At 64.3% G+C, this 57671-nt stretch carries 44 protein-coding genes (2 of these 44 cut by a window edge); 32 read left to right on the top strand and 12 right to left on the bottom strand.

Going from position 1 to position 57671, the window contains the following annotated elements:
• From QM707_RS07690 to QM707_RS07665, 6 genes are all read right to left on the bottom strand, one after another.
• Positions 1-245: the 5' end (the start) of an error-prone DNA polymerase gene (locus QM707_RS07690; protein WP_415001264.1), read on the bottom strand. 2896 nt of this gene lie to the left of the window's left edge; the window shows 245 of its 3141 coding nt (coding positions 1-245); it begins with the start codon at positions 243-245; its stop codon lies off the left edge, out of view.
• A complete protein-coding gene (locus tag QM707_RS07685) occupies positions 242-1660 on the bottom strand; it encodes a Y-family DNA polymerase (protein WP_415001263.1) in 1419 nt (472 codons plus the stop codon). The genes QM707_RS07690 and QM707_RS07685 overlap by 4 nt, the downstream gene beginning before the upstream one ends.
• Positions 1661-1669: 9 nt before the next feature.
• The gene (gene imuA / locus QM707_RS07680) at positions 1670-2260 is read right to left on the bottom strand and encodes a translesion DNA synthesis-associated protein ImuA (protein WP_415001825.1); all 591 of its coding nucleotides are present in this window, start codon (positions 2258-2260) and stop codon (positions 1670-1672) included.
• 24 nt (positions 2261-2284) lie between these two features.
• Complete coding sequence (lexA, locus tag QM707_RS07675) at positions 2285-2905, bottom strand: transcriptional repressor LexA (RefSeq protein WP_415001262.1); 621 nt, start codon at positions 2903-2905, stop codon at positions 2285-2287.
• A 92-nt stretch (positions 2906-2997) separates the two neighbouring features.
• Positions 2998-3345, bottom strand: a complete 348-nt coding sequence (locus tag QM707_RS07670) for a carboxypeptidase-like regulatory domain-containing protein (RefSeq protein ID WP_415001261.1) — start codon at positions 3343-3345, stop codon at positions 2998-3000.
• Between the two features lie 156 nt (positions 3346-3501).
• Entirely contained in the window at positions 3502-5403 is a 1902-nt protein-coding gene (locus tag QM707_RS07665; RefSeq protein ID WP_415001260.1) for a tetratricopeptide repeat protein, read from the bottom strand.
• A gap of 392 nt (positions 5404-5795) precedes the next feature.
• Between QM707_RS07665 and QM707_RS07660 the strand changes: the two genes are divergently transcribed.
• Together QM707_RS07660 and QM707_RS07655 are read left to right on the top strand one after the other, a co-directional pair.
• On the top strand, positions 5796-11444 hold the full coding sequence (locus QM707_RS07660) for a HAMP domain-containing protein (RefSeq protein ID WP_415001259.1): 5649 nt from the start codon (positions 5796-5798) through the stop codon (positions 11442-11444).
• A gap of 2 nt (positions 11445-11446) precedes the next feature.
• On the top strand, positions 11447-13867 hold the full coding sequence (locus QM707_RS07655) for a response regulator (RefSeq protein WP_415001258.1): 2421 nt from the start codon (positions 11447-11449) through the stop codon (positions 13865-13867).
• Positions 13868-14105: 238 nt separating this feature from the next.
• Here QM707_RS07655 and QM707_RS07650 read toward each other — a convergent pair whose 3' ends face one another.
• The 5 genes from QM707_RS07650 to QM707_RS07630 all read right to left on the bottom strand — a co-directional run bounded on the left by QM707_RS07650 (position 14106) and on the right by QM707_RS07630 (position 19786).
• Positions 14106-15068, bottom strand: a complete 963-nt coding sequence (locus QM707_RS07650) for a hypothetical protein (protein WP_415001257.1) — start codon at positions 15066-15068, stop codon at positions 14106-14108.
• A gap of 261 nt (positions 15069-15329) precedes the next feature.
• Entirely contained in the window at positions 15330-17282 is a 1953-nt protein-coding gene (locus QM707_RS07645) for a DUF3732 domain-containing protein (protein ID WP_415001256.1), read from the bottom strand.
• The gene (locus tag QM707_RS07640; RefSeq protein ID WP_415001255.1) at positions 17279-17767 is read right to left on the bottom strand and encodes a three component ABC system middle component; all 489 of its coding nucleotides are present in this window, start codon (positions 17765-17767) and stop codon (positions 17279-17281) included. Before QM707_RS07640 ends, QM707_RS07645 begins: the two co-directional genes overlap by 4 nt.
• Entirely contained in the window at positions 17764-18993 is a 1230-nt protein-coding gene (locus QM707_RS07635; protein ID WP_415001254.1) for an ABC-three component system protein, read from the bottom strand. Before QM707_RS07635 ends, QM707_RS07640 begins: the two co-directional genes overlap by 4 nt.
• On the bottom strand, positions 18986-19786 hold the full coding sequence (locus tag QM707_RS07630) for a type I restriction enzyme HsdR N-terminal domain-containing protein (RefSeq protein ID WP_415001253.1): 801 nt from the start codon (positions 19784-19786) through the stop codon (positions 18986-18988). The genes QM707_RS07635 and QM707_RS07630 overlap by 8 nt, the downstream gene beginning before the upstream one ends.
• A gap of 346 nt (positions 19787-20132) precedes the next feature.
• Here QM707_RS07630 and QM707_RS07625 point away from each other — a divergent pair, with 346 nt between their 5' ends.
• The 30 genes from QM707_RS07625 (at position 20133) to QM707_RS07480 (ending at position 56740) form a co-directional block, all read left to right on the top strand.
• Entirely contained in the window at positions 20133-34232 is a 14100-nt protein-coding gene (locus QM707_RS07625; protein ID WP_415001252.1) for a putative Ig domain-containing protein, read from the top strand.
• Between the two features lies 1 nt (position 34233).
• A complete protein-coding gene (locus tag QM707_RS07620) occupies positions 34234-34539 on the top strand; it encodes a hypothetical protein (RefSeq protein ID WP_415001251.1) in 306 nt (101 codons plus the stop codon).
• A 949-nt stretch (positions 34540-35488) separates the two neighbouring features.
• Entirely contained in the window at positions 35489-36055 is a 567-nt protein-coding gene (locus QM707_RS07615) for a tetratricopeptide repeat protein (protein ID WP_415001250.1), read from the top strand.
• 9 nt (positions 36056-36064) lie between these two features.
• Positions 36065-36442: a hypothetical protein gene (locus tag QM707_RS07610; RefSeq protein WP_415001249.1), complete on the top strand. Its 378-nt coding sequence runs from the start codon at positions 36065-36067 to the stop codon at positions 36440-36442.
• A gap of 245 nt (positions 36443-36687) precedes the next feature.
• Positions 36688-37836 carry a tetratricopeptide repeat protein gene (locus QM707_RS07605; RefSeq protein WP_415001248.1) on the top strand — a complete coding sequence of 383 codons (1149 nt, stop codon included), beginning with the start codon at positions 36688-36690 and terminating at the stop codon, positions 37834-37836.
• Between the two features lie 7 nt (positions 37837-37843).
• Positions 37844-38107 carry a flagellar biosynthetic protein FliQ gene (locus QM707_RS07600; protein ID WP_415001247.1) on the top strand — a complete coding sequence of 88 codons (264 nt, stop codon included), beginning with the start codon at positions 37844-37846 and terminating at the stop codon, positions 38105-38107.
• 6 nt (positions 38108-38113) lie between these two features.
• Entirely contained in the window at positions 38114-38884 is a 771-nt protein-coding gene (locus tag QM707_RS07595) for a flagellar biosynthetic protein FliR (protein ID WP_415001246.1), read from the top strand.
• Between the two features lies 1 nt (position 38885).
• The gene (locus tag QM707_RS07590) at positions 38886-39959 is read left to right on the top strand and encodes a flagellar biosynthesis protein FlhB (RefSeq protein ID WP_415001245.1); all 1074 of its coding nucleotides are present in this window, start codon (positions 38886-38888) and stop codon (positions 39957-39959) included.
• Positions 39956-42013, top strand: a complete 2058-nt coding sequence (locus QM707_RS07585) for a flagellar biosynthesis protein FlhA (RefSeq protein ID WP_415001244.1) — start codon at positions 39956-39958, stop codon at positions 42011-42013. Before QM707_RS07590 ends, QM707_RS07585 begins: the two co-directional genes overlap by 4 nt.
• Positions 42014-42020: 7 nt before the next feature.
• On the top strand, positions 42021-42704 hold the full coding sequence (locus QM707_RS07580) for a flagellar hook-basal body complex protein (RefSeq protein ID WP_415001243.1): 684 nt from the start codon (positions 42021-42023) through the stop codon (positions 42702-42704).
• 14 nt (positions 42705-42718) lie between these two features.
• On the top strand, positions 42719-43483 hold the full coding sequence (flgG, locus tag QM707_RS07575; protein ID WP_415001242.1) for a flagellar basal-body rod protein FlgG: 765 nt from the start codon (positions 42719-42721) through the stop codon (positions 43481-43483).
• Positions 43483-44184, top strand: coding sequence for a flagellar basal body P-ring formation chaperone FlgA (flgA, locus tag QM707_RS07570; RefSeq protein WP_415001241.1), 702 nt, complete (start codon positions 43483-43485; stop codon positions 44182-44184). Before flgG ends, flgA begins: the two co-directional genes overlap by 1 nt.
• The gene (locus QM707_RS07565; RefSeq protein ID WP_415001240.1) at positions 44174-44764 is read left to right on the top strand and encodes a flagellar basal body L-ring protein FlgH; all 591 of its coding nucleotides are present in this window, start codon (positions 44174-44176) and stop codon (positions 44762-44764) included. Before flgA ends, QM707_RS07565 begins: the two co-directional genes overlap by 11 nt.
• A complete protein-coding gene (locus tag QM707_RS07560) occupies positions 44764-45879 on the top strand; it encodes a flagellar basal body P-ring protein FlgI (protein ID WP_415001239.1) in 1116 nt (371 codons plus the stop codon). The genes QM707_RS07565 and QM707_RS07560 overlap by 1 nt, the downstream gene beginning before the upstream one ends.
• A gap of 8 nt (positions 45880-45887) precedes the next feature.
• Complete coding sequence (locus tag QM707_RS07555) at positions 45888-46265, top strand: flagellar basal body rod protein FlgB (RefSeq protein ID WP_415001238.1); 378 nt, start codon at positions 45888-45890, stop codon at positions 46263-46265.
• A 2-nt stretch (positions 46266-46267) separates the two neighbouring features.
• Positions 46268-46636, top strand: a complete 369-nt coding sequence (locus QM707_RS07550) for a flagellar basal body rod protein FlgC (RefSeq protein ID WP_415001237.1) — start codon at positions 46268-46270, stop codon at positions 46634-46636.
• Positions 46636-46941 (top strand): flagellar hook-basal body complex protein FliE, encoded by a 306-nt coding sequence (gene fliE, locus QM707_RS07545; protein ID WP_415001236.1) that lies wholly within the window; start codon positions 46636-46638, stop codon positions 46939-46941. Before QM707_RS07550 ends, fliE begins: the two co-directional genes overlap by 1 nt.
• Before the next feature lie 10 nt (positions 46942-46951).
• Complete coding sequence (fliF, locus tag QM707_RS07540) at positions 46952-48367, top strand: flagellar basal-body MS-ring/collar protein FliF (RefSeq protein WP_415001235.1); 1416 nt, start codon at positions 46952-46954, stop codon at positions 48365-48367.
• Positions 48364-48798, top strand: coding sequence for a hypothetical protein (locus QM707_RS07535; RefSeq protein ID WP_415001234.1), 435 nt, complete (start codon positions 48364-48366; stop codon positions 48796-48798). The genes fliF and QM707_RS07535 overlap by 4 nt, the downstream gene beginning before the upstream one ends.
• Before the next feature lie 9 nt (positions 48799-48807).
• Entirely contained in the window at positions 48808-49464 is a 657-nt protein-coding gene (locus QM707_RS07530) for a FliH/SctL family protein (RefSeq protein ID WP_415001233.1), read from the top strand.
• On the top strand, positions 49461-50783 hold the full coding sequence (locus QM707_RS07525) for a FliI/YscN family ATPase (RefSeq protein ID WP_415001232.1): 1323 nt from the start codon (positions 49461-49463) through the stop codon (positions 50781-50783). Before QM707_RS07530 ends, QM707_RS07525 begins: the two co-directional genes overlap by 4 nt.
• The gene (locus QM707_RS07520) at positions 50780-51229 is read left to right on the top strand and encodes a hypothetical protein (RefSeq protein WP_415001231.1); all 450 of its coding nucleotides are present in this window, start codon (positions 50780-50782) and stop codon (positions 51227-51229) included. Before QM707_RS07525 ends, QM707_RS07520 begins: the two co-directional genes overlap by 4 nt.
• A 283-nt stretch (positions 51230-51512) precedes the next feature.
• The gene (locus QM707_RS07515) at positions 51513-52229 is read left to right on the top strand and encodes a hypothetical protein (protein ID WP_415001230.1); all 717 of its coding nucleotides are present in this window, start codon (positions 51513-51515) and stop codon (positions 52227-52229) included.
• A gap of 16 nt (positions 52230-52245) precedes the next feature.
• Positions 52246-52665: a flagellar hook assembly protein FlgD gene (locus QM707_RS07510; RefSeq protein WP_415001229.1), complete on the top strand. Its 420-nt coding sequence runs from the start codon at positions 52246-52248 to the stop codon at positions 52663-52665.
• A 15-nt stretch (positions 52666-52680) separates the two neighbouring features.
• Complete coding sequence (gene flgF, locus QM707_RS07505) at positions 52681-53838, top strand: flagellar basal-body rod protein FlgF (RefSeq protein WP_415001228.1); 1158 nt, start codon at positions 52681-52683, stop codon at positions 53836-53838.
• On the top strand, positions 53838-54575 hold the full coding sequence (locus QM707_RS07500) for a hypothetical protein (protein WP_415001227.1): 738 nt from the start codon (positions 53838-53840) through the stop codon (positions 54573-54575). The genes flgF and QM707_RS07500 overlap by 1 nt, the downstream gene beginning before the upstream one ends.
• A gap of 12 nt (positions 54576-54587) precedes the next feature.
• Positions 54588-54893 (top strand): FliM/FliN family flagellar motor switch protein, encoded by a 306-nt coding sequence (locus QM707_RS07495; RefSeq protein WP_415001226.1) that lies wholly within the window; start codon positions 54588-54590, stop codon positions 54891-54893.
• Positions 54890-55270, top strand: a complete 381-nt coding sequence (locus QM707_RS07490; RefSeq protein WP_415001225.1) for a hypothetical protein — start codon at positions 54890-54892, stop codon at positions 55268-55270. The genes QM707_RS07495 and QM707_RS07490 overlap by 4 nt, the downstream gene beginning before the upstream one ends.
• Entirely contained in the window at positions 55267-56022 is a 756-nt protein-coding gene (gene fliP, locus QM707_RS07485) for a flagellar type III secretion system pore protein FliP (RefSeq protein WP_415001224.1), read from the top strand. Before QM707_RS07490 ends, fliP begins: the two co-directional genes overlap by 4 nt.
• A gap of 10 nt (positions 56023-56032) precedes the next feature.
• Positions 56033-56740, top strand: a complete 708-nt coding sequence (locus QM707_RS07480) for a sigma-70 family RNA polymerase sigma factor (RefSeq protein ID WP_415001223.1) — start codon at positions 56033-56035, stop codon at positions 56738-56740.
• Positions 56741-56803: 63 nt separating this feature from the next.
• Here QM707_RS07480 and QM707_RS07475 read toward each other — a convergent pair whose 3' ends face one another.
• Positions 56804-57671, bottom strand: partial view of a tyrosine-type recombinase/integrase gene (locus QM707_RS07475; RefSeq protein WP_415001222.1) — the 3' portion only. The gene runs 245 nt beyond the window's last position; only the last 868 of its 1113 coding nucleotides appear in the window; its start codon lies beyond the right edge, outside the window; its stop codon occupies positions 56804-56806.

The following is a 57671-nucleotide window of genomic DNA, read 5'->3' as shown; positions in this document are numbered from 1 at the left end:
ACGAGCTTCGGACCGTCCTGCAGCCGGACCTCGCTGCCGACGATCAGTTTCAATCCTGTTTTCTTCGCCGCTTCGTAGGCGCGCACGATGCCGGCCATCGAAGCCTCGTCGGTGATCGCCAGCGCGGAATAACCCAATGCCTTCGCACGCCCGAACAATTCCTCGGCCGAACTGGCCCCGCGCAGGAAACTGAAATTCGACAGGCAATGCAGTTCGGCATAGGCAGGCGCGGGGTTGTCGTTCATGCGAACCAGCCATGCAGCATCCACGCGCCGCGTTCGCCTGGCGCGCAGAACACCCAGGCGCGTTGCCCTTGCGAGGTTTCGGCGACGTAATAATCGCGCTGCGCATCGTCGCCATCCCACCAGCCGGTTTCGATGCGTTCGGGTCCGGCAAGCAGTTGCAGGCGCGCGTCGCGCAAGGGGACAGGACGTTCCAGCAACCAGGCTGGGCGCGGCAACGGTTCCTGCACCGGCATCGGGCTCGTTTCCCCGGCATCGCGACGCCAGGCGTATTCGGGCCGATGCTCGGCCACGGCCGACAGGCCATGCACCGCCTCGTTGCCGAGTCGTGCGCGCAGGCGCTCGCGCAATTGTTCCCAGGGCATGCCCTGTTGCGCACGCAGGTCGAACAGGTCGGCACCGGCCGGCACGAAAGGCGGCAGTTCGCGCGCCAGCAAGCGCAGGCCGCGCACCGGCGCCGGTACGCTGGCCTGCGCAAGGCGACCACGCGCCAGTTCGAACAGCAAGGCGGCATCGCGTTCGGGTGCGAGCAGGCCGACAGGTACATCGCTATGGCCGTGGTCCTCGTGTTCGAGGCGGAGCACGAAGCGCTGCACGCCGCCATCGCGACCGGCGAGATAGGCGGCGAGGTCCGAGGTCAGGCGACGCAGCGGGAATTGCAGGGCTTCCGTGCTCTCGGTTTCGAAGGAGAGTTCGATGCGCGCATCGAAGACGTCCGGGGGGCGATGCAGCGGCAATATCTCAGGCGCGTCGCCGCGCAGGCGGTCGAGCTGCGCCAGAAGTCCGGGACCATGGCGCTTGCCGAGAGAGGCGCGGGGCAGGGCGAAGACCTGCCCGAGCCGGCGCAGCCCGAGATGCTCGAATGCTCCCGCGGCGGCAGCCGGCAAGCGCGCCTGCGCGATCGGCACCTGTGCCAAAGCCGACAGCATCGGAGCCGTGTTTTCGATGGCGAGGCCGTCGCGATGCCCGGCCAGCACGTGGGCCGCGCTGGCGACTGGCGCCATCGCGATGCGGTGGTGGAATCCGAGGGCGGCGAGATCGTCGCGCAGGCGTGCTTCGAACAGCGGCCAGGGTCCGAACAGCCCCAGGCTTCCCTGGATCTCCAGCACGATGGCATCGCCGAAGGCGACACTGACCTGCGAGCTGTAGCGATACGCCCAGGCCGCCAGCAGACGGCGCGCTTGCGCGACCGATTCTTCGTCGTATTCGATCGCCGTCAGGTCGGGCAACAGGGCCTGCGCCGTGGCGAAGCTCTGGCCGGGCTGCAGGCCGCGCGCGCGTGCAGCGCCGTTCGCGGCCAGCAACGTGCGCCGTTGCAAGGGGCCATGCACGAGCGCGAGTGGTTTTCCCGGCGCGGGATGGCGGCGGAGGACGGTGTCCAGCGCCAGCTGCGGCAGCAGTACGCAGGCCCAGAGCATGGGGGCGATTCAATGCGCGCCGGCAAGCGCGAAAGCACGCGCGGGCGCGAGGCCGCCGCGACACTTGAGCACGCGCAACTGGCCTGGCGCGAGTTGCAGGCGCAGCGCGGCTGGCGAAGGATTGCGCGCTTCGCGCGCATCGCGAAAAGCGAATGCCAGGGCGCGCCCGCTTTCGGCGGCGACCTGCAGGCGACGCAGGGATTTGTCGTCGGCCCGCTGCGGCCAGCAGAGCACGGCCGACAGGCAGCCGGCGCGCAGGCATTGTTCGCTGGCCCACAGCGCATCCTTTGCGCGATCCGTCGCGACGATGCGCAGGCGACGCAGGTCGACGCCGGCATCGCGCCAGGCGCGGGGGAAAGGCACGTAAGGCGGAGCGATCAGTGCGACATCGCGACCGGCCTGCGTATGTCGCGCCAGCGTGGGCAGCACGAGGCGCAATTCGCCGATGCCATCGGCGGGCGACAGGATTTCGCTGAGCGCGGCTTCCGGCCAACCTCCGCCGGGCAGGGCGGCATCGAGCGCCTCATGGCCGGTGGGCTCGCGACCTTCTTCGATCTGCGCTTTCGCCGTGCCGCGCCACAGGCGACGGTCTTCGAGCATCGATGCCAGCGAAACGACGCTCACTCAGGCGCTCCGTACGAGTCCGCAGTACAGGCCTTCGATGGCGAAGTCGGCATCGCGCGGAATCTCGATCGGCGCATGGTCGGGATTGCGCGGAAGCAGGCGGATGCCGGTCTTCGTGCGTTGCAGGCGCTTGACGGTGATCTCGCCATCGACGCGCGCGACGACGATCTGCCCGCTCTCGGCCACCGGCATGCGTTTGACCGCGATCAGGTCGCCATCGAGGATGCCATCGCCGATCATCGAATCGCCTTTCACCCGCAGCAGGTAATCGGGCTGCGGAAAGAACGTCGCACGGTCGTACAGGCGCTGCCCTTCGACATAGGCATCGGTCGGGGCGTCGGCACCGATCGGCCGGCCGGCGGCGACCCGGCCGAGGATGGGCAGGGCGAGCAGGTCGGCGGCATCGGGGATCGCGCGGGTCAACCGGATGCCGCGAGCCTTGCCCGGCAACAGGCGCAGATGGCCCTTGGCTTCCAGGGCCTGGAGATGCTGCTGGGCCGAGCGCGCCTGGCTGAAGCCGAAGGCCTCGGCGATCTCGGCCAGGGTCGGCGCCGAGCCATGCTCCCGGATGCGGGAGGCGACGAAGTCGAGCACGGCCTGCTGGCGGGCGGTCAAGGGCATGCCACAAATATATGTGGTATCTCGTCCCTATGCCAGTGCCAACAAAAAACCCGCCTCGCGGCGGGTTTTTCAGTCCGGATGAAACCGGGCGTTCAATCGGCGGCCTTACTGGTGGCCGGATCGTCCACGCGTGCGGTCTGGCCGACCTGCAGGACGACCGAGCTAGACGCGGCCACCGTGCCATCGGCGCGCTGGATCACGACGCTGTAGTTGCCCGTGGGCAAGGAACGCAGGCGGTACTTGCCGCTCTTCGGCACGGTGATTTCGCGGTGCTGGCCGGTGTCGTAGTTCTCGACGATGACGGTGTCGCCGGGATTGGCGTTGCCGGCGATGTTCGCGCTGTTGTTCGATTGGGCATGGGCCGAGGCGGCCAGGAACAGGGTGGCGCCGAGCGCCAGCAGGCCTCGCTTCACGAGGCGGGAGAAGCTGTTGCGGATCATGGTTTCTTTAGCCTTTGTTCAATTCTCGAGAGTCATGCAACCGATGCCGCGCAAGAAGTGAAAAAAGTCACGGTTCATGCGCATCGGGTCACGAAAATACTTGCACGCGAATTGCGTGCGAAACAGGACAGTCCGCACTGCGTCGCAGTGGCGCGATCAGGCCGTTACGTCGAAACCGCAGGGGCTGTCGCCGGCCAGGTGGCGAGTCCATAGAGTCGTGTACGCCGTTTCCAGATGGCGACGGAAATGGTCGGTATCGAACAGCGCGTGCGTTCCGCGATCATCGACCAGGCGCATGCGAAGCTGCGCCAGGCGCGCGGGTTCTCGCGCCAGCGACAGGGCCAGCGCCTCGTATTCGTCGAAGCCCCGCACAGCCAGTTCCGGCAGGCCGACGGCTCGCAACAGACTGCCGGCCACGCGCGAGGCGAAACCTTCGCCGACACGGGTCACCAGCGGCAGGCCCATCCAGAGCGCGTCGCTGCCGGTCGTATGCGCGGTGTAGGGAAAGGTGTCCAGGAACAGGTCGGCGTGCAGATGCCGGGCGAGATGCGCGGCCGGCGATCGTCGTGGCGCCATGACGAGACGCTGCGGCGCGATACCGCACGCGGCCGCCTCGCGGCGAAGATTCGCGCCAGCCAGTGCATTGTCCTCGAACAGCCACAGGACGCTGCCCGGCACCTGCGCCAGCAGGCGCATCCACACGGCGAAGATTTCCGGGCCGATCTTGTAGCTGTTGTTGAAGCAGCAGAAGACGAAGGCTTCGTCGGGCAGGCCATGTTCGCTTCGCGTGCCGGCTTCCGCAGGCCGTACGCGACGATCGTCGTTGACCTGATAACAATCGGGTAGCCGGACGATGCTCTCGCGGTAGAACGCTTCCTGCCCGGGCGGGACTACGCAGGCATCGGCGATGAGATAGTCGATGAAGGGCGCCTGCATGCTGCCGGGGTAACCCAGGTACGAGACCTGTACCGGCGCCGGACGCGCGGCGAGGATGCCGGCGCGGTTGCGCGAAGTGAAACCGGCCAGGTCGACCGCGATATGGACGTCCATCGCCCGCAATTTCTCCGCTACCTCGCGATCGCCCATCGCGCGTACGTCGATGAAATGGTCGAAGCCTTCGCGCAGGCGCCGCCGCATCGGGCCATTGCTGTCGGGGCCGAACGAGACGGCGATGATCTCGAAACGCTCGCGGTCATGCTTTTCGAACAGGCCCGCACTGAGGAAAGCGGTCGCATGATCGTGGAAATCGGGCGACAGGTAGGCGAGCCGGATCCTGCCGTCCTCCGCGACGCGCGGGGAAGAGGGCGAGACCGCATCCGCGTCCGGATGCTGGCGTTGTGCGTACAGCCGCGCACAGGCCTGTTGTTGCGCCGGCGAGTCCGACACGGCGAAAAACGAGAACGGGTCGCACACCGACTTGCCCGCAGCGATGCCGTCGATGATGCGTTCGCGCAGGCTTCCGTGTTCGCGCCAATCGCAGGCGAGCCGCCGCGACCGTTGCAATTGCCCCAGCGCGTAGGGGAAATCCGGCGCGGCATCGAGCAGTTCGGCATAGGTCGTCGCCGCCTCGTCCCAGCGGCCCAGGGCCGAAAGCGCCAGCGCGCGGTTGTTCAATACGCCGACCAGGTCGGGTCGCAACTTCCGCACGCCGTCGTAGCAGTCCAGCGCTTCGTCCCAGCGCGACAGTCGCTGCAATGCGGCGCCGCGCCCGATCCAGGCGCGAACGTCCCCGGAGTGCAGCGAGAGCGCGCGTTCGAAACTCTGCAGTGCCGGTTCGAGCCTGTGCAACGACAGCTGCGCGCTGCCGAGCCCGGTCCAGGCATCGGCGGAGTCCGGTCGTGCCGACGCCAGACGACGGAAAACGGCGGCGGCCTCATCCGGTCGCCCCAGCTTTTGCAGCACCTCGCCTCGCAGCAGCAGCGCTTCCGTCTGTCCGGGCGCACGCCGCAGCAACTCGTCCAGCGCCGCCAAGGCCCGCTGCCAGCGGCCCGCGACCTGGAGCTCCCGCGCGCGCTGCAGGGCTTCGTGGAACTCGGCGGCGGAAAGGTCGGACGACATGCGAATCGGGTCTTCCATGGCTGCGACAGCGCAGCCTGCCATAGCGTCGTGATGCTTGCCGATTGCACGGTGCGGTGCGGAAAGGTCATGCATTCTGCAATGCCTGCGCCGTCGCACGAAAGGTCGTCGCAGGCGGGGAGCCCGGATTTGCTGGGTTCCAGCGGTTGGCAGAGTGCATGCAGGGCGAGTTCGGACTGGTTCAGGGAAGGGCCAGCGAGTTCGTCCAGTCGCGCGTCGTCACTGCGGGGAAATCAATGAGAGCCGAAAAACTCAGCGCCAAAGCGTCGGGCCGCCCTTCCGCGGCTCGGCGGGCGGGCGCGAAAGTCGCGAACGGAAGCGGGCGGGCCAGGCCGTCCGACGATCCCGAAGCCGCCTCCGACGAACGTTCGCGCTTGCTGCTGCGCGCTTTGGTCGCTTTTCGCGATGGCGATTTCTCCGTGCGACTCCCGACCGACTGGACGGGCATCGACGGTCGCATCGCCGAGACGTTCAACCAGAGCATCGCGCAGGAAGATCGCATTACGCGCGAGGTCGAACAGCTCAGCTTGAAGGTCGGCAAGGAAGGCCGGCTGCGCCAGCGCGTCTCGCTTCCAGGCGCGGTCGGCGCCTGGGCGACCAAAGTCGATGCGATGAATACGCTCATCGACGACCTGGTACGGCCGACCGCCGAAATCGCCCGCACGATCGGCGCGGTGGCGAAGGGCGATCTGGACCAGTCGATGGAGCTGGAAGTGGACGGCCGCGCGCTGAAAGGCGAGTTCCTGCGTTCGGCCAAGCTCGTCAACGAAATGATCCAGCAGCTGTCGGTGTTCGCCTCGGAAGTGACGCGCGTGGCGCGCGAAGTCGGCACCGAAGGCAAGCTCGGCGGCCAGGCCCATGTGAAGGGCGTCTCCGGCGTCTGGAAAGACCTGACCGATTCGGTCAACCAGATGGCCGGCAATCTCACCGCGCAGGTGCGCAACATCGCCGAAGTGACGATCGCCGTGGCCAACGGCGACCTGTCGAAGAAGATCACCGTGGACGTGCGCGGCGAGATCCTGCAGCTGAAGGAAGCCACGAATACGATGGTGGACCAGTTGCGTTCGTTCGCCTCGGAAGTGACGCGCGTGGCGCGCGAAGTCGGTACCGACGGTCGCCTCGGTGGACAGGCCGTCGTGCCGGGCGTCGCCGGCACCTGGAAGGACCTCACCGACAACGTCAACTCGATGGCGAACAACCTGACCGGCCAGGTGCGCAATATCGCGACGGTGACGACGGCGGTGGCGCGCGGCGACTTGAGCCGCAAGATCACCGTCGACGTGAAGGGCGAGATCCTCGAGCTGAAGGAAACCATCAATACGATGGTCGACCAGCTCAACGGTTTCGCGTCGGAAGTGACGCGCGTGGCGCGCGAAGTCGGCACCGAAGGCAAACTCGGCGGCCAGGCCAAGGTGCCCGGCATCGCCGGTACCTGGAAAGACCTGACCGACAACGTCAATTCGATGGCGAACAACCTCACCGGCCAGGTGCGCAACATCGCCGACGTGACCACCGCCGTGGCGCGTGGCGACCTCAGTCGCAAGATCACCGTCGACGTGAAGGGCGAAATCCTCGAACTGAAGGAAACCATCAATACGATGGTCGACCAGCTCAACGGTTTCGCGTCGGAAGTGACGCGCGTGGCGCGCGAGGTCGGTACCGAAGGCAAGCTCGGCGGCCAGGCGGCGGTGCCCGGCGTCGCCGGCACCTGGAAGGACCTGACCGACAACGTCAATTCGATGGCGAACAACCTGACCGGCCAGGTCCGCAACATCGCCGACGTGACCACCGCCGTGGCGCGCGGCGACCTCAGCCGCAAGATCACGGTGGAAGTGAAGGGCGAGATCCTCGCGCTGAAGAACACCATCAACACGATGGTCGACCAGCTCAACGGTTTCGCCTCGGAAGTCACGCGCGTGGCGCGCGAGGTCGGTACCGACGGCAAGCTCGGCGGCCAGGCGGTCGTGCCGGGTGTGGCGGGTACCTGGAAAGACCTCACCGACAACGTCAATTCGATGGCGAACAACCTGACCGGCCAGGTCCGCAACATCGCCGACGTGACTACCGCCGTGGCGCGTGGCGACCTCAGCCGCAAGATCACGGTGGACGTGAAAGGCGAGATCCTCGAGCTGAAGGACACCATCAACACGATGGTCGACCAGCTCAATGGCTTCGCGTCGGAAGTGACGCGCGTGGCGCGCGAAGTCGGTACGGAAGGAAAACTCGGCGGCCAGGCGGCCGTGCCCGGCGTCGCAGGAACCTGGAAGGACCTGACCGATAACGTCAACTCGATGGCGACCAACCTCACCGCCCAGGTGCGCGACATCGCCGAAGTGACCATCGCCGTGGCCAACGGCGACTTGTCGAAGAAGATCACCGCCGACGTGCGCGGCGAGATCCTGCAGCTCAAGGAAACCATCAATACGATGGTGGAGCAGTTGCGCTCGTTCGCGTCGGAAGTCACGCGCGTGGCGCGCGAAGTCGGTACCGAGGGACGCCTCGGCGTACAGGCCGTGGTGCCTGGCGTCGCCGGTACCTGGAAGGACCTGACCGATTCGGTCAACACGATGGGCGCGAACCTGACGGCCCAGGTGCGCAACATCGCCGAAGTGACCACCGCCGTGGCGCGCGGCGACCTCAACCGCAAGATCACCGCCGACGTGAAGGGCGAGATCCTCGAGTTGAAGAACACCATCAATACGATGGTCGACCAGCTCAACGCCTTCGCCGGCGAGGTGACGCGCGTGGCGCGCGAAGTCGGCACCGACGGCAAGCTCGGCGGCCAGGCCAAGGTGCCCGGCGTCGCCGGTACGTGGAAGGACCTGACCGACAACGTGAACTTCATGGCCTCGAACCTGACCGACCAGGTGCGCGGCATCGTGAAGGTGGTGACGGCGGTGGCCGATGGCAACCTGCGGCAGAAGCTCACCGTGCAGGCGAAGGGCGAAGTCGCCGCGCTCGCCGAAACAATCAACAACATGACCGATACGCTGGCGACGTTCGCCGACCAGGTGACGAACGTGGCGCGCGAAGTCGGCGTGGACGGTCGCCTCGGCGGCCAGGCGCACGTGCCCGGCGCCGCGGGTACATGGAAAGACCTCACCGGCAACGTGAACCTGCTGGCGGCGAACCTGACGACGCAGGTCCGCGCGATCGCCGAAGTGGCGACGGCCGTGACCAAGGGCGATCTGACGCGTTCCATCCAGGTGGACGCCAAGGGCGAAGTCGCCGAGTTGAAGGACAACATCAACACGATGATCTTCAATCTGCGCGAAACCACGCAGAGCAACCGCGAGCAGGACTTCCTGAAGACCAACCTGGCGAAGTTCACCGGCATGCTGCAGGGGCAGCGCGATCTGGCCACGGTGGGTCGCATGCTGCTCAACGAACTTGCGCCGCTGGTCGACGCGCACCAGGGAACGATCTATCACCTGACCGGCAGCAAGGGCGAGTTGCAGCTCAAGCAGCTGTCGAGCTATGCGCACAGCGGCAAGGCGCCGATGCGGCAGACCATCCACCTGGGCGAGGGCCTGATCGGCCAGTGCGCGCAGGAGAAGAAGCGCATCCTGCTGCAGGACGCGCCGCCCGACTATCTGCGCATTTCCTCCAGCCTGGGCGACGCCCGCCAGCTGAGCATCATCGTGTTGCCGGTGCTCTATGAAGGCCAGACCAAGGCGGTGATCGAACTGGCTTCGCTGCGGCCTTTCGGGGCGGCGTCGATGGCTTTCCTGGAGTTGCTGACGCAGAGCATCGGCGCGGTCTTCAACGCGATCGAAGCGACGATGCGCACCGAAGGCCTGCTCACGCAGTCGCAGCAGCTGACGATGGAACTGCAGTCGCGGCAGACCGAGCTGCAGCAGACCAACGAGGAGCTGGCGAACAAGGCCCGTCTGCTGGCCGAGCAGAACGCCGAGGTCGAGCGCAAGAACATCGAGGTCGAACACGCCCGCAACGCGCTCGAATCGAAGGCGACCGAGCTGGCGCTGACCTCGAAGTACAAGTCCGAGTTCCTGGCCAACATGTCGCACGAATTGCGCACGCCGCTGAACTCGATCCTCATCCTGAGCCAGCAGCTGGCCGGCAACAGCCTGGGCAACCTGTCCGACAAGCAGGTCGAGTTCGCCCGCAACATCAATTCTTCCGGTTCCGACCTGCTGCACCTGATCAACGACATCCTCGACCTGTCGAAGATCGAATCCGGCACGGTGACGGTGGAAGTGGAAGAGATCAGCTTCGCCGGCCTGCGCGACACCATCGAGCGCAACTTCCGCCATGTCGCCGAGGCCAAGAGCCTGCCGTTCCGCGTGCGCTTCGCCGAGAGCATGCCGCGTGCGATGCACAGCGACCCCAAGCGACTGCAGCAGATCCTGAAGAACCTGCTGTCGAATGCGGTCAAGTTCACCTCGGAGGGCCATGTCGAGATCCGCGTCGGTCCGGCGACTTCCGGCTGGAGCCCGGATCACCCGGTGCTCGGCAAGGCCGAGCGCGTCGTCGCGTTCGAAGTCGAAGACACCGGCATCGGCGTCGCCCCGGAAAAACAGCGCCTGATCTTCGAGGCCTTCCAGCAGGCCGATGCCGGCACCTCGCGCAAGTACGGCGGCACCGGCCTGGGACTGGCCATCAGCCGCGAACTCGCGGCCTTGCTCGGCGGCGAAATCAAGCTGGCCAGCGCCCGTGGCGAGGGCAGCACGTTCACGCTGTATCTGCCCCTGCATTACGCCGGCCCGAATACCCAGCTTCCGGAAGGAAAGTCCTTCGCGGAAGGCCGCAACCTGATGCCGACGCTCACCGTGTTGCCGAGCGCGAACGAGGACAGGGTTGCCGACGATCGCGACGCCATCCGCGAGGGCGACAAGTCCCTGCTGATCATCGAAGACGATCCGCACTACGCGCGCATCCTGCTCGACCAGGCCCGCGATCGCGGCTTCAAGGGCATCGTCGCCAACAAGGGAATGCTCGGCATCTCGCTGGCCAAGCAATTCCGACCGGCCGCCATCGTTCTCGACGTCTACCTGCCCGACATGCTCGGCTGGGCGGTGTTGAACCAGCTGAAGATCGACCCGGCCACGCGGCATATCCCGGTGCAGATCGCCAGCGTCGATGAAGGCCGCCAGCACGGACTGGCGCATGGCGCCTTCGCCTACCTGGTCAAGACCTCGACGACCGAAGGCTTGGAAGCGGCCTTCGACCGCCTGAAGAGCTTCACGCAGCCGGCGCCGAAGCGCTTGCTGGTGATCGAGGACAACGACATCGAGCGCGAGGCCATCGTCGCGCTGCTCGGGCACGACGACATCGAGATGGTGGCCGTCGGAACGGGCGCCGATGCGCTCGCCGCGCTCGAAAAGCAGTCGTTCCAGTGCGTCGTGCTCGACCTGAGCCTGCCCGACATGAGCGGCTTCGAGCTGCTCGAGCAGATGCACGAGCGTCCCGAGCTTTCCGACGTGCCGGTCATCGTCTTCACCGGTCGCGAGCTTGACAGCGCCGACGAGTCGCATCTGAACCGGATGGCCAAGCGCATCGTGCTCAAGGATGTGCAGTCGCCGGCGCGATTGCTGGACGAGACGGCGCTGTTCCTGCATCGCATCGTCACCGGCCTGCCGGAGGACAAGCAGGAGATGTTGGAGAAGCTGCAGCGCTCGAGCGAAGTCCTGCGTGGCCGGAAGGTTCTCGTCGTCGACGACGACGTGCGCAACATCTTCGCCCTGACCACGATGCTGGAAAACGAGGAGATGGAAGTGCTCAGCGCCAGCAGCGGCGCCCAGGCGATCGACCTGCTTCAGAACAGGACCGACATCAGCGTCGTGCTGATGGACATCATGATGCCCGACATGGACGGTTACGAGACGATCCGCCGCATACGCAGCCAGGCCGAGTTCCGTACCCTGCCGATCCTCGCGCTGACCGCCAAGGCGATGAAGGGCGACCGCGAGAAGTGCCTCGACGCCGGCGCCAGCGACTACATCGCCAAGCCGGTCAATACCGAGCAACTGCTGTCCCTGCTGCGGATATGGTTGTTCCGCTGAGCATGAAGTCCGTACGCCGCCCGACGCCAGCGCCACCGGCCGGATCGCCCGCGCGATCCGCGCCCGGCCTCGACGATCCGATCAACATCCTGATCGTCGACGACGAACCGAAGAACCTGGTCGTGCTGGAAAGCATCCTGGACGACCCGGGCTATCGGCTCGTGCGTGCGTTGAGCGCGGACCAGGCGCTGTCGGCCCTGATCTCCGAAGACTTCGCCCTGATCGTGCTCGACATCCGGTTGCCCGACATGACCGGCTTCGAACTGGCGCAGATGGTGCGCGCGCGCAAGAAGACCGCCGCTTTGCCCATCATCTTCCTGACGGCGTACTACAACGAAGACCAGCACATGATGGACGGCTATGCGCTGGGCGCGGCCGACTTCCTGCACAAGCCGGTCAACCGCGGCATCCTGCGCTCGAAGGTGGCCACCTTCGCTGAACTTCACCGCAGCCATCGCGCGCTGAGCGCCGAAGTGGCGGAACGGCGGCTGGCGCAGGATCAGCTGCGCCAGATGAATGCCACCCTCGAGCAGCGCGTGCTCGAACAGACCGAGGCGCTGCGCGAGTCCGACGCGCAACTGCGCGCGATGATCGACGCCTTGCCCGCCGCCGTGTACGCGACGGATGCCGAAGGCCGGCTGACCCATTACAACCAGGCTACCGTGACGCTGTCGGGGCATACGCCGATCCTGGGTTCGGACAATTGGTTCGAGACCTGGAAACTCTGCCTGCCCGACGGCACGCCATTGCCGCGGGAGCGCTGCCCGATGGATATCGCGCTGACGGAAGGACGCGTCGTCAATGGCATGCAGGTGATCGTCGAACGCGCCGACGGGCAACGCGTCTGGGTCGCGCCGTATCCGACGCCGCTGCGCGATTCCACCGGCCGCATCATCGGCGGCATCAACATGCTGGTGGACATCACCGACGCGAAACGCTCCGAGGCCGAGCTCGAGGCGGCCCGGCGCAGCGCCGAACAGGCCAATGCCGCCAAATCGGAGTTCCTGGCCAACATGAGCCACGAGATCCGCACGCCGATGAATGCGATCTTCGGCTTCACCCAGTTGCTTTCCGAGACGGTGGAAAAGCCGAAGGAACGCGACTGGGTGCAGTCGATCAAGAAGAGCGGCCAGTTGCTGCTGAACATCATCAACGACGTGCTCGACCTGTCGAAGATCGAAGCCGGCAAGCTCGAGTTGCACGAGCAGCCCAGCGACGTATCGGGCATCGTCGACGACATCGTCGTGATGTTCACGCCGCAGGCTTCCGAGAAGGGCATCGGTCTGGCGCGCGAGATCGACACGGCCGCGGTCGAACCCCTGCTGCTGGACGGACACCGCCTGCGCCAGGTGCTGATGAACCTGGTCGGCAATGCGGTCAAGTACACCGAACGCGGCAGCGTGACGATCCAGCTGCAGGTAGTGCCAGCCGAAGCGGGTGGCGTCGCGCGCGACGTGCACCTCAACGTGATCGACACCGGCGTCGGCATTCCGGCCGACCAGATCCGGCAGATCTTCGAGCCGTTCCACCAGGCCGATAGTCCGGACGGCAAGCGCCGCCAGGGCACCGGTCTTGGCTTGAGCATCGCCATGCGTCTGGTGCGCGCGATGGGCGGCGAGATATCCGCCGACAGCGAGCCGGGCAAGGGAACGGTTTTCCGCGTGCGCCTGGCGAACGTTCCGGCTACCGGCCTGGCGCCGGTGGCCGAAGTCCAGGAGGAGCGCATCGATTTCAACGCCGTTCCGCCGCTGAACATCCTGGCCGTCGATGACGTGCCATGGAATCTGCAGGTCATCGCCGGTTACTTGCGCGATACCCACCACGTCGTGCACACGGCAGGCGACGGCGCTGCAGGTCTCGCCGCGGCCCGCGACCTTCGCCCCGATGTCGTGCTGCTGGATCTGCGCATGCCGGTGATGGACGGTTACGAGGCGCGGGATGCGATGCGCGCCGAACCCTCGCTCGGCGAGACCGCCATCGTCGCGGTCACCGCATCGAGCCTGCAGCAGGAAGAAGTGGCGCTTCGCGCGAGTTTCGACGGTTACATCCGCAAGCCGTATTCGCCGACGCAACTGTTCGAAACCCTGGCCATGATGGCGGGTCGACTCGGCACGCGCGAAAGCGAACAGGTGGTAACGGACGCCGGGCTCAAGGACGAGCCCGGCTTCTGGAACGACGCGTTGCAGGCCGAATGGCGGGCCTTGCAGCGGAAGGAGCTGGCCGAGATGCGCAGCAGCATGCGCATGCGCCACCTCGCCGACTATGCGCAGCGACTGCTGGATTTCTCCGAGCGCGCGCAATATGAGGGGCTGCGTGCATTGGCATCGCAATTGAGCGCAGCGGTGGACGAATTCGATATCCGGCGCACGCAGGAGACGCTGGAGCGCGTGGCGCGCTTGCCGGAATCGTTCGCGACCGCCTGAGCGCGGCCGTCGTTTTCCGGACGTCAGAATCGACAAACCCCCGATCGCTCGGGGGTTTGTTTTTGATCTGGTGCCAGGAGAGGACTCGAAGATCTAATGCAAGTTGTTGGATTGATTGTGTTTCCTTTTTGCCCCGTTGGTCCATGCCCCCGGATGTGCCCCCGCATCTTCCCAGCCAGGATTCGGGCTGCCAAGTGGCGCGATCCGGCGTCCGAGCGCGAGATCGACAAGCGGCAATTCAAGGTTGAGGTCCGCTCGCACTCTCGGCGTCTCGGCCTAGGATGTAATTGAGTGCATTGCGGCTGAGAGGGAAAAGAACGTTGTAAAGCAAATCCTTGTTGATGCTCGACCCCTTGTGGGCGATCTTGTTGCGCTGCTCGATCAGGGCGGCGCAGCGCGCCTGATCTACGACGATAGGCCCGTTCAAACCATTGATTCGGGAGCTACCCACCGCATCGACGATGCGCGCGAGCTTAGCCGCTCGGCCCTCAATCGTGGTCGTCGGATTGTTCAACAGGCCGTTCAGGCGCTGCAACGCCGCGCCATTTGAGCGCACGACTTCCTGAAGCTGTGTTTTTTCTTCAGAAGAGAACATTGGCGTGAACAAGGAGAGGAACTCCTCACGTTTTTCTAGCTCCTCCAAAATGACAAACCAGAATAAGAACTTCGATTTAGGCTGCGTTGACTTCATGCCCTCCACGAATACGTCGGTGAGTGGCGACCAACGCAACGCGGTCAGAAGCTCGGGTGTGACGACGACGCCATCGATCGACGTCATATCCAACGAAATCTCTATGCCGCCACTCTGCGCCGTAAGTGCCTTCACGCGGGCCCATTGGATGTCTACATATAGGTTGCCATACCATGGATCTCGCTGGCTTTCGGCCAACCTGGCCGACCAAGCGTCGGCGAGCTGTTGGAGAAAGCTGAACGCATCGGCTTCGGTCACAGCATGGTCGAAGTCGAGCTTGAGAAGCCGCGCATCGTTGCTCGGGCGCTCCAAGGTGAACCTCGCCAGCGGCACCCCGAGTACGGTGAGATCCCGCAGAACAATCTCGTCGGAGCGAGTCTCCCGCGGAACGCCTAGTAAGACGAACTCGCCGCGGCGGGCCGACTGGAATCCGGGATTGGCGATGTCATGCGAAGAGACCAACCTCAGCGGCGCTTCGATTCCGTAGACAGCCCTCTCTTCAGTGCTCATATGTCGCCCCATTGTTGGGGAGTGGAGTGGTTTCGCGGTCGTGGCCAGACAGTTCCGCGGCTCGTCGAGAATTCAGCTGGGGCCGGCGCGTGAGATCCGGTAGCTGATCGGACAAGTGCAAATGGGGTTGGGCTGGGCTTTGACATGGTATCTCGAGGTACCGGTGGTACTTATGGCTTCAGGGTGACACTAGGACCGTGAGATTTGAATTACTCGTATGGATGTCCGCTTAGGTTCGGAAGCGGACATTCGATGTGCGGTTCAAGAGGAGAAGAAGGGCCATTCTTCAGGAACCAGCGCTGGTGGCTTGGTCCACGGCTGTTCCACTAGCGCGTCTTGAAACCATTGCTCCCTCAGGTTTGCATGTTCGGTGACGATCAGTTGGAACCCGGGGGCGTCCTCCTGAGTGAATTTCAGCAACAGCTCGAACAGTCGACGCACTGCATCAAGATCGGCGTCGGCCTCGGTTCTTTGCACTGAACCATCGGCGTCCTTGTATATTTGCTCGGACGGGAAGTAGACCTGAGTCGGCTGGTCGATCATCAAGAAGCGTGGGATAGGCCGATTGTTTTTGGCTGCGAACAAATGCAAGGCAAGCAGTGCTGATAGGTGGTAGGCAAGGTGGTTTTCGCCACCTCCGGTTCTGCTCATCGGGACCGGGCGCTCGGGTCGATCGAAAGTTATCGTCAGCTGGGGCAGGTTAAGCCGTGCGGGATAAGAGCTAAACTCGGCGTTGAACGTTTGGATGTACCGCGATACCTGCACCGAGATGTTGTTGAGGATAGAAGCCAAACGTTCGTTGCTGTCGTCCGCGCCAATCTGATCCTCCAACTGCTTCACTTTGTGGTTAAGGCGACGATTCTCCGCCTCCAATCTTGCAAGGCCATCGTTTGGGAGCAGCGTTTCCAGGAATAGGCTGATGCGGCCAACTACGCGCGCGGCTGCATTGTTGCGTGTGCCCATTTGGGCGATGACCTCGTTGGTGGAGATTGCCGAGGACAATTCCGCTTCTTTCTGCCTGATTGTATTCGCGATGTCGTCTGCTTTGCCGCCCAGTTCACTCAGGTAAGCTTCCAGTTTCGGGCGTTGACCTGTGGCGATACGCAATTCCTTGTCGAGCGATTCCAGCTCATCAAGCAAGACGGCAGCGATTGGAGAGTCCAGCGCCAAATTCCGCTCGCTGAAAGGCCATTGCCATTCGCCGCTTGTGGGGTTCCTCGGCAGCGCCTTGATCGAGGCCAGCCGGTCTTTCTGCTCGGCCGCCTCGCTTTCGTAGCCACCTGCGCGTCTGGCGAACTGTTGAGCCGCATCGATCCTGGCCTGGACCTCGCGGCGATCCTGACGCAACTGACTAAGTTCGCTTTCCAGAAGCGAAATTCGGCTGCCGTCGTCGTCAGGCACCATGTCAGGCTTCCATGATAGTGCCGACCTCAAAGCCTCGAAAATCTCGTTGGCATTCGGGCCCCTGTCCGGATTGACGATGATGCCGACCGTCCTGGCCTCCGAATAGAGACCGATGGCTTGCTCGTGCGACGTGTCGACGGTCGCGCGCACATGCTCCAACTGCTTGCTGTTGAGTCTCAGATCCCTCTGCGCCGTGCGCAACTTGGATTCCAGCTCATAGCGGTCGTGCGAGGAGACGCCGAGAAGAATCGGCAGCGTGTCGCGAATCGCCTGTGGTTGGAACTGCTCGTTTTGGCGATAGAAGAGCTGATCCTTGTTAGCGACCAAACCCTGCTTCTGAAACAGGTAGTAGAGAGTATGCTTTACATTCGCATCGTAGCTGTCGCGGCTGTGTTCGAGTGCGACATCAGTACGGTTCTCGGGAATGCCGAGCAGACGCGACAGCAGTTCGACGATACTATCGTCGTCCGTGTTGATCGTAAGGTCCTTGAAATCGGGCGCCTGCAATTGGGTTCCTCTTCGCAGCATCGCAGTGCTGCAACTAGCTCCGCCGCCGGGTGGGGTCGGCTTGGCAACCAGCACCTGTTCATTTTGGACCTGGTAGATCACTGCGAACCAGGACACCTTATCGCGGATGACGCCTTCGGGGACGTTGAACGAGGAGCGCCCCATGCAGTATTCGATGATCTCGGAGAGTGCAGACTTGCCGGTGGAGGAACGGCCGGTGAGGACATTGAGCCCGTCCACTTTGAACCTGAGATCCCGGCGCTGGCCGTCGTGACTATAGATATGGATGGACCTGATCTTCATGGGCGAATACCGAAAGTTGTGTAAACAGTCACCCGATCGGCGATACGAGCGAACTCCCTTCCGACAATGCGCGCCACTTTCTGGCAGGAGACGGTCTCGTCAGTTCCATTGATTGTCTTGCGCACCTTGTCGGGCACAGTCTGGATGCGACCGTTGTCCGCGACTGCGAGGCAGCCCCTTTCCATCAGTAGGCCGAACCCTTCGAAGGCATAAGGCAGCATTTGCGTGACTCGATCAGCGAAGCCAACCATGACCTGCTGATTCTTTTCAGTTGTCTTCAGAAGGTAGCTGCGCGGGCTGCCGGCGATCACCACGCGCGAATCCTTGTGGAGGCACAACGGTAGCACCAGCAGCGACAGCGAGAACGGCATGCCGCGGGCGTCTTCTTCCGCGTACCCCTGCAGCGCACGGAATAGGATCAAGCCGCAGAAGGCGGGATTGAAAAGATTCCGAATCTCGAATGGCCGCCGATCCCAACGCTTCACGCGGCCACCTCTACTCCGAGCACATGGCTGAGTCGGTCCATGAACCTTGGATGCCAGTAGATCCTGGGTTCGGGCGTTGTGTCCGCAAGGATGTGGAAGCTGCCGCGAAGAACGTAGGGCTCGGTCACCCGCGCACGAATGCGCAGGGAATCAATCTTTCCCGTCTCAAACTCTGCCCAGTTGTAGAGGGCAGTGCCGGCATCGCGCAGCGCGCCCTCGGCACTGTCGTGCTTCAGTTTCTCAAAAGCGACATCCTTGTATCGGTTCCACTCGTCCGCAAGACGATCCTCGTATTCCTCGACTTCTCCGGACACCAGCAGGTTCTCGCGTGCCCACGCCGATCGCTGCTCGAACGCCCGATAATAGTCCATGATTGCGTTCCTGATTCGGCTGGCAGAAATGCCGATCTCGCGTAGTTGTGCAACGAACAGACGTCGATCGGTGTCTGTGTCTATCTCGCCGCCTGGCACCTTCCCGCGAAAGGTGATGGGCAGGCTGTCGGCCTTGTACTCCTCGGCGATGTTTGAGAGTTTGTCCGAGACTTCGTAGCCGAATATTCCTTCCATCCTGGCGCCGGTCAATTGCTTGATCACCGCGTCATTCCACCAGCCTTCCAGTCGCTCAAGGACGAATTCGCGGTGCTCACGGCGGATGCTGCGCATGTGCTTATCCCTGATGATCGCTGGAATGTCGCTGATTCGTGGGCTGCCATCGAGGATCAGGATGCGTTCGAAAAAGTCCTGCTTCTCGATGTCGCTTAGTTCGTTGAACTCCGGTGCAATTGAACCGATGAGCGCTGATTTCGATTTGGCAAGCGCGGCGCCGGCAGATTCGATCAGCGGGACCGTATCTCCGAACGCGACGGGCTGATCGGGGAGTAGGCGCGCGAGGAACGAGTCACCCGACACCATGCCGGTAGTAAACAGAAAGAACCGCAGGTTCGACGCAGCACGGCCATCGCGCTTATATCGTGCCAGCCAAATTCTCACGGACTTCCAGAAGTCGGTCGATAGATCGGTCAGTTTGTCGCCGGCTGCCTTGTGCTTAAGCGAGGCCAAGGACTTGCCGCCACCGTCGTGGACGAAATCGAGGTCGTCGTCCTTTTCTAGGAAGACGGTGGTGCTCTCAGGTGCCTGCAGTAGGTGCAGCAGCGCTAGGCGAGCCTGGTAGATGTATCCCAGGCCTTGCTTGCCCGCTGAATATTTGTCTGTCAACTTGCTACTCATGTGACGAAGTTCCGTCGCTCGGCTCGGTAGTCTTTGTTGCTTTGGAGTTCGAGCGTGCGATCTTGTTGGCGGCCTTCTTGATTCGCTGCTGTGCATCCTTGACCTTCTCGCCGTCGATAACTTCCCGCTTTAGAATCTCGTTCGCCAGCAAGTCGGAAATGTTCTCCGGATCGATCTTGAGTTCCGGGAAGAAGCGCCGCATTTCTCGGCGTATGCAAGACACAACAGGTTCCGACATGACAACCTGCGCCACCGTGAACTTGTTCAGCAGAGAAATGTGTTGGTGATAGACGCCCATCGCGTCCGATGTAATGCCCTCGCGGCATAGCAAGAAAAGTCGGCGCCGATCTTCCTCGCTCTTCAGGTTTACGTCCGGTATGCACACAGAGGAGACCTGATCGAAATCGACCGGCTGGCCGAACTTGATCCGGTACAGGCGCCACTCAAGCGAGTTTGTCAGTACGATCCACTCGATGCCTTCATGGGCGCCATAGTTGATGGCTTGGCGTAGATGGTTGTCGTTCAGGGCGAGAGCCGCCGCTTTGACTTCGATCAGAACGCGAATCTTGCCATCGATACGAATGGCGAGATCGCAGAAAGTGCCGCGGATTTGCTGCTCGCTCGTAAGCTCGTTGTATTTATCGAATCCGAATATCTCGGACAGCATGTCCTTCACGAGAGTCACTGTGTCGGCTTCCGACACGTCTCTTGTTTTGTGTGAGATCGCGACGGCCGTCAGGGCCTTGAGTGAAGCAGGCCAGCGGTCGGAAACCTTCTTCGGAATCTTGATCATGAAGCCCCCTGTCGTTCGCCGCGTGGGCGGCATCAGAACGATCCCCCAGAAGGGTTGCCAGTCATGCTCTCGGGACGCACACGAGGGGTCAAGTGACGTAGTTCACATCAGTTTGGCGACATCTCCCGACAGTGCCCGCCATTGCTGGACGTGAACGGACACCATGGATTGCCCTCGCTCAGCCCCGCTAAACCTTTTCCAACTGCCCGGGATTACCCCAAGGATCGCCCCCGGACCGTGCCGGGGGCTCTAGCTGGGGAATCAGGTCATGGTGGCAGTCGTCTCGGGTAATGGATTAGGTCTTTTCAACACGTCGCTGACGCAGTTGGGGGGCAGTCAGGGAGGCATGGCGGGCATCGGGGGCAGTCGTACCTCGAACTTCGTCAACCTCGCCACCGGCAACCTGATCCTGACCGGTTACGACGAGAGCCTCTTCGGCCAGGGCTTCGCCACCGGCCTCGTGCGCACCTACAACAGCCAGGGCAGCTTCGGGCAAGCCGGCGCGGACGGCTGGCAGACGGGCTACGAGCGCACGGTGCGCCTGGCCTCGGGCACCGAGAACACGGCGGGCAGCACGGTCGAGCGCGCGACAGCCGACGGCAGCGTCGTCACGTACACCTGGGATGCGGATCGCAGCGCCTATGTCGCCACCGCGGGCGACGGCGCGCACGACACCATCGTCCTGTCGGGCTCCGGCGGCACGGCCAAGTGGCTGTGGACCGAAGGCGGCACGCAGGTGCGGGAAACCTACGATGCCAGCAGCCTGGGCACGGCCGGGAAGCTGGAGCAGATCGTGGATCTCGCCACTGGCGCGAGCTATGTACTCGCCTACACCAGCGGCCTGCTGAGCACGATCACCGGCGCGAACGGCGAGACGCTGGAGTTCGGCTACGACGGATCGAATCGGCTGATCAGCGTCGGCACGCGCGAACGCGACGCCGGCGGCACGCTGTCTTCGCTCAAGACCCAGGTCAGCTACGGCTACGACGCCGCCGGCCGCCTGAGCTGGGTGCAGACCGACCTGACGCCGGACACCAACGCCGACGACACCTGGGACGGCAGCGTTGCTGCGAACAACGATGGCAAGCGTTATCGCGTTACCTACACCTACGAAGATGCCAGCTCGCTGCGCATTACCGGCGTCACTACCAGCGACGGTCTCACGGTCGGCTACACCTACGATGGCAGCGGTCGTGTCGCCAGCGTCACGCAAGGCGGCGCCGGCGATGGCTCCACGCAAACGCTGACCTACACGTACAACAGTGGTTCGACCGACATCACCGATGCGGCCGGCCGCGTCTGGACCTACCAGTACGACGCCAACAAGCAGCTCACGGCTGTGCTCGAACCGACCGTCGGCGGCCAGCGCGCGATCACCGAGTACACCTACGATGCCGACGGCAACGTCACGCGTATCCGCCAGGCGGCCTACGCTGGCGCGAGCTCGACGCTGGACACGGTGTTCCAGTACGACACCAACGGCAACGTCACGCTGCAGCGCGATCGCCTCGGCAACACGATCACCCGCACCTACACCGCCGCCAATCGCATCGCCACCGAAGCGCGCTACACCACGCCGGACGCCGATGGTCTGGATCCGACCCATGCCGGCACCACCAACCTGCCGAGTGGCGCGCTGATCACGCGCTACGTGTACGACACTACCAATCCGCGCCTGCTGCGCTTCGTAATCAATGCCGCGGGCGAAGTGAGCGAGAACCAGTACCACGCCTCGGGCGTGGCGACGGGTTTGGTGAGCTTGAGCCGCCGCTTCCTCGGCGCGACCTACGACACCTCGGGCCTGGGCGCCACGGCGGTGCCGACGCTGACACAGATGACGACGTGGGTCAGCGGCAAGGAAGGGCAGAGTGCGCGCACGGACTTCAGCTACGACGCTCAGGGCCGCCTGGCGCAACGCAACGACTATGCCACGGTCGATGGCAGCGGCAATGGCACGCTGGATGCGGCCACGTCGATCACCCGTTACACCTACGACGCCCAGGGCCTGCTGCGCCAACAGCTCACCGTGCGCGGCGCCAGCCGCACGCTCGGCGGCGGCGCCCCCAACGGCAGCGAAGTAGTCGACTTTGTCTATGACGGCCTTGGCCGTCTGCTGAGCACGATCCGTCGCGACAGCGGCACGGCCAGCAACGACGATGCCAATACCGTCACCACGGTCACCGCCTACGTCGACTCGGCCAAGCAGATCGTGATCACGCTCGATGCCGGCGCGGTTCGCACGGAAGTACGCAATGCTGCGGGAATGCTGGTCTCGGTATCCGACGCCAACGCGGCCAGCAGTCCGACGGTCGTTCGCACGACGAACAACTATTACGACGCGACCGGCCGCCTTCGCGCGGTGCAGGATGCGAGCGGGGCGCGCAGCTATTTCTTCTACGATGCCGCCGGTCGCCTCAGCGCGACGGTCGACGCCACCGGCGCGGTCAGCCGCACGGTGTACGACGAGATCGGCCGCCCCACGCAGACCTTGGCCTATGCCACGCGTGTCGTGACCACGTCCTGGTTCAGCGCCGGCGCGGTCACGAAGGACGCGCTGATCTATGCTGCGAGTTCGCCGACCTTGGCCGGCAACGAAGCCTGGGTGCAGACCGACGCGAGCAACGATCGCGCCAGCGCCACGCGCGTGTTCGACGATGCGGGGCGCCTGCTGCACGAGACGGACATCGCCGGCCTGAGTACGGCCTATGCCTACGACGGCGCCGGGCGCCTGCTCTCGACCACGGTCAGCAAGCCGGGCGATGGCGCGGTGACGCCGCGCGTCACCCGCTTCTTCTACGACAGCGCCGACCGCGTGGTCGCCACGCTCGATTCGGCCGGTTACCTGAGCGAGTCCATCTACGACGCCGGTGGCCGCGTCGTTCAGATGATCCGCTATGCGACCTTGACCAACAGCAGTTACTGGGTCAGCGGCACGCTGGCGCAACTGCGTCCGTCGCCGAACGCGACGAACGACCAGACCACGCGCCTGTTCTACGACAGCCGCGGCAATCAGATCGGCCAGCTCAACGCCGAAGGCTATCTGACCGAGTACGTCTACGACGAAGCAAACAACCAACGTGCGGTGAAGGCCTACGCCAAGAAGCTCACCAGCCTGACGGGCAGCGAGAGTTTCTCGACCCTGCGCACGGCGGCCAACACCGGCGCGCCGACCGAACCGGTCCGTCTGACCCAGCGCAGCTTCAACGGCCTGGGCCAGCTGATCACCGAGCTAAACGTCGAAGGCACGGTCACGCGCTATTCCTACGACGAAGCCGGGCGCCTAGTGCGCACGGAAGCGGCGTACGGCACGAGCGAAGTACGCGAGAACTACGCGCGCTACGACGTGTTCGGTCAGCTGATCGGCCAGGTCAGTGGCGAGCAGGCGGCCACCGCCGGTCCCTTGCTTGAAGCCATAAAGAACAATGGCTCGCTGACGGCTGCCCAGAAGGAAGCCGCTTACGACGGTGTGTATGCACAGTACGGCATACGCCACAGCTACAACCTGCTCGGTCAGCGCACCGAGAGCGTCGACGCCACGGGCGCGAAGACCTTCTACTTCTACGACAAGGCCGGTCGCCAAACCTTCATCGTGCGTGGCGTGAAGAACGGCGGTGGCGTCGCCAATGGCCTGGGCGAAGTCACCGAAACGCGCTACAGCGCCTTCGGCCAGGTCACCGACCAGTTGGCTTACACCGGCCGCATCACGATCACCGTGCCGGGCGATCGCGCCAGCGTGGAAACGGCCATCGGCACGTTGAGCTTCGTGGCGGCCACCGATACGCGCCGCCAGTTCGTCTACGACCAGCGCGGTCTGATGACGCGCGCCACCGATTCGGAAGGCACGCAGACGAACACCAGCTACACCGCCTTCGGCCAGGCCTATGAAATCACCACGGCATATGGCACCGCGCTCGCTGCGACCACGCGTTATGCCTACGACAACCGCGGCCTGCTGAGCAGCCGCATCGAAGCGCAAGGCACGGGACTGGCGCGCACCACCAGCCAGACCGTGGATGCCTTCGGACGCACGATCACCGCGACCGATGGTCGCGGCATCGTCAGCACCTTCACCTACGATCGCCTCGGCCGCCAGCTGAGCCTGAGCCGCACGGTGAGCGGCGTTGCCGAGACCGTCTCGACAACCTATGACGCGTTCGATCGTGTACTCACGCAGACCGATGCCCGTGGTAACGCCACGACCTACGTGCACAGCGACACGGCCCGCAGTGTCGTGATCACCACGCCCGAGGGCGTGGCCATTACGACCATGCACAACCGCTTCGGCCAGACCGTGACGGTGAGTCAGACGCTACCGGGCGGGACGGTTGCCACTACGACGACTACCTACGACAAGAACGGAAACGTCCTGACGGTCACCGATCCGCTGGGCAATGTCGTCGTCACCAACCATTACGACGTGCGGGCCTTGCTGGAGGACACGACGGATGCCACGGGCCGCAAGATCGGCTACACCTACGACGCGGTCGGCCGCGTGCTCACGCGCGTGGAGGACCCGGGCAGCGGCAAGCTCAACCTGACCACGACCTACGCCTACGACGGCCAGGGCCGCCAGCTCACCGTCACCGATTCGACCAGCCGCGTCACCCAGTTCAGCTACGACCGTGAAGGCCGTCTGACTCAGATTGCCAAGAATCCGGCCGGCCTGAACCTGCTCACCGTCACCACCTACGATGCACTCGGCCGCACGCTGACGGTGACCGAAGGTCACGGCACCAGCGCCGCGACGACCGTGCAGTACGGCTACGACGCACTGAACCGCCGCACCAGCGAGATCGTCGATCCCGGTGCGGGCAAACTGAACCTGACGACCAGCTACGCGTTCGATGCCAACGACAACCTCGTCACCCGCACCGATGGCCTGGGCAAGCTCACGCGTTATGCCTACGACGAAGCGAATCGCCTGCGCTTCGTGGTCGATGCCACCGGCGGCATCGTCGAAACCGTCTACGACAAGAACGGCAATGCCATCGTCACCCGCGGCTATGCCAAGGCCCTGACGCCGGCCTCGCTGACCGCCCTCGCCAGCGCCCCGACCATCAGCGCCATCCAGACGCTGATCACCAGTCAGAGCCTGTCGAACGACGCAGTCGATCAACTTGCCTATCGCGTTCTGGATCGGGACAACCGCGTCCGGTTCACGCTGGATGCGGCCGGAACGTTGAGCGAAATGCGCTATGACAGCGCCGGCCGGGTACTCCAGACACTGGTTTACGCCAGTGCCTTCACGACCGGCAGCGTTCTGACCAAACTGCGCAATGGAACGGCTGTCGAAAGTGATTTCGCTTCCTTCGTCGGCAGCAATGAATCGGCCGCGCGTGTCAGCACGCAGGTCTACGACAACGCCGGTCGCGTGGTTTACACCTTGGTGCGTAGCGATGCCGCCCAGGCCATCGTCAGCGAACGTCGCTACGACGCGGCGGGTCGGGTTATCGCGGACGTCGCGTTCGCCAAGACCATTACTTATGCGGTCGGCCAGAGCGCGGCACAGATCCTGAGCGCACTGACGACCGCCGGCGCCACGGCGGCCAATCAGCAGCGCCTGACCCAATACACCTACGATGCCGTCGGTCGCCTGCACTTCACGCTGGATGACGCAGGCGCAGTCAGCGAACAACTTTATGACGCCGCCGGACGTGTCACCTCAACCCGGCAGTACCTGACCGCGGTCGTTGTGACCACGGTTACCGATGCCAATGTCCAGGCGGCGATCGGCGGTCAGAGCAACCCCCGCATCACGAGCTATGCCTACGACAATGCCGGTCGCCTGGTAAGCACCACAGATGCCCTGAACCAGACCGAATACTACGGCTACGACGCGGCCAGTCGTCGCATCAGCTTCAAGAACAAGCTCGACAAGGAATGGAACTACGAGTACGACGCCGCCGGTCGCCTGACGGCCGAGCGCACGCCCGAGGTCGCCGTCGCCCGTTTCAACGGCAGCGGCGCTGTCGTCATCGATAGTCTGCGCATCGTTACCAAGACGGTCTACGACGCGCTCGGGAATGTAACCAGCCGCATCGAGAACGCCGAGGCCTCGGAAGTCAACGAGCGCCGCACCACGCAGTACGTCTACGATGCAGTCGGTCGGCAGATCAAGACGATCTTCCCGGACGCCTGGCAGATCGACGTCGGCGGCAATCTCGTCGCCACTGGCGTACTGCCGGAGATCCTGGTCACCTACGATGCCCTGGGGCGCGCGGTCGTGCAGAAGGACGTGCGCGGCAACTACAGCTACAAGATCTACGACGCGCAAGGGCGTGTTGCCTACGACATCGACGCGGGTGGCTATGTCACGACCTATTCGTATAACAGCTTCGGCGAGCAGACCGGGCTGACCCGTCACGCGACGGCGTTCGATTTTTCCAAGCTGAGCGGATGGACGGTCGGCACGGCGATCACGTTGAGCCAAGTCACGGTGAGTGCGACGGCGAACACCGCGACGATCACCACCAGCGCCGCCAACGACCGGACCATGACCGTCACGTTCGACGCGCTGGGCCGCAAGACCGCAATCGTTGAACACGCCGTAAGCTACTACAAGGCCGATGGCTCATCCGCGAGCGGATCGCCGACGACGCAGTTCGTTTACGACGTCTACGGCAATCTCGTCAAACAATCGGTGCTGCTGGAAGGAACGGCGGGGCAGGGCGATGCCGTCTGGGCGCATACCTACAGCTACTACGACGAACTCGGTCGTCGCACCCTGAGTGTCGATGCCGAAGGCTACGTCACTGTCTGGACCTACGATGCCCTTGGCCAGCTGGCCGAACAGTTGGAACACGCGCGTGCCATTTCGACGGCCTCGTTGACGACCGCCACGCCGCCGGCCTTGCCGACCGCTGGCGATGCGGCGACGGGCTACGACCGCGGCGTGATGTACATCTACGATGCGCTCGGCCGTAAGCTCAGCGAGTCGGTGCTGCGCCTGTACCAGAATTCCGATGGCAGCAGCGCCGTGGCCGAAGTGGATACCGACTACGAGTACGACGCGCTCGGTCATGTCACGGCAATGACCACCGGCGGGAACCGCACCGAGACCGAATACGACGTGCTGGGTCGGACCAGCGCCGTACGCGAGCAGGAACGCCAGGTATTGGTTTCCAACTGGCAGACGTTGCTGGCCAACAGCACCGGCAATACCCTGAACTCGGCTGCACTCTACGTGTTGGCTTCACCGCACACGGCGATGGCTTACGATGCCTTCGGCAACGTGGTGAAGGTCGTGCGCTCGGGCGTGGGCGAAGTCGCCGGCGTGGTGGCCGCGTCGGCGAACGATCAGATCGCGACAACCCGTTACGATCGACAGGGTCGTGCGGTGTTGTCGACCGATCCGGCCGGCAAGATCGTGGCCACCACTTACGACGCGGCCGACAACATCATCGGCCAGAGCTACCGGCTTACCGATCGCCTGGGCCACAACGCCACGATCATCAGCGTGTACACCTACGATGCGGCCGGTCGGCAGACGAGCCAGCGTCAGGATCGCCTGCAGTACAGCGGCACGACCGTGACCGATGCACAGGCATTCGTGAAGTACAACGCCTTCGGCGAGATCATCGCCAAGGCGGAGGTCAACGCCAACCTGGGCAACGCCACCTTGTCGGCGCAGTACGAGTACGACGCTGCGGGTCGCGTGGTGCGCAGCAATGCAGACGCCGGCGTGTTCCGTCGCTACGGCTACAACCTGGCTGGCGTGCAGGTCAGGGAAGAGCGCGACTGGAACGACGCCGGCACGCCGCGCATCGCCGTGTTCAAGCAGAACGTCGACAAGCTGGGTCGCGTCGTCAAGGTGGTTTCCCCGTCCTACACGTCCGATCTCGGCGCAACGGCGACCACGCTCCTGCGCCTGGACCGCTGGGGCAACGTGCTCGAGCAGACCGATGCGCGCGGGTTCAATACGCAGTTCTTCTACAACGACCAGAACAAGCTGATCCGCCAGCTCGCGCCCTTGGTCAAGGTCGTGTCCGAAGCCGGAGTGGAGACTTGGCAGCGACCGGAAACGCGTTGGCTGTACGATCAGTTGGGGCGCTTGATCAAGGAGATCGACGCCAACGGGCATGCGCGCAGTTACGCCTACAACGACGCCAACCAGCTCACCGCCACCACCGACGCCACGGCGGCCGTCACCAAGACGGCCTACGATGCACGCGGCCAGGCGCTGGCGACGCAGAATGCGCTGGGCTATCTGACCTATGTCGATTACGACCTGGGCGGTCGCGCAGTCGCGCAGGGCGATTTCCTCGTCAACACCGCCGGCACGGCGCGAACCAAAACGCCGCTGCAGCGATTCACGCTCGACCAGGACGGCAATCGCCTGACGGTTACCGATGCGCTCGACAACGTACAGAAGTACGACTACGACGGCCGGGGCAAGCTGCTGCGCAGCGAAACCGACACGGGCGTGGTGATGACTTACGCCTACGATGCACGCGGCAACCGCACGACCGAGAACTACGCACTCGGCGGCCAGAGCTGGACCTACGACTATTTCGGCCGTGTCACCGCGCACTCCGACTTGAGCGGAGGTGAATTCACCTACACCTACGATTCGCTCAGTGGCCAGATGACCGGCACCGCGATCAGCAACAAGTCGCGGAGCATGACCTATTACGCCAACGGCCAGCTGCGCAGCCTTGCCGAAGGCCTGAACCTCTATCTGTTCGAATACGACGCGGCCGGCAACCGGACGCTGGAAGAAACCACCACCAAGGACGGCGGCAATAACGACGTCCATGTCGCCACCCGGACCTACTACGACAGCCTTGGCCGCATCTCGCGCGTCACTTCGGATGACCTGGTGCTGAGCAAGCGCATGCTGGACGTCAGCTACGACTACGATGCGGTCGGCAATCGTCGGCGCGTAGTGGCTGATGCCGGCTACGGTCCCGACGTGCTGCCGGTATCGATGGACAACCGCGCGCCCATCGTCGTGGCGCCGCCTGCCAACCAGCCGATCGAATCGGGTGTCGTGTTCTCCTGGAGCGTGCGCGCCACCGACATCTTCCGCGACCCGGAGGGCACGGTCATGGCCTATTCGGTGACCAAGGCCGATGGCAGTGCAATTCCTTCATGGTTGTCCATGAGCTACAACGCCGAAACCGGGATGTTGACTTTCTCGGCCACGGCCGGTTCCAGTGCGAGTATCGGCCAAACCATCGGCCTCAAGCTCACGGCGCGCGATCAGAACAACACCGGGCTCACCGCCGACGCCAGTTTCTCGGTCAATGTCTTCGGCAACCAGGCGCCCATCGTCGCTAATGCCATTCCGAACCAGAGCGCGACGGTCAACCAGGCCTGGAGCTTCCAGTTCGCCGCGAACGCTTTCAGCGATCCCGACGGTCAGACGCTCACCTACAGTGCGAGCGGATTGCCGAGCGGCGTGACGTTCAACGCAAGCACCCGCACTTTCAGCGGCACCGTGACGGCGACGGGTACCTACAGCATCACCGTCACCGCCAGCGATGGCGCCTTGAGCGTGTCCGACAGCTTCGACCTGGTCGTCGGCAGCGCGAACCAGCCGCCGATCGTCCTGAACACGATCCCGAACCAGACCACCTCACCGACCCTGCCGGCGGTGACCTGGACCTACACCTTCCCGGCCAACACCTTCAGCGACACCGACGCACTGACCTACACGCAGACCGGCATGCCGGCCTGGATGTCGTTCAACGCCAGCACCCGCACCTTCAGCGGCGCCGGCGATCGCGTCGGCTCGTGGACGATCACCGTCAAGGCCACCGACACGGCCGGCCAGCACGTCAGCACCGCGTTTACCGTCACCGGACCGAACGTCGCGCCGATGGTGATCACGCCCATTCCCGACAAGACGGCAACCGTCGGACAGGCGTTCACCTACACCTTCCCGACCACCACCTTCGACGATCCGAACTACAACCAGTCGTTGACCTATACCGCCAGCGGCATGCCGTCCGGCATCACGTTCAGCCCGGCGCTGCGCAAGTTCAGCGGCACGCCGACGACGAGCGGCACGTATACGGTCACGGTGACGGCCAGCGATGGCTCGCTGACCGTGACGGATACCTTCGACATCGTCGTCAGCGGCGGCAGCAACCAGGCGCCGACGGTCGCCAATGCCATCCCGAACCAGACCGCGACGGCGGGCCAGAGCTGGAGCTTCCAGTTCGCGGCCAACACCTTCAGCGATCCGGAAGGCCAGACCCTGACTTACACCGCCAGCGGCATGCCCAGCGGTGTGACCTTCAATGCCAGCACGCGCACCTTCAGCGGCACGCCGGCCTCGGCCGGCACCTACACCATCACCGTGACCGCCAGCGACGGCTCGCTCAGCGTGTCGGACGCGTTCGACGTGGTGGTGGGCAGCGGCGGCAACCAGGCGCCGACGGTGGCCAATGCCATTCCCGATCAATACGGCATCCGGAACCAGGCTTTCAGCTACACCTTCCCCAGCAATACCTTCAGCGATCCGAACGGCGACACGCTGACCTACACGGCGATCCGGGTGAATTCGAGCGGCGTGCAGCAGACGTGGCCACCGTATCTGACGTTCAATGCCAGCACGCGCACCTTCAGCGGCACGCCCGGGACGACACGTACCGACATCATCCGGGTCACAGCGTCCGACGGCACGCTGACCGTCTACGACGACTTCGTCATCACCATCGAGAACTCGCAGGGCTTCATGGCTGGCGGCGGCTCGTCCTCGATGCAGGCGGCCTACGGCCAGATGATGCAGTCGATGAGCGAGGACCCGGGCGGCGAAGGCGGCGGTGGAGGTGGCGGCGGAGGCGGTGGAGGTAGCGGCGGCACGACGCCGAACCACCAGGAGCTGTGGTTCACCTACGATGCGGCGAACCGCGTGCTGGTGACCAACGGCACGATGAACAACGGCGTGATCGTCGTCAGCGGCGACAAGAGCTGGGCGCAGGCCTACAACGCCGTCGGCTACGTGACGGCCAAGTACACGGTGGTCGATGGCGCGACGAAGATCGCGCTGTCGGAAGTGGACCTGCGCGGCCAGACGACCAAGGATTTCCATGCGGCGACGGTGGGCGGCACCAATGGCATCGCCAAGACCTACGGCTACGACGTGGCGGGCCACCTGACCCAGACGACCGAGTGGTACGCACTCGACGAGACCAAGCAGGGCCGGGTGACGGAGTGGGACGAGGAACTGCAGGAATTCATCCACTACTTCACCAACGTGCCGATCGGCGGCTGGCTCAAACACCACGAGGTATACACCTACGATGGCGACGGCCGTTTGCTCACCCTGAGCGAGACGGGCCGCCTGCAGGGCTGGGTGAACGACTGGGCGCAGCAGCAGGAACTGGGCGGTGGCATCGATCCGGGTGACGTTTCGTACCAGCAGACCAATCTGGGCGCGCTCGACGCGATCTCGCTGCTGACCTACACGTCGGATTCGGCGGGAACGAGCGGCTACGACAGCAACGGACGCCTGATCACGCACCGCTACATCCACTACTCGGAAGGCGAGTTCGCCACCAACCAGAATGCCGGTTACACCATCACCTACACCCACAGCTATTTGGGCCGGGACAGCTGGCTCGAGAGCGGCGTGTCGGCCGATGCCGACCTCTCCACCATGCGCGATGGCGTCACGACGAGCATTTTCGACGTATGGAGCAAACGCAGTCTCGTCACCGAGATCACGCCGCTGCCGGACTACGAGACCACGCTGACCAACAAACGCTACTTCGCCTACGACGCCAACGGCGCCATCCTGGCGCGTCGCGACGGTGTCATCGAGAACAACGAGTTCGTGCAGTCGGGTAACGGCAATGCGAACAACGTCTTCAACCCGGCGCCGCAGTTCATCACCTCCGCGCAATGGGCGGCGATGACCGAGGCCGAACGCAAGACCTGGCAGGGCAAGGCGTTGAATCAGCACTTCGTCTACAGCAACGGCCAGCAGGTCGGGCACGTGAACGAAGCAGGCATGATGAACGTCGCCGACAAACTGACGGCGTTCGACAGCAGTTCGCTGGGCACCAGCCAGGTGACGGTCAGCGACGGCGATACGCTGCAGACCTTGGCGCAGCGCATCTACGGCAACGCCAGCCTCTGGTACGTGCTGGCGCAGGCCAATGCCGTGACCGATAGCGAGTTGTTCACCGGCCAGGTGCTGGTGGCGCCGAAGGTGACGACGAGCACGAACGATGCGGCGACCTTCAAGCCCTACAACCCGGCCGAGGTGACAGGGCCGACGCAGCCGAGCACGCCATATATCGGCAAGGCGCCGCAGACGCAGTGCGATGCGTTGGTCATGGTCACCATGGTGATAGTGGTGATTTTTGTATCTGCTTTAACCTTTGGACAACTCGCCCCTGCCGCCTCCAGCGCCATGGCGCCTGCCGCTTCAACTGCAGCGTCAACAACTACTACTATCTTTACCGTGGGTGCGAACGGACTCTCCGTCGCCGGCGGCGTGGTGGGGGGCGCAGCCGCAGGAGCGGCAAGCGCGGCTGCTACGGGGGTGATCAATAGCACCTCGGGTTACGGCAGCTTTAGCTGGCGGAGCGTGGCGGCGGGCGCGGTGACGGGCGCAATCACGGGTGGTATGGCGGGTGCCCAGCTAGGTTCCGTAGGCCAGGCCTTGAAAGAGGCCGCACTTGGCAAGGCGGTTCTACTCGCGGCCGCGAATGCAGCGGCGGGATACATCGGTCAGCGCGTTGCGGGCATGGACGTATCGTTCAGTTGGAAGAATATCGCGGCCCAGACAGTGAGTAGCGTGGTGGCGGCAGGCATCGGGATCGCGGCGCGTCTGGCGCCAGATACACCCTTCACGGGCGCGGGAAGCTTCTGGGCTGATGTTGGCAATACCGCCATCGAGGGCGTAGTCAGCACGCATGTGCGTCGAGCTTTTGGTTTCGACGACGAGATAAATTACGGCAAGATTGCACTGGATGCGTTCGGAAACGCGATTGGCAATTCGATGGCTGGCGTTCACGCCAAAAGTGCCCCTCAGGCAGCTGGAGGCATTTCTCTGGCTAGCGGCACGCTTGACGAAGGGCAGCCATTCAATACGCTGGCATGGGTTCTCAGTAACGTCGAGCCATCGACCACGTTGGGTTCTTTCGGATCTTTCACGTGGGATGGGGTAAAGCCAACCTTCGATGGCATGCTTCGTGAAGCTGTCGACAAGGGGTTTGTCACACCCGATATGATGGCCCGGATTCAAGAAAGAGCAGGAAGGAATGGCGAAGGCCATGGATATAAATGGCCTAATGTGGCAGATGCGCTATCCGATCCCGCGAAGGCAGAGATCGACTATCCCCGTGTCCGAGAGGATACGTTCGCATATGCGCTCTACCAGAACATTCACTTTGATGCCGACCTCCCGCTGGTCACACAGAATTCGAGCATCTTGGAAGTTGCGAGCGTCAACGAGTACTTGACCTCTCACTATGGCCCGGCAATGGAGGTCAAATCGTTGGGCGGTGTAACTGCCGCCAACAACATCATGAGCTTCGGGGAGTGGCTGAATGACCGGACTCATTCAGCCGTCGAACGGGCGCTGAACAAATATGACGATCTCGCTACGCAGGATGCGGGCGGAGTGTTTACGGCGTGGGCGGCGGCGCAGCGTACCCCTTTCCGGATCATTCTGGGTACGGTCGAAGGTGCCGTCTATCTTGGTACTCTTCTTGACTCAAACGTAAGGCAACAGGCGTACGATTCCATCGGGAGTGCATTGAGCAATCCCGGCGCTCTAGTTGACGCAGGCAAGAATTACTTCAAGACCCACGATTGGTCGGACATTCTCCAAGATGGTGCCGTCCTCGCCGGTTCCGTTTATCTGACGGGCGGTGGGTCTTTGAGGGGTGTCGGCGCCCTGAACAAGCTGCCGGTATTGGGGGCGGACGTGGGAGCGGTCTCCGCCTCGTCCTGGCAGAAGATGACTGCGGCGTTGCGGGGTCCGTCGCGAGGGGTGGCGGCGGATGCTAGGATGGGACAGGTTGCAAAGAGCGAGGTGACAACCTTCTTCCATGGCACTTCGGCTGAATATGCCTCAGCGATTCGTACCAGCGGTATCGATCTAGCGAAGGGCAACCCAAGTGCTGATTTCGGGCGGGGGTTTTATATGACGACTTCAAGAGAGGAAGCCCTGGCATCGGCCGGCCGGCTCTATGAAGGGCCGCTAGACGTCGTTGAGTTCAACGTGCCGAATCATGAATTGGCCAATCTATCCAAGCTCGAATTCGGCTCCGCCGATGCGGCTTGGCAGGACTTCACTCGATTCCACAAGACCTTTGGCCCTGATGATCTCCTTCATGGCGGGCAACCATACGATCTTGTGACGGGGCCGCTGTATCGTCGGTACAATTCGGCCGGCGTCCCAATCCCCTGGGAGAATCGCCTCCCGCAGACTAGTCTGCACACTCAGGATGCGATTGACTTGTTTAATCCATACATGAAGAACTGATATGGAACCAATGCTGCCAACAGACGAGGAAACAAATCACCTGTTTGATCAGGTGGTTTCGGACTTGCATGCGAACTTCAATTGCTCAGTAGACCAAGCAGAAGCACTTGTTAGGACTTACTACTCCCGGTTTCTCAGCGCTGAATACTGCCAAACGATCGGTGTTCCCGTGCAAGATGACGATTTTTTCTTCCATGAGGGTGTTAGAGGAATGTCCCTGCGGGTCCACTACTATGTCGCTCTGGCAAAGGATCCAAGCCCCCATGAATTCATCGAGTGGCGATCGTCGCTTGGCAAGCAGGTCTGAATCGGAGTCTTTATGGCGGTGCTAGTAGAAGGGATTTCAGTCGTAGTTCGCTGCGAAGCGATAGCAAAGTCTCACCAAGGTGGTCAAGCTCAGTTTGTAGCGGGGGTTCCGAATGGGTCTCTGCGCGCAGACGGTGAACTGGCGGCCATCACTTTCCTGTCTCCAGATGACGCGAGGCGTTACGTGGAACAGCTAGAGTCGTGCGGCTTGGTCTATCGTGATTCAAGTGGGGCCAGGGACTTGGTGGTCGTCGATCAGAATTCTGGGCTTTGCGTGCCCTGTGATTGGGCTGAATTTGGCAAGTCCGTCTGGAACAACGATGAACGAAAGCCCGTGGCCGTGTGTGCAGTAGACCCGCGACGAGAACAGCGAATCGTTGCGCCAAACGGCTGGGATTTCGCGGATTCCTTGAGTGCACGAAGCCGATTTGTTGAGAGCGGAAGCGTGCCTGAAAATCTAACGCTCATAGGGCAGGGTGATGGATTGGATACCTATGTAGATCGCACTACTGGCGAACACTTCTACGTAAGACGCGGACAGTAAAAAGTTGCACGTAAGACCTGCAAAGAAAACAAAGAAAAACAAAGAAAAGGACACCCACTTTCTTGTTCTCAGGCCCGAGCTGAAACGAAAGCGCCGCCTTCGGGCGGCGTTTCGCTTTTTGATAGTCGCTCATTGATCGCATCGCCCACGCGCCATTCTCCCTTGCGAGCTTGGTGGCCCTGCTGGTGGGCTCAGTCTGCTTTCGCTAAGGTTATCGCCAGGCCAATGCCTTTGACCCAGCGCTGATGCAGCTGCTCGGCCCAGACAATCAGAGCCGGCACTTCGCCGACGATCCGTTCGCCTTTCCCCTAAACTCCAGCCCAGCCCTCGGGATTGTCCAGGTAACCCCTAGACCACTCCCGATCCGGCCCCGCCGGGTCGGCCGTCCGCTTTTCCGGAGTTTTCAATGACCTACGACAAGCTCGACAACGACGAACTGCTGCGCATCGCGCTGGATGCCTTGAACCAGGACCTCCACGCCGAGGCTGTGTCCATGCTCAAGACCCTGGTCGAGCGGGACTCGAATCACGTCTTCGGTACCTACCTGCTGGCCGCCGAGCATATGCAGTTGGGCATGGTGGATCGGGCGGAAGCCGGCTTCCGACGCACCGTCGAACTGGCGCCGGACTTTCCGATGGCGCGGTTCCAGTTGGGCCAGCTCTACCTGGTGAAAGGCGATGCCGAGTCGGCCCGCGCGGTACTGGCGCCCGTGGCGGCTCTGCCTGAAAACATGGCCCTGGGGCACTACGCGAAGGGCCTGATCGCCGCGGCCAACGAAGATGCGGACCATGCGATCGCCGAGTTGCAAGCCGGCCTGGCTTGCGAACAGGACGTTCCCGCCATGACCGCCGACATGCAGCGCGTCTTGGACAACCTGCGCGCCTTGCAGGGTGGTGGCCAGCCGGCGCCGACGATGCCGACGGGTAATGCCGCGCCGCTGTACCTGTCGAACTACGGCAAGCCCGTCGGCTGATAGACCGGGATGTCGATCGACAAGCTCGGTTCGGCGGCGAGCATCATCGCGGCGCTGCGCGCCGAGATGACTCAGCGCAACGAGCGCGGTGGCCGCAAAGCCGCGACGCGATCCGAGGCCGATCCGCCCGCGCGCGCGGTACGCGATGTGCAGGTATTGCGCAAGCAACTGGCCGAAATCGTGAAGGCCGTCGATGTTCGCGACGAAGCGGCCGTGCATGCGGTGAGGCCGCAGGTCGTGCGCGCGATTTTGTTGTGGGAGTTCGGCGCGGAGTTGCGCGAACACCCCGACTGGCAACCGATGTTGAACTCCATCACGCGCACTCTGGAGTCGCAACCTGCCCACCAACTTCAGTTCTCGAAACTGATTGGTGAGTTAAAGCGTTGATTTTTCGTGTGTGAGAAAAATCACACTCGAAAAAATTTGACGGCCTGAAAATCTCTCTCCAGACTCCGCGCCCCAAGCGAATCCATTGGGGTTGTTCGCGGTTGCGCATCGTCCCGCAGAGCGGTCGATGTGCGCTGGAACACACCGGGATTCGCCCGCATCACCGATTTCCCGAAAGTCCCATTGAGGCGCCGACGGTTTAGCCACCTGATGCGTCGACGGCCTCGGCTTGCCTTGAGAAACGCATGAACGAAACGATGCAGCGCCTTGAAACCTTGCGAGGCTTCCTCGCGCAGGACCCCGGCAACGTGCCGCTGGCCTGTGAATTGCTCGATGCGTACATGGCCCTCGGCGACTACGCGGCCGCGCAAGCCTTGCTCGAAACGCTGCCAACCGAATCGCGCGAAGCCGCCGGCGTGCGCTTCCGGCAGGCGCGTGCCGCGCTGATCCATGGCCGATATACGGAAGCGGCCGCGGTGCTGCAGGGCCTGATCGACGAGGGCATCGAGAACGTCGCGCTCTGGCACGACCTGGCGTTCGCGCAACTCTGCCAGCGCGATACCGCTGCGGCGCGTGCGACGCTGGAGGCGGCCGCGACGCATTTCGGCGCGAATGTCGAACTGCTGATCGTGCGGGCCCGTGTGGCCATGATGGATGGCGACTTCGATCTCGCGCTGGCGACGCTCGCCGACGCCAATGCGCTGGCGCCGGAGCACGCGACGGTACAGGGCCTGCGCGCCTTGGCCCTGTTCGACACCGTGCAGAGCGACGCGGCCTATGCGGCGGCGAAGACCTGCCTCGCGCGGCATCCCGACCAGCACGAAGCCCTGATCGTTGCCGGTTCCGTCGCGCTGATGCGGCAGGCCATCGACGAATCCGAAACGCATTTCGTGCGTGCCTTGAACCGCCATCCGAACTCGGGGCGCTGCCTGTCCGGCTTCGGCCAGGTGCGCATGCTGCAGAACCGTTTGCCGGACGCGCGTGACATCCTGCGCCACGCCGTCGTCACGATGCCCGACCACATCGGCACCTGGCATGCGCTGGCCTGGGCCGAACTCCTGCTCGGCGAGCTCGATGCCGCTGAAACCAGTTACCAACACGCCTACGACCTCGACCGAAACTTCGCCGATTCGCACGGCGGCCTTGCCCTGGTGCATGCGGTCAAGGGCCGGCATGACGAAGCCGAGCAGGCGATTCGCCGCGCGCTGCGCCTGAATCCGGCCTGCCCGACGGCGCTGTATGCGCGCAGCCTGTTGCTGGAGGACGAAGGCCGCGAGGACGAGGCGATGCACGTACTCGGCGGCCTCGTGCCGCTGACGGGCCTGCCGCCCGGCACCGACCTGAAGACCTTCGCGCGCGCCCTGCGTTCGCGTTTCGACGCGCGAGCCCGGTAAGGGCATCGTGGACGCCGATACCGCCATGCAGTTGCTGAGCCAGACGCTGTTCGCAGCGGTAAAGGTCTCGGCGCCATTCCTGATTGTCACGCTGCTGGTCGGGCTGGCGATCTCGGTGCTGCAGGTGGTCACGCAGATCCAGGAAATGACGCTGACCTTCGTGCCCAAGCTCATCGCCGTGGTCGTGGTCTGCGTGGCCCTGGGCAGCTGGATGCTGTCGGTGATGGTCGAACTCGCCAAGCGCATGTTCGAGATGGCGGCATCGATGTAGGCCTGCATGAATGCCATCGAATCCACCGTGATGCTGTTGGCCTTCGCGATGCTGCGCTATCTGCCCGTACTCGCGATTCCGGCCTTGTCGCCCCTGAGCTGGGCGCCAGCGATGGTGCGCATCGCCCTGCTGCTGGCGCTGGCGTGGTTGACCGTGCTCGCCTCGCCGGCGGCGTTCATCGCGACGCCGCGCGCTTTCGATGCGGCCACGGTGTTGCTGGGCTGCACGAGCGAACTGCTGTTGGGGCTGACGTTCGGACTGGCGATCCTGCTGCCGCAGGCCGGCATGGGCTTCGCGGCGCGCCTCGCCGATATGCAGGCGGGCCTCAGTGCGGCCTCGCTGTTCAATCCCGGCGGTCAACACGAGCCCGAGTCGATGCTCGGCACCATCGTGCTGCTGGCGGCGACCGTGCTGTTCTTTTCGCTCGACCTGCATCTGCAGCTGTTTCGCTTGCTGACAGGCAGCGTGCAGGTGCTGCCGCTCGGCGCGCTCGGCATCCGTCTGGATCTCGACGGCTTCTTCGGCATGGTCGGCAGCGGTTTTCTGTTGGGCATGGCGGTGGTCGCGCCGGTGATCATCGGCCTGTTCGCCGTGGACATGGCGGTGGCGTACGCGACGCGCTCGATGCCGCAGGCGAACGTCTATTTTCTCGCCCTGCCGCTGAAAGTGGCTGTGGCCCTGATGCTGCTGGCGATGACGCTGGCTTTCGCGCCGATGCTGATGGGGCGCTTGTACGAGGACGCGTTCGCGCGCCTGCCGATGGTGATCGGAGGCTGAGATGGCGAGCGAAGACCAGGACAAGACCGAACAGCCGACGCCGTATCGCCTTGAAGAGGCGAGGAAGCGCGGCGAAGTGGCGAAGAGCCCCGACGCCGTCGGCACCGGCGTGCTGATCGTGTTTGCGGTCACGATGGCGATGACGGCGGCCTGGGTGATGAGCTCGATCGCGCAGGCCACGCGTGCCACGCTCGCGCTCGCCGGCGCCAAACCTGCGGTAGGCCCGGCGCTGGGCGCCTGGCTGCAGACGACCTGGGCGCCGGTCTGGCAATCGCTGTCGCCCCTGGCCTTGGCCTTGCTGGTAGTCGCGGTGATCGCGAACGTCGCGCAGACGGGGCCGATTTTTTCGGTGCATCCGATCACGCCGGACTTCAACCGTCTCAATCCCACGCAGGCCTTCAAGCGCCTGTTCTCGTTCCGCACGCTGTGGGAGCTGGGCAAGATGGGTCTCAAGCTCGGCCTGCTGGCCGCGCTGGCCTGGCTGGTGCTCGGCGAAATGCGCGCGCTGACGGAAAGCCTGGCGATGGCTTCGCCCCGCCGCCTGCCGCAGCTCGCCCTGGCCGCTTTCGTGCGGACCTCGATCTACGTGCTGCTGATCCTCGGCCTGATCGCGGTGCTGGACTTGCTGATGACACGCCGTGAGTTCATCCGCAAGATGCGCATGAGCCGGCGCGAACTGCGCGACGAATACAAGCGTCGCGACGGCGATCCGGAGGTCAAGTCCAAGCAGAAGCGCCTGATCCGCGAGTTGCTGAAAAAGGCGCGCTCGGTGCCGCGCGTCGCCGACGCCGACATCGTGCTGACGAACCCGACCCATTACTCCGTGGCGTTGCAATACCGCCCGGCGACGATGCGCGCGCCGATCGTGCTGGCCAAGGGCACGGGCTTCCTGAGCCGCCGCATCCGTGAAGTGGCGGCCCGCCACGGCGTGCCGATCCTGCGCCAGCCGGCGCTGGCGCGTGCGCTGTATCGCGAGTGCGAAGTCGAAGCGCCGGTGTCCGAAGAACGTTATGCCGAGCTGGCGCCGGTGTATCGCTGGCTGTTCGCTCGCCGCAGCAGCGAGGTGACGGCATGAGGGAGCTGTTCGCCCAGGTCTGGTCCGGCAAGCGCGATCTGGCGCTGGTCGCTTTGATGATCGGCATCCTGATGGTGCTGTTCGCGCCGATTCCGTCGGTGCTGCTCGATTTCCTGCTGGTAGTGAACCTGTCGCTGGCCCTGATGATCCTGCTGGCCACGTTCTTCACCGAATCGCCGCTGAAGTTCTCGACGTTCCCGACCATCCTGTTGTTGGCCACGCTGTTCCGCCTGGCTCTGAACGTGTCGGCGACACGCCTGATCCTGGAGGGTGCCGACGCCGGCCGGGTGATCGGCGCCATCGGCAGTTTCGTCGTCGGCGGCAATTACGTCGTCGGCATCGTCGTCTTCCTGATCCTGGTCGTCGTACAGTACGTGGTGGTGACCAACGGTGCGCAGCGCGTCGCCGAAGTGGCGGCGCGTTTCACCCTCGACAGCATGCCCGGCAAGCAGATGAGCATCGATGCCGACATGAACATGGGCCTGATCGACGAGCACGAAGCGCGTCGGCGCCGGGCCCAGCTCGAGAAGGAGTCGAGCTTCTACGGCGCGATGGACGGCGCGACCAAGTTCGTCAAGGGCGATGCCATCGCCGGCATCATCATCATCCTGATCAATATTACCGCCGGCTTGGCGGTGGGTATCGCCCAGATGGGCATGCCCTGGACCGAGGCGGTGCAGCGTTTCACCCTGCTGACGATCGGCGACGGCATCGTCACGCAGATTCCGTCGCTGGTGATCGCGGTGGCGACCGGCATCATCATCACGCGCGCTGCGTCGGACAATCAGCTCGGCAAGGAAATTCCCAAGCAAATCTTCTCCAATCCAAAGGCCATGGCCGTGGTGGCCTTGGCGTTGATCGTGCTGTTGTTGCTGCCGGGCTTTCCGGCGATCCCGGTCTTCATCGCCCTCGTAGGCGTGATCGTGATGGGCGTGTTCGCGGCCCGCCGCCAGATTCGTGGCGATGCCGCGGACGAAATCGAAGACTCCGCGCCAGCGGCCGAGTCGGGCAAGGACGAGCTGCAGCGCCTGATGCGCATCGAGCCGATCGAGATCGGATTCAGCCCCGAGCTGGCGGCGACCTTCCTGGCGCCCGGCGCCGATTTCGGTGAGCGCATCGCCGGACTGCGCAAGCAGTTCGCGCAGGACTTCGGCTTCGTGTTGCCCAAGGTGCAGATGGCGCCGCGCACGGAGTTGCGCGACGGCGCTTACGAGATCCTGATTCACGGAAACCGCGTCGGCCGCGGCGAACTGCGCACGGACCGCGTGCTGGCGATCAACCCCGGCGGCCAGCGCGCGAAGCTCGAAGGCATCGAGACGCAGGACCCGGCCTACGGGTTGCCGGCGCAATGGATTCCGGCGGAGAGCCGGCAGTTCGCCCGCGGCGCCGGCTACACGCTGGTCGATCCCGATACCGTGCTGATGACGCATTTCAGCGAACTGGCCAAGCGCCATGCGCCGGAACTGCTGACGCGATCGGAAACCGAACGCCTGGTCAATCGCTTGCGCGACCACCATGCCTCGTTGATCGACGAACTGGTGCCGAACGTACTCTCGTTCTCCGACATCCAGAAAGTTCTGCAGTTGCTGCTGCGCGAACAGGTCAGCGTGCGCCACATGGAATCGGTGCTCGAAGTGCTGGTCGACGCAGGCAAGTCGACCAAGTCGCCGGAGGACCTGGCCGAGCGCGTGCGCGAGCGCCTGGGTACCGGCATCTGCCAGCGCCTAAGCGACGGCAGCGGGGAACTGCACGTGCTCACGCTCTCGCCCGACATCGAACGAACCTTGCTCGGCAACCTTCGCAACAACGACGCGAAGGGCCCGATGTTCGCCGACATGGCGCAGCTCGACGCTTTCATGAAAAACCTGGCGCGCCAGGCCGAGGCGATGATGGGGCGCAGCCTGCAGCCGGTGCTGCTATGTCCGTCGCCGATCCGCCGCCCGCTGCGCAGCCTGCTGCAACGTTCCCTGCCTTACGTCTCCGTCGTCGGCCTGAACGAAGTGCCCTCCACGACGCCCGTCCGTTCCTTCGCCGCCGTTTCCCTGGCCGCCTGAGTCCGTCATGACCGACACCATCCAATCTGTAAGCCGGGCCTTGAGCGCCGACATCGCCACGCTGAACACGATCAGCCACAACATCGCCAACCTCAATACGCCGGGCTTTCGCGCTGAACGCAGTTTGCCGGGTTTCGAGGCGCATTTGACCGGAACGAGCGAGGGCTTGCGCGCGCGCGATCTGTCCGACGGTCCGCTGTCCACGACCGGTCGCCCCTTGGACCTGGCTCTACGCGGCCATGGCTTCTTCGTCGTCGAGCGAGACGGTGCGCCGGTACTCGTGCGCGCCGGACAGTTCCGCCTGGATGCGGAAAAGAATCTGGTTACCGCCGCCGGCGATCGCGTGCTCGGCGAGTCCGGTGCGCTGACGCTCGAGAGCGAAAACGTGCGTATCGATGCCAAGGGCGAGCTGTGGTCCGGCACGCAATCGTTGGGCCGCCTGCGCCTGGTCGACGTCGCTGATGCCTCGGCCCTGCGAGGGCTCGACGGCGGTGGCTTCCGTTACGAGGGCGCGCTGACCGAGTGGCAGGGCAGCGTGCAGCAGGGCGCCATCGAGCACGCCAACGTCGATGCCGCCGACGAATCCATCCGGCTGATGGAACTCACCCGCCACGTCGAATCCGTGCAACGCGCCATCGCCATCTACGACAAGGCGATGGACGCCGGCGTCAACCGTCTCGGCGAAAACTGACAGGAATCCCCACCATGATCGATGCCCTCTACATTTCCGCGACCGGCCTGCGCAGCCAGCAGGAACAGATCGACGTCATTTCCAATAACGTCGCCAACATGCAGACGCCCGGTTTCAAGAAGAGCCGGATAAGTTTTGCCGAAATCACCGGTGCCGTATCGGAAGCGCGCGAACCCGCCGCGCCCGTGTTCAATGGCGGCGGCACGCGCGTGCTGTCCACGTCGACGGTGTTCAGCGGCGGCGAGATGCGCCTGACGCAGAACGCGACCGATCTGGCGATCGAGGGCAACGGCTTTTTCGAACTGGAAACGGCGGCGGGCGAAAAGGTCTATACCCGTGCCGGACAGCTGCGCGTCGATTCCGACGGCTATCTGGTTTCGGTAGGGGGACTGCGCTTGGCGCAGGGCGTGCAGGTGCCGCCGGATGCGGTGGACCTGCGCGTCGCGCCGACCGGTGAAGTGACGGCGCGTCTGGGCAACGACAGCGAGCGTACGCAGATCGGTGCGATCGAGCTCGCGACCTTCGCCTCGCCCGATGGATTGCAGGCCATCGGCGAGAACAACTTCTCGCCGACCGCCGAGTCGGGCGGGGCGAGCTTCGGCCGTCCTGGCGATGCCGGTTTCGGTCGCCTGCAGCAGGGTTATCTGGAAATGGCCAACGTCGATCTGATCGACGAAATGACGGCGCTAGTGATGGCGCAGCGCGCTTATCAGCTCAATGCGCGCGTGCTGCAAGCCTCCGATCAGATTCTCGAAACCATCAACAACCTGCGCCGCTGATGCTCCGGTTCCTGCCCCTGCTGTGGCTCTTGCTGGGCGCGCCCGCGTTCGCTGCGGACGCGGCGGCATCGGCTGAGCGCATCGTCTCGGTCGCGCGCGAGGCTCTGCTGGCGCGCGCGCAGGCCGAAGGCATCGACGTGCTCGTCGAGCCGGTGGGGCGGGTGCAGAGCGTGTCGGCGGCGGCCAGCGAGGTGGCTGAAGTGGCCGTGATCGACTGGCAGAGCCCGTGGTTGCGTTCGCGTGTCGGCGTGCCGGTGCAGGTGCGCGCGGCGAGCGGAATCTCGTCGACCGTGGTCGTCTGGTTCGCGCTGTCGGCGCCGAAGGAAGGGCTCGTCTATGCGCAGGACGCGGCTCGCGGTGCATCCGGGGCGCAGACGCCGACGACGATGGCGCGTTACGACCTCGCACGCAGCGGCGAGCCGGCGCTTTCTTCGCCGGAAGCGATCGTCGTACAGCGGCTTCGTCGCAGCGTGCGCGCCGGCATGCCGGTGCTCGCCAGCGATTTCGAAGCCATTCCGACCGTGCAGGCGCAACAGCCGGTGCGCATCGCCGTGGCACAGGGAGCGGTGCGACTGGACGTCGCCGGTCGCGCGCTCGTCGATGGCGAAACCGGCCAGATCATTTCCGTACTCCCGTCGCATGCGACCGAACCGGTGCGTGCGCGCGTGGTTTCTTCCCAGGTGGTGACTCTTGAGAACTGAGCAATCCCTACGTCTGGCCGTCGCGCTTTTGGCGCTGATGGCGGTGCCGCTGGTCATGGCTTCGCCGCGATCGAGCCTGATCGATCCGGCGACCTTCCGTGGCCCGGCCGCCGACCAGCGCGCCTACCGGATCGGCGACGTGCTGACGGTGTATGTGCTGGAGACCGCCCACGCACGCTCGCAGGCCGGAACCGGCGCCGAACGCAACACCGATATCGGCATCGCCTTGCACGCGCCGTCGACGGCGTACGAGGCCGACCTCGGCGTGCGGAACAAGAACAACGGCGCGGCGCAGACGCAACGCATCGGCGAACTGCGCGCGCAGCTCAGCGTGCGCGTCGTCGCTTTGGAGCCCAACGGCTTGCTGCGCGTCAGCGGCGGCCAGATGCTTGCGGTCAATGGCGAGCAGCAGCGCATCACGCTCAGCGGCCTGGTGCGTCCAGAGGACATCACGGCCGGCAACATCGTCTGGTCGAGCCGCCTCGCCGAAGCCGAGGTTTCGTTGTCGGGCAAGGGCGTCGTCAGCGAAGCGCAGAAGCGCAGCCTGATCGCGCGCATCGTGCAATGGCTGGGTCTGTGATGCGCGCCGTCCTGTTTGTCCTGTTGGCGCTGGTCGCCATTCCCGTGCATGCGCAGGGCGCCAACGCCGTCGCCCTGAAGGATCTGGCGCGCGTGGCCGGCGTGCGCGAGAACCCGTTGACCGGTTACGGCCTGGTGTTCGGCCTGTCCGGCTCCGGCGACTCGGCGCGCAATCGCGCGACCCTGCAATCGGTCGCGAATACCTTGCGCACGTATGGCGTGAACGTGGCGCTGGACGATCTGGCCAGCCGCAACGTGGCGGCGGTCATCGTGACGGCGAAGCTACCGGCCTTCGCCGAACCAGGCCAGACATTGGATGTGCAGGTCGCCTCGTCCGGCGATGCGCGCAGCCTGACCGGCGGTACGCTGCTGCTGACGCCGTTGAGCGGACCGGATGGTCGCGTGTACGCCATCGCGCAGGGGTCGATTTCCGTCGGCGGCTACCAGTTCGAAGCACTCACCGCGTCAGTGCAGAAGAACCATCCGACCGTAGGTGTAATACCGGCGGGTGCGACGGTCGAACAATCCCCGCCCTTGCAGGTCGGTGGCGACGGCCGGCAGCTGAGCATCCTGCTCAACCAGCCGGACTTCACCCTCGCCAACCGCATCGTGCAGGCATTGCAGGCCTCGCTGCCCGGCATCGATGTGCACGCCGAGCATGCCGGCAAGGTCAGCGTGCGTTTCGCCGCGCCGCCGACCAATCTCGTGGCCGAGATCGCGCGCATCGAGAACGTAGCCGTTCAGCCGGTGCGCAAGGCGCGCGTCGTCGTCAACGAACGTACCGGCACCGTCGTCGCCGGCGGCGATGTGCGACTGGGTCGCGTCAGCGTCTCGCAGGGCGAGCTGCGCGTGGAGATCGCGACCGAGTACCGCGTCTCGCAACCGGAAGGCGTCGTGTTGCGGCAGGCCGATGGCATCCGCACCGCCATCGTTCCGGAAAGCCGGATCGAAGCGAAGGAAGGGCCGGCGCCGCTGGTGAACGTGCCGGAAGGCGCGACGGTATCGGACCTCATTGCGGCGCTGCGCGGCATCCGTCTTCCCACCCGCGATGTGATCGCGGTCCTGCAATCCATCAAGGCCGCCGGCGCGCTCGACGGCGAACTGGTCATCCAATAGGACATCCCATGAGTTCCGGCAACGATCTCACCACCGAAGCCATCCGGCTCGCGCTCGGCATGAACCAGTTGCGCGCCGAATACGCCAGTCAGAATATTTCCCGCGCCAACACGCCCGGTGCACAGGCGACGCGCGCGGATTTCGGCGCGACGCAGGCCCTGTTGCGGCAAGCCGCGGCCGCCGACGGCGCGAGCGAAACCGGCCTCATGTCGTCGCTGATGACGGCACCGGCGCCGAGCTTGCGTTCCGATCCGCTCGGCGCATCGATCCAACTCGACGAAGAGGTTGCCGACATGTCGTCGGCAAGCCTGAACTACCAGGCCCTGAGCGAATCGCTGGGTCGTCACTTCGGCCTGATGCGTCTGGCCGTCACCGGGAAGAATTGAGCATGTCGATCGAATCCATCATGGATGCCACGCGTTCGGGCCTCGCTTACGAGCGCCTGCGCATGGAAGCCGCGAGCCGCAACATCGCGGCCGCGAACGTGCCGGTCGCCGCCGATGCACAGTCGGCGAATGCAACGGCTGGCAACGGCTTCGACGCGCACCTGCAGAACGCGGCGCAGGCCACGCGCACCGTGCACGACCCCGGTCATCCGATGGCCGACAAGGAAGGCATGGTGCATTACCCGGCCACCGATCTCGTACAGGAAATGACGACGCTGATGACGGCGAGTCGCGGCTACGAGGCGAATGTCCGTGCCTTCAACCTGCTGCGCGGCATGCTGGTCAAGGCCTTCGAGCTGGGGGCGAAATGATGAGCGGGATCGAAGCGATCGGCGCCATCGCGCCCTCGGCCCTGACGGCCATCGAGGTGCCGGCATCGACGTCCGGTGCGCAAGCGGCCGATTTTCGCCAGATGCTCGGCGACGGCATCGCCAAACTCGACGACAACCTTCGTGTCGCCGATCACCAGTTGCGCGCGATGGCGGCCGGCGAAAACGTGGCCGTGCACGACGTGATGATCTCGATGGAACAGGCGCGCATGCAGTTGATGTTCATGGTCGAGGTGCGCAATCGCGCGGTCGAGGCCTACCAGGAACTGATGCGGATGCAGCTCTGAGGCCGATGGCATGAACGCTTTCAACGAATTCTTCCGGAGCCTCGGTTCCGGCGCCCGGACGGGCTTCCTCGCCGGCGCGTTGCTGATCGTGCTGGGCATGATCGCCGCGCTGTGGTGGGTATTCTCGCCCAGCTACCAGTTGCTGTTCGGCGACCTGCGCGAGGCGGATGCGGCGGAAATCGCCCAGTCGCTGACCGAGTGGAAGGTGCCGTACCGCTACACCGACGACGGCCGCGGCATCGAAGTGCCGCAGTCCCAGGTGTACGACACGCGCATGAAGCTGGTCTCGGCGGGCGTGCCGAGCGGCGGGCATGCCGGGTTCGAGCTGTTCGACGACGCCGATTTCGGCGTTACCGAGTTCGCCCAGCGCGTGAACTACCAGCGCGCCATCCAGGGCGAGCTCGAGCGCAGCATCGCCGCGCTGCCGGGCGTGCAGAACGTGCGCGTGCACCTGACCATTCGTCGTCCTGGTCTGTTCGTCGGCCAGGACGATGCGTCCAAGGCCTCGATCGTGGTCGGCATGCTGCCGGGCGAAATGCTGACGGCCGCGCAGGTGCGCGGCATCCGCAATCTCGTAGCCTCCGCCGTCGATGGCTTGTCGCCGGCGGCCGTGGTCGTGCTTGGTCCCACGGGCGTGATGCCGGGCGGTGGCGGCGCGGGCGAAGACAGCCTGATGTCGCAGAACGAGGAGCAATCGGGTTACGAGGCGCGCGTGCGGGAGCGCATCAGCGACCTGCTGAGCCAGGCCTTCCAGTTGCGCGATTTCCGCGTATCGGTCGACGCCCGCGTCAATTTCGACCAGGTAAAACGCGTCAGCGAACGCCTGCTCGAACAGGGAGAGGGTGGCAACGGCCTGCTCGTGCGCAAGCGCGTGAATCGCAGCGGCGCGGCCCCGACGGCCGATGCGACGCAGGCACCGACGACGCAGAGCCAGGAAGAGTACGACTACGCGCATGGCAGCGAGCGCGAGGAAACGATTCGTGCGCCGGGTCGCGTCGAGCGGCTGTCGATCGCGGTGCTCGTGCCGCCGGGCCTGAGCTCGGCGGAAATCGAACGGCTGCGCAAGCTCATCACGGCCGCGGCCGGCCTCGACAGCGAACGCGGGGACCGGCTGGAAATCTCGGCGCTGGCCGATGGTCCTAGCGGCATCAAGGCGATCGACGAAAACCCGGTGCTGAGCGCTTCGGGCGATCCGGACAAAGCAGCGGTGCCAGGCACGGCGCGTCCCTCGGGAGCGAGCGGTCCGTCGCGTCTGCCCGGCCCGCTCTGGACCTGGATCGCCTTGGCGATCGTTGTCGGCTTGCTTGGCGGCATCGTTCTCGCGCGACTGTTCCGCAGCACGCCGCCGGCTTTGCGACCGCAGGAACGCGATGCCGTGCTGGCCAAGATGCGCGTCTGGCTGGCCGAAGGCGGCAACGCATCATGAGTGCGCACGGACTTCGCAAGACCGCGCTGTATCTGGCCTCGTTGCCGGCCGACGAGCAGCGTTCATTGCTTGTCGCCTTGCCCGCCGAGGCGCAGCGCGCCCTGAAACCCTTGATCGCGCATGTCGCGGCGCAGGGCTGGGCGGCGCCCGAACTCGTCGGTCGGGTTCTGGCCGAAGAGATGCGCGGCCTGACGGCGGAGTCGGCGCTGTCGGTCGATGCCTTGCTGGCGCTGGGCAAGACGCTGCCGGCCGATTGGACGGCGCGCGTGTTCGCCGCCACGCCAGCGATCGACAGCAAGTTCTTGCTGGGCCTGCTCGATACGCCGTTGGAACAACGTGTGCAGGAACATCTCGCCGCGGTGCCGCGGTTGCCCGATCGCCTGCGCGACGCCTTGCTGGCCGAAGCGGCCGCTTCGGTCCGGACCGCCTGAGACCCGCCCATGCGCCGACTGAGCCCGGAACAACTGCAGCCTGCGATGCGCCCCGTGCGTCTGGGCGCATCGGAGGAGACCGCGCCGGCAAGTGCCGCCGCGACGGACGATAGCGCGGCCCGTTTGCAGGCAGCGTTCGACGAAGCGCGCGATCGCGGCTTCGACGAAGGCATGAAGGATGCGGCCAAGGAATTGCAGCGGCGTAGCGACCGCACGGCGCAAGAGTTGCGCGACGCGCAGGCCAAGGCCATGGCCGAGCTGGAAGGGAAACAGAAATCCCTGCAGGCCCTGTTGGCCGGATTGCCACAGGCCTTGAATCGCCATGCGGACGATTGCGAAACCCTGGCGGTCGAAGTCGGTTTCGCGGCGCTGGCGCGATTGCTCGGCGATCTCGATGCCGATCGCGAGCTGATGACGCGCCTGTGCCGCGCGGTGCTGCGGGACTTCGGTCAGCCATCGGCGCGATTGAGGCTCAGCGAAGCCGACTTGCCGATGATCGATGTGACGGCACTGGCTGTCGCCATCGAACCCGATCGCCGGCTCGCGCCCGGCGCCTGCGTGATCGAAACGCCGCGCGGCCAGATCGACAGCGGCCTGGACGTCCGCCTGGAAGCGATCCAGCAGGGCTTGCTGCAGGCCCTGTCCGAGCATCGGAGCCGCGCATGAGTTCGCTCGCGCAACGCGTGGTCGACAAACTGCAGCGCGCCGACCTGGCGCAGCGGCAGGGGCGGCTGGTGGCGTTCAATGGCCTTGTGATCGAATCCATCGGCCCCGACGCGCACCTGGGCGAGTTGTGCGAATTGCTGCCTGGCGACGGCCGCGAGGCCGTCCAAGCCGAAGTCGTGGGCTTTCGCCAAGATCGTGTGCTGTTGATGCCTTACGGCAATGTGCAGGGCATTTCCGCCGACAGTCGCGTGCGTGCGACTGGCCGCAGCCTGAGTATTCCGGTCGGCAATGGTTTGCTCGGCCGGGTGGTCGATGCCTTCAGTCGTCCGCTCGACGATCGCGGCGAACTGCGCTTGACGCAGGACTACCCGTTATACCGCGAACCCATCAATCCGCTCGATCGCGCCGAGATTACCGATGTGCTCGAGACCGGCATCCGCGCCGTCGACGGCTTGCTCACGCTTGGCGTCGGCCAGCGCATGGGCGTGTTCGCGGGCAGTGGCGTCGGCAAGAGCACCTTGCTCGGCATGATGGCGCGCCATGTTTCGGCCGATGTCACCGTGCTGGCCTTGATCGGCGAACGTGGCCGCGAGGTCGGGGACTTCCTGCGCCACTCGCTGGGCGAGGACGGCCTGCGCCGTTCCGTGGTGGTGGCGGCGACTGCGGATCAGCCGGCGCTCGTGCGTACGCACGCGGTACATGCCGCGCATGCGATCGCCGAGTTCTTCCGCGACCAGGGCAAGTCGGTGCTATTGATCGTCGATTCGATGACGCGCTTCGCCATGGCCCAGCGCGAGATCGGCCTGGCCATCGGCGAGCCGCCGACGTTTCGCGGCTACACGCCTTCCGTATTCGCGCAGCTCCCCCGCGTACTGGAGCGTTGCGGACGCATCGCCGGGCAGGGCGCGATCTCCGCCATCTACAGCGTGCTGGTGGAAGGCGACGACATGAACGAGCCGATCACCGACCACATGCGGGCGATCCTCGACGGACATATCGTGCTCACGCGCGAGCTGGCCGCGCGTGCGCATCATCCCGCCATCGACGTGCTGCACAGCACCAGCCGCCTGATGAGCCAGGTCGCCGCGGCGGAGGATCAGAGCCTGGCGCGTGAAGTGCGCCGCGTTCTGGCACTGTACGAAGGCTCGCGTGACCTGATCGAGCTGGGCGCGCACCAGCGTGGCGCCAATCCGGCGTTGGACCGCGCGATCGACCTCAAGCCGGCGCTGGACGCCGTGCTGATGCAAAAGCCGCAAGAATCTCTGCGCCGTGCCGAAGCACTGCGCCAGTTGCGCGCGGCGATGGAGTCGGTGCGATGACGCGCAAGCCCGGCAAGGTACAGCGACTGGTGCGGCTGAACGAGTTCCGCGAGGAGCAAGCCGGTCTGGCGATGCAGCAGCGTCTCGGCGAAGCGCGCGAGGCCGAAAAGGTGCACGCCGATGCGAAGCAGGCCGCCGAACGCGTGGGCGAAAGCAAGACGCAGGCTCAGGCCGACGGGCGCCTGGATCTCGCGCGCTACCAGGCGGCGCTGGGATTGGAGCATCGCGCGCTCGAGCACGCCGAATCGCTTCGTGCCGAACACGCCGCCTGCGAAACGCGCAGCGATGCCGCGCGCCAGGACTGGAGCAACGCGGCTTCGGCCACGCGCGTCAGCGATCAGCGTGCGCGTCGCGAACGCGCGGCCTTGTCGACCTTCCTCGAAAAGAAAGACTTCGATCACCTCAGCGATCTTCTGCTTACCCGCCTGGAGCGTACGGATGATTAACCTGTTGCCCGAACTGCCTTTGCCGGTACCGGCCGCGAATCCGGCGCGAAAGCCGGAAAGCGGAACCCTGGACTTCGCGGCGATGCTTGCGACGCCGCCGGCACCGGCAGCCACATCGGCGCCAGCGGCGGCACCTGCATCCATCGGCAGAGATGCTGTGGTTCCGATGCCGGCCGCGCCAGCGGGTGCCGTCGCTCCGGCCTTGCCCGAATCGACGCCCGCCGCGTATCCGCCGCCCGCTGCAGCGGACACATCGTCGGCGCGCGTGCGTCCGACCGCGCCCGTGCTTGCCGACCTCCAGCCATCCTGCGGCTTGTCGCAGACGGTCGTGGTGCCTGGTCCGCGTCCGAATCCGTCGCCGGTCGCCGTCGAGCCACCGGCGACGCCGACAGCACCTGCAAGCGATCCTGTCGTCGCCGGTTCGGTCGTAACCGATCCGGTCGTAACAGCACTCGCACAATCGCATCACGCGCCCACGCACGAAGGCACGATCGATCTTGTCACCTTGCCCTGGCGCCTGCGCGCCAATGCCGCGCTGTCCTATCGTTCGACCAGCGGCGGTAACGTCGGCACGGCTGCGATGGCGGATAGCGCGCGCGCACCGCTTATCGGCGGTGCAAGGTGGTCTGGCGAATTCGCGGCGCGATGGCCCACGTATACCTGGGTCAATGGCGAATGGCAGCCCACCTCGACCTTGCCGCGACCGCCGTTTCTTTCCTTGCCCGAGCGTCCGGATCATGGCTGGTGCGGCAACGCCGATCCGGTGCATGCCGGCCAAGCAACGGCTTGGACATTCTGGTCGCAGCGCCTGCTGCGCTGGCAACCCGACAGGGAAGGCGAGGGCGTGATCGCGCGCGTGCGCGATTTCGGCTTCGATCCCGCGCAGACCCAGTCCCTGATCGATTCCCTGCTGGCGCTCTCCGAACAGCAGGACATTCCCCTGCGCCGCATCGTGCTCAACGGGCACGAGATCTGGCGTGCCGATTCTTCCGTTTCCTGACCCGAGAGAACGCCTCATGCCCGTAGACGCCATCGGCAGCATCCTCAATCCGGCAAGTGCGACCGCCACGCGCCAGAACACGATCGATCAGGAAGATTTCATCAAGCTCTTCCTGTCGCAGCTCCAGTTCCAGGACCCGCTGGAGCCGGTCGACAACCGCGAGTTCCTCGCGCAGCTCGCGCAGTTCTCCAACCTCGAGCAAACGCGTCAGACCAGCCAGAACACCGAAGGCTTGCTGGTGATGAACTCGTCCTCGCAGGCGCTGAACCTGCTCAACAAGACCGTTTCCCTGGCCAACGGCAGCGGCACGACCGATACCGGCACCGTGATCGCCGTGCAATTCACCACCTCCGGTCCGGAGTTGTCGATCCAGACGACTTCGGGCCAGGTGCTCACCAACGTCCGGCTGTCGCAGATCAGCCTCGTCAAACAGTAATCGGAGTCTCACGCCATGTTCCAAGCTCTCTTCAACAGCCTCTCCGGCCTGTTCAGTTTCTCCCGGAGCCTCGACACCGTCAGTAACAACGTGTCGAACATGAACACCCCGGGTTTCCGCGGCAGCGATACCTTCTTCGAGAACGTCAATGGCGGTCTCGGCACGCGCATCTCCGGCGATGGCCTGCGTACCAGCTCGGGCGACATCCGCCAGACCGGCACGCCGACCGACCTCGCCATCGACGGCAATGGCTTCTTCGTGTTGCGCGACGGCAACGGCAACCTCTACTACACCCGCGCCGGCCAGTTCCGTTTCAACGAGGACGGCCTGTTGGTCGACAGCGTCACCGGCTATCAGGTCATGGCGATCGACTCGGCGGGAAATCTGCAGAGCATCGATCTCGATGGTTACCGCACCTTGCCGCCGCAGGCGACGACCAGCGTGCGCATGGTCGGCAATATCGCGCCGGGCACGCCTTCGACGACGATCAATTCGATCCGCGTCTACGACTCCGCCGGCGCACTGCACACATTGACCGCGACCTTGACCGACAACACGGCGGTTACGCCGGGCAGCTATCTGGTCAGCGTCGTCGACGAGACGGGTGCGACCATCGGCACGGGCGAAGTGCGCTTCGGTACCGACGGCACGCCGCTGGCCGGCTTCAATACGCTGGTCCTCAATCCGACCTACCAGGGCGTCGCGCAGTCGATCACCCTCAACTTCGGAACGCCTGGTGCGTTCTCGGGCGCCACGCGCCTGGCCGGTATCGCCTCGAATCTGGGTGCACAGGTCGCCGACGGCCATCCGCTGCTCGGCATCACGGATCTGTCGTTCGACGACAAGGGCGTGTTGCAGGTGGTCTATTCCTCGTCCGAGAAACGGTCCGGACCGCAGATCGCCTTGGCTTCGTTCCCGAACGAAAGCGCGCTCGACATGGTCGGCGGCCGACTGATCGCTGGCACCAGCGTGCTGCAGCGCGAGCTCGGTCGTCCGGGCGAGGGCGTGTTTGGTCGCATCGCCGGCGGCAGCCTCGAATTGTCGAACGTCGACCTGACCCAGGAGTTCGCCGACATGATCATCATCCAGCGCGGCTACCAGGCCAGCTCGCGCGTGATGACGGTCAGCAACGAAATGATCGAACAGCTCTACAACAGCACGCGAGGCGGCTGATGAGCGCGACGCGCCTTCGCTGGCAGGGCACGCAACGCCGACAGCGGCTGTTCGACAAGCTGTGCGACGAGCTGGCCGTATGGCTCGGGCATTGGAGCGTCGATCCGGCGTTCCTGTCGTTGTCGCCGCTCGAAGACGCGACCTGGCCGGAAGTCTCCGGTTGGCAATGGCGCCAATCCGGTGGACTTCGCGTCGGCGCGGGTTCGGCCGATCTCGATCGGCTCGGCGCCTTGCTGGCGCGTGCCTCCGCCAGCGATGCCCTGCAACTGGGGCGGCGTGTAGGCCATCGGGCCTGGAATGCCTTGCTTGCACAGCTTGCGATCGCCGGAAAGAACGAGCTGTCCTGGACGGATGCACAAGCACCTTCGGCGCGCGAGCGCGAAGCGCGTTGGGGTGGTACGGCATGGCAGCTGTCAGGCGTGGGTTTCACGGCCGTGCTCTGGATTGACGCGGAACTGTGCGAACGCTGGCTGCCTTCCACCGTGAATGCCACCTCGCGTGTCCATGCGAGAGATTCGGCCCTGGGCGGCGAACCGCTATCGCTACAGGTCGTACTCGATCTCGGCAACGCAACGCTCGCCGACACCCAGGCGCTGCGGATCGGCGACGTACTCGTATCGAATGCTCCCCTCGATCGTGCCTTCCAGCTTCGTGGCGCGCACGCCCGCCCGCTGGCGGCCGGTCGTCTCCATCGCAACGGCGAGCGACGCAGCATCCAACTCGACGCCACTTCCTGATTCGGAAATCCCATGAACAAGACTTCCCTGCATCCTATCGATCTGGTCGAGGCACCGGTGTCGCAGCCGGCCGGCCCGGCCCTAGTGGCCAAGGACATGAGCCTCGTCGGCCATGTGCCGGTCGCGCTGACCGCCCTGATCGGCAATGTTTCGCTGACGGTGGACCAGCTCTTCGCCCTGAAGAAGGGCGAAGTATTGGCGATGAACGAGTCGATCGACGCGCCGATTACGCTGGAACTCAACGGAAAGCCAGTCGCGCGCGGCGAACTCGTCGCCGTGGACGATCACTTCGGCGTCCGGATCACCGAGTTGTCATGAGCGCAGAACCCGCTTCGGCCACGGCGCCACCGCCGGCGGCGACCACCACGACGGCTCCCATTCCATTTCGCGAGTCTTCCGTCGCCTCGACCGGAGACGTGTTCGGCATGTTCGCGATCACGCTGTTGCTGCTGGCCGCGTTCGCCGGCGCGGCCTGGTACGCGCGCAAGGCAGGGTGGCTCGATCGTTGGATCGGCAAGCTGCCCGCGAAGCCGGGAATCCCGGTCAGGCGTCTGACCGTCGTCGAGCGGTTGCCGCTCAGCCGCAAGACGATGGTCTATCGCATCGTCGATGGCGATCGCCAGTACCTGCTCGCCGAATCGATGGGTGGTGTGCAATGGCTGCCGATCGATGCGCCGCCGGAGGCCGCGCCATGAGCGCAAGCCTTCGCCGCTGGCGGCTTCCGCTGCTGATTCTCGTGGCGCTGTTGGCCCTGTTGGCCGCGTCGGTCGCGTCGGCCCATCCTGCGGTCGAAGCCCTGGGGCAAGCGGTCAAGCAGGACTATTCGCCGGTCGTGCGCACCTTCGTGCTGCTCAGCCTGCTGTCGGTCATTCCGGTCTTGCTGATCGGCCTGACCTCGTTCACGCGCATCATCATCGTGCTTTCGCTCCTGCGCCATGCCCTGGGTCTGCCGCAGACGCCGCCGAACAGCGTGCTGGTGACGCTGGCGATGTTCCTGACGCTGTTCTCGATGGCGCCGGTCGTCGATCAGGTGAACAACCAGGCCTTGCAGCCTTATCTGCAGGAAAAGATCACGGTCACGCAGGCGATCGATATCGGCTCGGCGCCGGTACGCGAGTTCATGGTGCGCCAGACGCGCGAATCCGACTTGTCCGCCGTGCTCGAAATGGCACGGGCACCGCGCCCGAAAACCATCGATGACATCAAGTTCGTGCATCTGGCGCCGGCCTTCCTGCTGAGCGAACTCAAGACGGCATTCCAGATCGGCTTCGTGATTTTCCTGCCCTTTCTTCTGGTCGATCTGGTGGTGGCGGCCATCCTGATGGCCTTGGGCATGATCATGGTGCCGCCGACGACCATCAGCCTTCCGCTGAAGATCCTGCTTTTCATCCTGATCGATGGCTGGGTGCTGGTGTCCAAGGCCCTCCTGAGCAGCTACTGGACCTAGCGGGATGGTGATGGCGGCACTCCCCGACGAACCGCTGTTGTGGCGTCGCTATCGCCAGGGCGGCGATCGGGATGCGCAACAACTTCTGTTCGCGCAGTTCGCCCCCTGGGCGAGGGCAGTGGCGCGGGATGTCTATCGGCGTGTGCGCATCGTTCAGATGGACTGGGCGGACTATTCCCAGAACGCTACGCTTGGGCTGGTCGAGGCCATGGGTCGCTACGATCCTGAGCGGGGTGTGGATTTCATGGCCTACGCCAAGCCGCGCGTGCGCGGCGCCGTATTCAACGGCTTGCGTGCCTTCATGATGGAGAGCAGCTCATCGCAGGAGGGTGGCGCCCGCTATCAGGAGCGGTTGTCCTCTTTCGACGAATCCGAACCCGAGGACCTGCTGGGCCAGTTGGTCGCTTCAGTCTCGGGTTTGGCCGTCGGATTCATGTTGGACAGTGCGGCGGCCGAAGAACTAATGCAACCGAACGAGGCGGTGGAAGACGCCATCGATCGCGAGCAGACCAGTGCCTTGCTGCGGGCCGCCGTGGAGCGCCTTCCCGAGCGCGAAGAATTGGTGGTGCGCTTGCATTATTTCCAGCACATGCCCTTCGTCGACATCGCTCAGCTTCTGGGCCTGACCAAGGGGCGGATATCGCAGATCCACAAGGCGGCGATCGAGCGACTTCGAAGCTCGGCTCATGCCGGAACCGGACCGCCGGCGAGGTACTAAGGCTGCAATTTGCGGCCTTCCATTGCGTGCCTGCGCTATACCGCGAGGGCGCATCTTTTTTCCTCACCCCTTGGGCGCTACCACACCCTCCTCCCGAAGGCGCTGCATCAGCGCGTCGGCAATCGCGCTGGGATCCCCAATGTCTGGCCGCCTGCCCAGCCGCAGGCCTTGGAGAAGGTCGCCCTGCCGTTCGGTTGATATCTTGCCGTAGCTGGTGAAGGTGGTCAGTACGTGCTCGTGGCCGAGATTCTGGCTCCAGGCCTTGAACTCTTCCGCCGATGAACATGTGCTCATGCCGATCTGAACGAGGGTGTTCCGCAGACTATGGGGGTTGAAGTACGGCAGGCCAGCATCCGTAAAGGCCGCCCGGAAAAGCGCACGAATGGGGGTGGCGTTGCTCCAGTGCTTCTTCTCGATGCCAGTCGCCTCGAACTGCCCCGTTTCACCTAGTGCCGTCCTAGTGGCTGGGAACAGAGGGTCATCGTTTCCCCACAACCGGTCGTTGCGCAGGTAGTGAACCCATTCTTCGAGAATGACCTTGGCGCGGTCGCTGACGGGGAAGAAGTACGTGGTGAACGTCTTGCTGAACTTGGTTTGGACCTCGCGCGCGTCCTGATACACCTCGCTCTTGGCCAGGTCGAGGTGCTTGAGCTTGATGCTGGCGATGGCGCTGTCTCTCGCCCCTGTCAGCAGGGCAAAGGCGATCACGGCGCGATTGCGGCGCTCGATCACCGAGGAGGTCGGCATGTTGGCCAGAACATGCTCCACCTGTTCGAGCGTGGGGCAGGGGCGGCTCCGGCGGGTGGTGGCAATGCGAGCGTCCTTTTCGGAAAGGTTGAAGAAGTCCGCATCCGTATAGTGAAGCTTGGTTTTGTAGCGCGGCTGCAAAACCAGCCATTGAAAGAATCGTTTTAGCTGCGCGAGCTGGGCG

It is taken from the genome of Arenimonas sp. (assembly GCF_047602345.1).
Lineage (GTDB): Bacteria > Pseudomonadota > Gammaproteobacteria > Xanthomonadales > Xanthomonadaceae > Arenimonas.
The sequence above is the reverse complement of the archived record's forward strand: the minus strand, read 5'-3'. Positions and strand labels throughout refer to the sequence as shown.

Coding starts and splice junctions, on each gene's coding strand:
- flgF (WP_415001228.1), top strand. CDS start 52,681: ATGTTCCAAGCTCTCTTCAACAGCCTCTCCGGCCTGTTCAGTTTCTCC.
- QM707_RS07490 (WP_415001225.1), top strand. CDS start 54,890: ATGAGCGCAGAACCCGCTTCGGCCACGGCGCCACCGCCGGCGGCGACC.
- QM707_RS07530 (WP_415001233.1), top strand. CDS start 48,808: ATGCGCCGACTGAGCCCGGAACAACTGCAGCCTGCGATGCGCCCCGTG.
- QM707_RS07645 (WP_415001256.1), bottom strand. CDS start 17,282: ATGAAGATCAGGTCCATCCATATCTATAGTCACGACGGCCAGCGCCGG.
- QM707_RS07665 (WP_415001260.1), bottom strand. CDS start 5,403: ATGTCGTCCGACCTTTCCGCCGCCGAGTTCCACGAAGCCCTGCAGCGC.
- QM707_RS07605 (WP_415001248.1), top strand. CDS start 36,688: ATGAACGAAACGATGCAGCGCCTTGAAACCTTGCGAGGCTTCCTCGCG.
- fliP (WP_415001224.1), top strand. CDS start 55,267: ATGAGCGCAAGCCTTCGCCGCTGGCGGCTTCCGCTGCTGATTCTCGTG.
- QM707_RS07535 (WP_415001234.1), top strand. CDS start 48,364: ATGAGTGCGCACGGACTTCGCAAGACCGCGCTGTATCTGGCCTCGTTG.
- QM707_RS07615 (WP_415001250.1), top strand. CDS start 35,489: ATGACCTACGACAAGCTCGACAACGACGAACTGCTGCGCATCGCGCTG.
- fliF (WP_415001235.1), top strand. CDS start 46,952: ATGAACGCTTTCAACGAATTCTTCCGGAGCCTCGGTTCCGGCGCCCGG.
- flgG (WP_415001242.1), top strand. CDS start 42,719: ATGATCGATGCCCTCTACATTTCCGCGACCGGCCTGCGCAGCCAGCAG.
- QM707_RS07585 (WP_415001244.1), top strand. CDS start 39,956: ATGAGGGAGCTGTTCGCCCAGGTCTGGTCCGGCAAGCGCGATCTGGCG.
- fliE (WP_415001236.1), top strand. CDS start 46,636: ATGAGCGGGATCGAAGCGATCGGCGCCATCGCGCCCTCGGCCCTGACG.
- QM707_RS07500 (WP_415001227.1), top strand. CDS start 53,838: ATGAGCGCGACGCGCCTTCGCTGGCAGGGCACGCAACGCCGACAGCGG.
- QM707_RS07550 (WP_415001237.1), top strand. CDS start 46,268: ATGTCGATCGAATCCATCATGGATGCCACGCGTTCGGGCCTCGCTTAC.
- QM707_RS07620 (WP_415001251.1), top strand. CDS start 34,234: ATGGAACCAATGCTGCCAACAGACGAGGAAACAAATCACCTGTTTGAT.
- QM707_RS07685 (WP_415001263.1), bottom strand. CDS start 1,660: ATGCTCTGGGCCTGCGTACTGCTGCCGCAGCTGGCGCTGGACACCGTC.
- QM707_RS07590 (WP_415001245.1), top strand. CDS start 38,886: ATGGCGAGCGAAGACCAGGACAAGACCGAACAGCCGACGCCGTATCGC.
- lexA (WP_415001262.1), bottom strand. CDS start 2,905: ATGCCCTTGACCGCCCGCCAGCAGGCCGTGCTCGACTTCGTCGCCTCC.
- QM707_RS07655 (WP_415001258.1), top strand. CDS start 11,447: ATGAAGTCCGTACGCCGCCCGACGCCAGCGCCACCGGCCGGATCGCCC.
- QM707_RS07625 (WP_415001252.1), top strand. CDS start 20,133: ATGGCGGGCATCGGGGGCAGTCGTACCTCGAACTTCGTCAACCTCGCC.
- QM707_RS07510 (WP_415001229.1), top strand. CDS start 52,246: ATGCCCGTAGACGCCATCGGCAGCATCCTCAATCCGGCAAGTGCGACC.
- QM707_RS07650 (WP_415001257.1), bottom strand. CDS start 15,068: ATGAGCACTGAAGAGAGGGCTGTCTACGGAATCGAAGCGCCGCTGAGG.
- QM707_RS07670 (WP_415001261.1), bottom strand. CDS start 3,345: ATGATCCGCAACAGCTTCTCCCGCCTCGTGAAGCGAGGCCTGCTGGCG.
- QM707_RS07480 (WP_415001223.1), top strand. CDS start 56,033: ATGGCGGCACTCCCCGACGAACCGCTGTTGTGGCGTCGCTATCGCCAG.
- QM707_RS07580 (WP_415001243.1), top strand. CDS start 42,021: ATGACCGACACCATCCAATCTGTAAGCCGGGCCTTGAGCGCCGACATC.
- QM707_RS07495 (WP_415001226.1), top strand. CDS start 54,588: ATGAACAAGACTTCCCTGCATCCTATCGATCTGGTCGAGGCACCGGTG.
- imuA (WP_415001825.1), bottom strand. CDS start 2,260: ATGCTCGAAGACCGTCGCCTGTGGCGCGGCACGGCGAAAGCGCAGATC.
- QM707_RS07555 (WP_415001238.1), top strand. CDS start 45,888: ATGAGTTCCGGCAACGATCTCACCACCGAAGCCATCCGGCTCGCGCTC.
- QM707_RS07560 (WP_415001239.1), top strand. CDS start 44,764: ATGCGCGCCGTCCTGTTTGTCCTGTTGGCGCTGGTCGCCATTCCCGTG.
- QM707_RS07630 (WP_415001253.1), bottom strand. CDS start 19,786: ATGATCAAGATTCCGAAGAAGGTTTCCGACCGCTGGCCTGCTTCACTC.
- QM707_RS07635 (WP_415001254.1), bottom strand. CDS start 18,993: ATGAGTAGCAAGTTGACAGACAAATATTCAGCGGGCAAGCAAGGCCTG.
- QM707_RS07595 (WP_415001246.1), top strand. CDS start 38,114: ATGAATGCCATCGAATCCACCGTGATGCTGTTGGCCTTCGCGATGCTG.
- QM707_RS07525 (WP_415001232.1), top strand. CDS start 49,461: ATGAGTTCGCTCGCGCAACGCGTGGTCGACAAACTGCAGCGCGCCGAC.
- QM707_RS07610 (WP_415001249.1), top strand. CDS start 36,065: ATGTCGATCGACAAGCTCGGTTCGGCGGCGAGCATCATCGCGGCGCTG.
- QM707_RS07520 (WP_415001231.1), top strand. CDS start 50,780: ATGACGCGCAAGCCCGGCAAGGTACAGCGACTGGTGCGGCTGAACGAG.
- flgA (WP_415001241.1), top strand. CDS start 43,483: ATGCTCCGGTTCCTGCCCCTGCTGTGGCTCTTGCTGGGCGCGCCCGCG.